Source organism: Psychrobacter sp. GW64-MNA-CIBAN-0177 (assembly GCF_040309585.1).
Taxonomy (GTDB): Bacteria; Pseudomonadota; Gammaproteobacteria; order Pseudomonadales; family Moraxellaceae; genus Psychrobacter; species Psychrobacter okhotskensis.
In genome coordinates this window covers 115343-159594 of record NZ_JBEOOY010000006.1, presented here as the reverse complement: position 1 = coordinate 159594, position 44252 = coordinate 115343, and the positions used below count along the sequence as shown (strand labels likewise).

Genomic DNA, 44252 nt, shown 5'->3' with positions numbered 1-44252 from the left:
AATGTCAGTTTGCTTGGTCATTGCTTATTCTCCTGTTATGGGATTATAAGCAGTTACACAGTTTTTAGGAAACTCCCACTATCTCTCACTTTAACGAATTATTTCGATATTCTTTATCTCACCCTTACATTTTTGAAATGAGTAACTTCATCCAAATTGCCTTGCACACTATTAGGTTGCGACTTTAACAGCACTGTCTGGTTAGGTAGCTTTACCGTGATGCCTTGGTTATTGATTTTATAGAGCACAGGTCTGTTGGTGAAGCTCAGTGTCTTCGTTGTTTTATCATAGTCAAACTGTCCTTCATAAAGCAGCTCAATTCTGTCTTCTTTATTTGCAAAAGCATAATATAATTGCTCGCTGCCATCTTTATACTGACTATCAATCACCAGTTTTTTGCCATTATCTATAATAAGGGTATAAATATAAGGTAGTGTGCCCGCTGCATTCTGATCATCATATTGCGGTAGCATTTCATAATTCTCGACCTTCATTTTGCCATTGACCCTTTTGCTTTCAGTAATAGATAGCAGGCTTCTTGAGTTATATTCTTCCTCAATAATACGCACCGCTACTGGCTTATTATTGATGACCTTAAACTCTTTAAACTGATGCCATGCTGCGCCACTCTTAGTCATCGTGTTTAAGGTTTTACTGTCTTTATCTATGCCAAAAAATCCGCAATAGCCTTGCGCTAGTTCAGTAAAACCTTCGCTAAGCACGAACCTGCTCCCTTGCTTGAGATAAACCTGATAAGAAGGCCCGCCGTAACAGCCGTAGCGACCATCTTGCAGTGCCAAGTCTTTTTTATTATCAAAATTAAAGTCATCGTATATGAGTACGCTATGTTCGCCATAATGCCTATTGGCAATATTAGCGCTAACCTTGTTGCCTAGTTGGTACGCTTCACTATTGCTCAGCTCATACTCTATATCAATATCAGTTGGCTGGCTGATAAGGGTTTGCTTGGTTTTGGCATCTATAATATTTATACTAGTGTTTTCTTCACTATCCTCATCGGCGCTAGTCTGAATAACCGCATAGTAATCGTCAGAAAAATCCTGAATCTGATAGTGCTGATTTGAGGTTTGAGCCAAAGCTGGCAATGTTGACATAAAAACAAGCGCACCGGTCATTATCGTCGTTGCTCTGAATCCTCTTTTAAACAAGCCTTTAGATAGAATATTGCTAGTCATCGGATAATCCTTATTCGCTTATTTTTTATTATCATAGGTCTTATAGAACAATATAAACCACTCATCAGCTATTGTTAAGTACAAAAAAAGGCGCTACTTAAGCGCCCTGTTTATATCATTACTTTTAACAGCTTTATAAACCGCTATTGAGTCAATACCCAAGTGCCATTAACATCATTAACTTTAAAGGTACCACTATCGGTACGGCTTTTACCACCAATCGTTTGCGTGACGTCAGCAGTGCACAAATAAGTGTTGTCACCTTCGGTAGTATCACAGCTTACGTTTTCTACTTTTTCAAGCGTTGGCATCATCCCTTCCATCATGCCGCTCATGGCTTTTGCCATCTCATCATTGCCCGCATTTGCCACAGCATCATCCATCATACTGTTGGCCTTATCATACTGAGCTTGGATAAGTGCCTCTACATCGCTTTCAGAAGGACCACTAGAGCAAGCCGCGAATAATGGCGTGAGAAGTAGTATCAGCGCGAGTTTTTTTAGGTTTTTCATATCGTTCTCAATGTATCTATAATGTTACTTAATTATACAGATTCCTTTCTATAAACCCAACTTAATTTTAGAAAATAAAGTCAATTTTATTCGTAAGTGGTTTTTATAGTCAAAATATCCTAGGGCGTGTCTTCAATTCAATCGATAGTCATCTAAATGGGCTAAAAATGCGACGCTATTGCTGATATTGATTTCTTGTAGCCTCTGTCTGTACAGGCACAGCAAGCAAGAAAAATTGATATGAGCAGTGCACGATTTATCGATATTACTGTTCACTCATTATACATTTCGATAAGATGAAAAGATTAAAGTATGCCGCATACAGACAGTCCATTATCGATGCTGTTATGATGATAGTATCAATAATAGTTGCGAGATGGCTGTGTGGCAAATCTACCTTTATATATTACCCATAGGCTTAGGGATTATGACATTAGCAGCAAGCTTATTATGCCTGTTTGCTTACTTAATGTCTGATGACAATGCCACACGCTTGCCCGCTTTTAATTGGTTTAAGCGCTTAATTGTCGTGGCATTTATCTTGCTTAGTATTGGGCTGTTTATGACCTTTGGGCATTTTTGGGGTTAACTCAAGTTTGATGTAGATAAAACTCACTTTTATGCGTTAACAATTTTCTCCAGTTCTAATAACTCTAAGTCCTGACGTTTGGGCTCGCCATTATTACCATCGTCTGGAAACGGCATTTTATTACCGTTTAGCTGATAGCCACGGCGCTGATAATAAGCCAATAGCTCAGGGCGATGGCTCAATATAGACATGGTCAGACGACTTGGCTGCTGATTATTTTGCTGATCACTTGATGACAAATGTCTTCCTGCGAAAGTCTCTGCCGCTTGTAGAATTATATTACCCACGCCCTGCCCTTGCAGCTCTGGATGTACCGCAAACATGCCGATATACGCTTTATTCTTACTGTCAGTGCTATTAAGGTCACTCTTATTTGTATCAGCATTAACTTTTATATCGACCGCAATACAACCCAATAGCTCACCAGTCTCCTCTCCATCGCGTTCGCCCGTTATGGTTTTTGGGTACACGAACAGATAGTGTTTTGGATTGGCGATGATGCTCGCCAGCTCAGCTTGAGTAATACGGATACCACCGACCAAATCTGCTTCATTGGTCCAGCCTTCCGTCTGCCGATAGCAGCGATTTAGCAGTTGTTCCAGTGCCTCAATATCATCGGTTTCTGCTTGGCGTAAAAATACTGATGTGCTATTCAAGTGGTTTTTATTCATAAAACTGGTTGTCCTTTTCCGTCAACATAATATAAAAGGCTGACCCAAATCAATAGGCCAGCCTTTATAGTAAACCTTAAAACCTTCTAAATGCTAGCGCGATAACGCCTGCGCTTGTTCGATAAGGTTAAACCCTGCATTGATTTGTGCGCGTGTTGGTGCATGACCACGGCGCAGTAATTCAGAAAAGGCGACTAATTCCTTATCACGTCCTAACGTACTGGCTGCACTCGCGCGCGTGTCTTCTCCATCATCGTCAAAATAATACTCAATATAATCAAGCGTATCTGGCGAACCAAACAAGATGTTGTTATCAGGCGTCGCCGCGTGTCCACTATAACGCAAGCTTTTGCCATATTGTGCCGTCCAAAAGAAAGGAATACGCTCTTCTAGCGAGTTGACATCGTTTTGATTTAAGATAGCGGCAGCGGTCACGATGCCATGTTGCAGAGCCACCCGCCAATGCTCAATACGCATACGCCCCATTTGGTTGGTCGCTTTAGCAATATCACCGAGCGCATAGACGCCATCACGCAGTTGTAGATGCTCATCCACTTGCACGCCATCTGGCGCGTTTACCTCATTTAATAGCTCGGTACGTGGGGCGACACCTGTACCTAAAATGACCACCTCTGCTGCCAGCGTACTGCCATCTGACAGTTTTACGCCGCTGACTTTACTACCTTCTCCAGTGATTTTATCAACACCCGCGCCAAATGCGAAAGTCACCCCTTTTTCTTCATGAAGTTTGATGAGCGCATGACTCACTGTTTCTGAGACGATATTACTCATGACGCGGCGGCTGCGACCAACGATAGTAATAGAGGCAGTCGTGCCCGCATCTGCCAATGCGGAAGCCACTTCCATCCCAATAAAACCTGTACCAACGATGACCACATGCTTATTATCACTGGCGGCCTTGATGTCTTTGGCATCATCCATACTGCGTAGCGTATAGACACCATCCAGCTCAGCACCTTTAAAAGGTGGTATCTTAGGCTCAGCACCTGTCGCGACGACTAAGAAGTCTGCTGTGTGCTGCTCACTATTGCCTTTTTCGTCGGTTATGACGATGGTGCGCTCATTAGGCAATACTTCGCTCACGGTCTGGTTTAAGCGTAGCTCAATATTATTGTTGCTTGCCCAATCGCTACCGCCAAGCAATAACTTATCTGCACTTAGTTGCCCTGCCAAAAATGCTTTGGATAATAAAGGACGGTTGTAAGGGGCTGTATCATCTTTACTGATTAAGGTAATCTTGCCGCCATAACCTGTATGACGCAACTGATTGGCGGTCATAAAGCCTGCGCCACCGCCCCCAACAATAATGGTATGCGTATCTGTCATTTTATCATTAGCAACACTATTATCTATCTTCGCTGAGGGATTGACAATTAGGCTATCGCCCTCATCTGTCAGCTCATATTGAGTCAGGCCGCGCATAGCAACAGGCTCTAAGAGCGAGCCATCGCGACTGTCAAAACTGCCATGGTGCCAAGGACAGACCACGCGATTGCCACAGCGCATACCGTCACCGAGATCTGCACCAACATGAGGGCATTTGCCATCAAAAGCAAAAAACTCATCCTCATCACGGGTGATTAAAATGATACTATCGTCTTTTTGCTTATATGACTTCATGCCGCCACTTGGGATGTCAGACTTATTAATAGTCACTAGATTTTTGGCAGCGATTTTATTATTGGCTTGGTTATCACTAACTTGGCTCATAGGTCATCCTTAACAGTTATAATTGTTTACTGAATAAAACGCGTTTGAGATATTCGATACACTTTAAAAAATACAGGTTTACTAGGGCGTGTCCTCAATTCAATTGATCATATCTAAACGGGCTAAAAATGGCTAAATTTTGCCAAACATCGTTAAATAGCTGGTTAATATCCCGATATTAACCAGCTATTTTCCTTGTTTGACTGCAATTTATCTCATTTTTATCACCATTTTTAAAATGAGGACACGCCCTAAGAATTACTATATTTAAAAAAGCAGATTCATTGATAGTAGCAAGCCCAGTTAGCGTACGCTGTTTATTTGTATGTTTACTGCGTTGCAAAACGTAACTTTTTAACCTTCACTAACCTTCCGAATCCTTTTGCTAGTCTTTAATACGTCGCTTTACTCTCCCAATCTAAAACCTATCATTAAAATAAAAGATAACTTTATGACTTCTCAAAATCAAGACAACCAGAACGAAATGACCGTTAATTCTACTTCTCAACCTGACTCAGACAGTAAGCCATCTAATAATGAACAGCTTGATATCACTAGTGTCGATATCGAAGCCGCGACGGATACTGCGCAATTACCACAGCCAAACTTGCCACCTATCAAACAAGCGACTTACAAGACACATAATACAGATTTCGTCGTCAATGAAATATTGCCGTTAGAGTTTACAGGCGAGGGTGAGCATCTATGGCTACATATAGAGAAGTCAGGGATAAATACGGCCTATCTGGCTAAATTACTGTCAGAGTGGGCAGAGATTCCCTTACGTGATGTCGGTTACTCAGGACTCAAAGACCGTCATGCGCTGACGACGCAGTGGTTTAGCCTACGAATACCAAAAAAGCAATTGCCAGAGTCTGAGTTTGCACCAGTAGATATCAGCGACAATGAATCAGTCACTATTCTCATTCAGCACTGGCACAATAAAAAGCTTAATCGCGGTACACATAGGGCCAATCAATTTATTATCACCTTGCGAGATATTGAATTGGAAAACGACGATAAGTCGTCTGTAGAACAGCATTTAGCCCATATAAGCATAACGGGCGTGCCCAATTATTTTGGTCCACAGCGTTTTGGATGGAATGGTAATAATATTAGAGAAGCATTGTCGCTGTTTGCGCGTCCAGCGCCAGATAATAGACCACAGCCAAAAAAGAGCAAACGTAAAAAATCACCGCGCGAGCAAAACAGCATGGAATTGTCTGCTGCGCGTAGCTTGATATTTAATGAAATCTTAGCAGCGCGGGTACGGGATAGCAGTTGGAATACAGGGCTGGCAGGTGAAGTATTTAACTTAGATGGTTCAGGCTCGATATTTACCAGTGAAACAATAGATGACACTTTACGTGCTCGAGTTACTAGCGGTGATATTCATCCGACTGGCGTATTATGGGGTATGGATAACGATAAAGTCAGTGGCGTAGCAGCTCAAATTGAAAACGATACGGTACAAAATAGTGCGTTATTAATGCAGCTGGCAATCGGTCTAGAGAAGCGCGATGTGAAAGCACAGCGGCGAGCGCTAAGACTACCGATTGAAGCAATGAGTTGGGAGTGGCAAGCCAGTCAAAATAGTAACGAGCAAACGCTGGTATTAAGCTTTACTTTGACGACTGGCAGCTTTGCCACCAGTGTATTAGGGAGTTTGGTTCAGAAACTAAGTACATAGTAGTTAACGACTTAGCGAAAATAACGACTTGGCGCAAAAAACAGTATAGTCAATTTCATATAAGCGGCTAGCCAATCGAATAGCCGTTTAGGCGGCATTTACTTGGTCAGTGGCATTTACTTGGTCAGTGGCATTTGCTTAATAGGTGGTATTCGTTCAAGAACCCTTCATTTAATTGGCACTCATCTACGTACCATAAAGCGGCTCAACATTCTTCTTTTCTGCGGCGAGCATTTTGTTGGCGCTCACTACTTGATCACGACCTCGATCCTTAGCTTCATATAAGGCTTTGTCTGCCACCCGGATCAAACGCTGGCAAATATCGTTCGGCAATTGCGCCTTTGAGATTTGTTTTGCCATTCGGTTACTGCTGTGTGACTTAGCTGTCTGTGGTTTTGAGTGCAGCGTCGCCCTATCCTTGAGCGCTATACTCTCATATTTTTGTTTGAGGCACATTTTCTCAGCATAAGTCAACGTATACAGTCCTAAACTGGCCGTTACCCTAAAACTGACGCTGTCATCGACCTTTATAATATGCTGCGCTATATCCTGCCGTAGCTGCTTAGCAATGAGCATAGCGCTATCGTGCTTGGTATCTGGCAGCACAATCAAAAACTCCTCACCACCATAGCGACTGACGATCGCCTCCTCTGTCAAAGACTGTAATAACGTCTGCGCCACCTCAAACAAAACCTGATCACCGATATCGTGTCCATAATTGTCATTGACCTCTTTAAACCAATCTAAATCCAATAAAATGACACTAAAATCTTGATCCTCGTCCACTGTCATGAGCGCCTGCTGCATTTGTGTCAGGCCATAACGGCGGTTTTTGAGCTTGGTTAACTCGTCTTGATTGGCATGTAACAAGATCTCGTTTTTACTATCATCCAATATCAATAACAGGGTACGAAACATATATACGATAAAAACGGCTTTGGGCAGGGCTAAATACACATGAGTTGAGCGCCAAAAGAGCGTTGACGATTGTTGTAAGGCACTAACACTGTCCCAGCCTAGCGCTGTATTTTTAAAGATGGCAGCGGCAACCATGTTCTCGACCGCCATGACTTCGTTATAAGTTAGATAACTTGGGCTATCAAGAATGGGGTAGATCACTGTTAACTGGCGCAAATTGGGCAAATCGATACCGAAATAAGGCGCTACAATAGCCAACAAAATCAGTAAAACCTGCAGCAAAAACACCCGCCACGCATAACGCCGCTTGATCAGCACCATGCCTAACATGGCACCGCCAACCAACGATACTCCCGCAAACAAACTGCTGTAGCCTATCATCACGACGACCACGGCAATGTAAAGGGTATAAGGCACAATTAACATAATTTGCCATTTATCCAAGTCTTTACAGTTGTTTCTAGTACGAGATAAGTAGCCGACCAGCCACCAAGAAAACAACCCCATTACTGTCACTCCCAACCATAATGGGTATAACAGATGGATATTGACATAATCATCGAGCGCATCTCGAAAGCACCAAACCATCAAGCACCACAGCCAATGGGTGGAGACTTCTATCACCACAAATAAGGCCAGCAGCGACGCCCTATCGGCTGCCTGCCATTCAAAAATAACTCGGGAGAGTCTTTTATAGCCTAGATGAGATATCTTTACAGCCATAATTGGGCTACCGCAGGTAGTATAAAGTTAGTAAGCTCAAATTAAAAAACAGTTCTCTTTGCCTTAAGCTTACTCTGAATAGCGCGTTTAGTCTGATAATTTTTACTTTATTTATAGCGTTGCTGTACTGGCTAATATACTAGGGTATATCCTCATAAAATGAGGGTTCAGTTTAAAAAATAATCATTTGTTGATCAAGTAGTTGAATCATACTTATCGATTATTTATAACGATTTTTAAATTAAGACAAAGTCGCAAAAGACTGCCAAATACCTTGCTGTTCAGGGTGCAATACTGGTACATCACCTATACGTCGCCACGGCATATTACTACCATGGAAGTCACTCCCTATCGAGGTAACGAGCTGGTGCTCGGCTATGCTGCGATCCACCATTCTACGAGTACTAATCGGCTCACTATTGGCAGGCAGCTCACAAGCATCGCCGCCCAACTGAGCGAACTCTTCGATAAGCTTACGTACTCGTGTCGCCGAGAGCTGATAGCGCGTTGGGTGCGCTAGGACTGCTTTGCCGCCGCAGGCATGGATCAGCTCAATCCCATGCTGCATCGTCAATGCCTCGATTGCCACATAAGCAGGTTTATTGTCCGCCAAATACTTATCAAAGGCTTTTTGTACCGTCTTTACGTCACCGCGCTCAAACAGCACTTGACCAATATGCGCGCGTCCAACCGCTTGTGGATTGCCGCCAGCTTTATCCAGTATCGCTTGCCATAGCGTATCAAAATCAATCTCTAGCAGCGTACTGAGCTTTTCGGCGATACGCTGACCACGAGTCGCACGACTGTCTTGTAATTGCTGCAATGTTGCGTGCATTTTATCAAAATCGGTAAAATCCAATCCCAGCACATGAATGATCTTGTTGGTAGATTTGTTTTTGCCATAACCACCGCTCAGCGTATGCTCACAGCTGATTTCAACGCCGTTAATAAGCGTCATGCCGTAGCCCGTGGCGGTTGCCCTCGCCTCATCGATGCCCGCTAGGGTATCGTGGTCTGTCAATGCCAATACATCGACACCAGCCGCATGAGCACGCTGCACCACTTCCGTTGGCGCATAGGTGCCATCAGAGCAAGTACTGTGACAATGTAAATCGATTTTCATAAAAATAGCCTTAAGGTTTTGAATATGGTAATGCTCATGAGTATGGTATCAATAAAATGCAAGAAAATGGCAAAGGCAGGTCATATAAAACGATTATCGTGTTGATTGCTTTTTTTTGGTGCAGTAGACGTGTAAACTACCCTATACGTTTTGTTGGACATGCCACACGCTATGAAAGCTCTATTAGACTTTATTCCCTTAATTGCTTTTTTTATTGTCGCCCGTACCCAAGGTATTTTGGCGGCAGCAGGCGCTTTACTGATTGCCACGATTGTTGTCTATGCTATTCACTTTATTCGCCAAAAAGGTAAATTTGATAAGCAGCAATGGGTGGTTTTATTATTGACCATCGTATTCTGTGGCGGCACGCTGTTGCTACGCGATGACATTTACTTGCGCTGGAAGTCACCGATTATTAACGGCATCTTTGCCTTGACGTTATTTGTCAGTGCCGCTATTAACAAGCCGTTGATGCAGTTGGCCATGAAAGAGGTCTTTACCCTTACGCTCAGTGGTTGGAAGAAGCTAACCGTCGCTTGGGCGCTGTTTTTTGCCATGATGGGTGTACTACATTATATCACGGCATTTACCATGTCAGATGAGGCTTGGATTAACTTCAAAACTTACGGCTGGATTCCCATTATGTTGGTGTTCGTGGTCGCGCAGTTTGCAGTATTAAAAAAATATATCAATCCAGCGCTGACCGATAAAGCGGCTAAATAAGCACTGGTTAGGTAAATAGTCGCTAGATAAGTAAGCATAAGAATAGTCCAACACTCGCCATTTGGTATGCAAGTTTATTATCTTATAATAACTGATTACTGCTAAATTCTAATATTGATAATGATTAATCAGTAACGATGGTACGGTTTATTATTACTGTTTATTAAGGAATTATTATGTCTTTATTCGCCATTATTGGTCATGACGTTGCTAATAGCAGCGCACAACGGCAGATCACCCGTGCTGAGCACGTCGAGCGTCTGCAAGCATTAGACCGCGAACAACGGTTAATTATCGCAGGTCCGACCCCTATTGAGCATGGTAAAAGCGAGATGTCAGGCAGCTTAATCATCGCTGACTTTGACTCACTTGAGGCAGCACAAACATGGGCAAACGCTGAGCCCTATCTTCGCGATGGTGTGTACAGTCACGTCGACATTAGACCCTTTATCCATACATTGCCCAAGCCAGATGATAGCGCCTCAGACAAAGTAGTCAAATCGTGAATCAGTGCGTATCCTGGTCAAAAAACCGCTACTATCAACGCAGTCTTGCTAGCGTCATGCTAATCACGGCTATGTCAGCAATGACAGCGTACGCTGCGCCAACGGTCACAAATGTGAATACCGCTACGACAGATCCGTTAGCTACAGCGCCGTTAGATGGACAAGCGGCTACCACGCCAGCAATGAATCCTAATTCAAGCCTTGATATTAATAATACCTTGGCAGCACAGTTGCAACCTTCCAACAAGGCGCTAAACGCTGCCAATCAAGAGCTGCTCAGTCGCAATGCCCAACTACAACGACAGGTCAATGACTTGCAGACCCAAGCCAATGTGTTGGTTTATGAGAGTAAAGGTCAGCTGTTTTTATATGGCGCGTTCACGGTATTGATCAGCTTATTGGTAGGTATTTTTGTGTCTTGGTTAGTATTTGTGCGCCGTGAACGCTGGTAATAGCTGCATATCTATACTTAACGGCACTTAACGGCATTTGATGGACTTAAATTTCTCTGATGCTTCCCATATATCGTCAATCCAAAATAATATCAATACAATGAAACCGAGTGCAAGCTATACATGAGTATGGTCAGTGAGGTGGATGCTGTCGTGATATTATGGTTGACATATAGTCAAACTATTCTAAAACGCGATGGTATTGCTGATATCAATTTTTTGTCGCCTCTGTCTACGCGGGCACAGCAAGCAAGAAAAATGGATATCAGCAGTGCCTGATGTGTCGATATTATTCCTCACTCACTATAGCTAAAAACGCTCCTAAGAACTTTGCCATGTCTAACGCTCAAATTAAAAATGCTGAACAGCCCAATATTATTACGCCTGCCAACATCGATTGGCAAACGGATGATACGGGCAATAGAGTGCCGGTATCAGGCGAGTTTGGTGATGTCTACTTCTCACACGCCGATGGTCTAGCAGAGTCGCGCCACGTGTTTTTAGCGCACAACCAACTGCCCGCGCGCCTCGCAAACCTTGCCCCAAAGCAATGCTTTACAATCGCTGAGTTAGGCTTTGGGACAGGACTGAATCTTTTAGCGACTTGGCAACTATGGCGACAGCTGCGTGATAAGCAGCCACACTTAGCCACTGCTCGCCTGCATTTTATAACGACAGAAAAATATCCTATTCCCCTTGCAGATTTAACGCAGATACTCACCTTGTGGGGGCAGCGCGCGCCTGAGCTTACCGAATTCATTGAGCCTCTACTAACGGCATACCCACCCCTTATCGCGGGCTGTCATCGTTTGAAGTTTTTTGAGGATAATCTGACCGTTGATATATGGCTTGGCGATGCGGCCGATAGCTTGGGCAAATTAGCAGTAGATACATCCCTTAAGCCTACGCCCTACATCGATGCTTGGTTTTTAGACGGCTTTGCCCCTTCTTGCAATAGCAGCTTATGGGCTGACGCTATCTTTGCACAAATGCAGCGTTTATCACGACCAATGACTACCGCCGCTACCTATAGCTGTGCCGGTATCGTCAAACGTGCATTGCAAGAGTGCGGCTTTCAGATTAAAAAAGTAAAGGGCTTTGGCCGTAAACGCGAAATGCTAACGGCAGTCATGAGTGATCCTAAGCTCGCAGATGATAACCATAGTATAAATGGTAATGCTGCGCTGCCTAGCGAGCGTGAGCAGAGCCATACCGTCGTTATTGGTGCAGGCGTCTCTGGGCTGCTAACGGCTTGGTCACTGGCCAATCGCGGCATTCAAGTCAGCTTGCTAGATAAATCAGCGCCTTTAGCGGGTGCTTCAGGTAACCCACGCGCCCTACTCGCGCCCAAAATGACACCGCTTCATCATGTCGACGAGCATCTGCATAGCATAGGCTATCTCTACAGCAGTCGGCTCTATCGCCTATTTAATACCAGGGCTGAGAAAGAAGGCATAGCACCGATAATTGAGCCAACTGGCGCGCTTGATTTGTTAATCAAAGCCAATATCGGTACAGAGCAAATCGCTGATTATCCTGACGATATGGCAACCACACTTTCCTGTGAACAGGCACAAAACGCGAGCGGCTTAAAAGTGCAGAATTTATCAGAGAACTTGTATTTGCCCCAGTCTGGCTTAGTCAATCCGCAGGCTTTAAAAAATATCATACTCATGCATCCGCTCATCCGTTTTCAACAATTAGACGTTAATAGTATTAGCGAAGCGCAGGAGCATGTTTGTATTGAGGGCATTAACCAAGATAAAGGTTTGCTCTCTATTACCGCTGATAATGTCGTCATTTGCGCAGCTTATGAAAGCCATACGCTGGACAAGCGTATTTTTGATTGCCGTAAAATTCGCGGTCAGCTCTCGTGGTTTGTCCCAACCGCTGAGCAGTACGCGAAGCTACCCAAAATACCTTTGAAATATAGCGGTTACTGCGCCTCATTTACCGGGCAAACGGGTGATGAACAATTAAATAAGGTAATAACAGGTGCACCGCATTTATTACTGGGGGCTAGCTTTATACGCGATGACACAGCCACGGATATTCGTCATGAAGAACACAGTATTAGCCGTGAAAAACTAATCACTGCCATACCTGAACTCGCGTCCATTATTCCATCAGATACTTTGCTTTGGCAAGGACGAGCGGGCATTCGCACCCAAACGCCTGATTATCATCCAATCGTTGGACAGTTAGCCCAAAGCAAACGGATGTGGCTTATGAGTGCGATGGGTGCTAAGGGTTATGCACTGGCACCCATATGCGCTGAGGCCTTGGCAGATATGATGTTAGGGTCGTTTCCACCCTTATCGACAGCGATGCTTGCGCGCCTGTCGCCAAATCGTACACGCTTGCAGACGCCGCTCATTTAAGCAATTTGAGCATAGCGAACAAATTTAGCTATACTTTTTACCTATTTTGTTTAGCTGTCTTTATCACTACTGTCCATTCTTGACTTAACCGCACCAAACAATGATTTGCCGGACTCTGATGTATTAGAGTGTTGATTAGATATTCGCGCCGTACCATTACCATCTACGTTTAACGTTGGGGCGATAAGCGTGCGAATTTGCGCTTCATCCCGAGTGTTTTTTTGAATCGTCACCGCTGCAAATAGACTCATGGTAAATGCCATCATATAAAAGCCTTTTTCGCTTAAGCTCAAACCCCCTGCATTCATGAGCCCAACGGCAATAAGAAAAATGGATACCGCCAGCGCTGCCCAACTGATTAAATAATATAAATTGGTGGTTGGAATACCCTCAGCGCGATCACGTAACGTTTTTTGCAAGCTAATCGCAGAGTATAGACCCAGTGCCAAAACGGCAAAGTAGTAGCCTTTCTCATTAAGTAGCATACTTTGTGCATTCCATAATCCCAGCAGATAGGCCAATACGCCTACCAGCATCACGGCCCAAGAGGTACCGACATAAGCAATGGTTGGCTTATAAGCCGCTAGCTGACTTTTCGTAATTGTGTCATTATCCATTATCATCCTTAACTACTTATCAATTATTATTTATTAATCGCATCGCTAATAAATAGAGTAATACTCGCCAACTAGTGTTGTCCCTTCAGGTAAAATAGCACAGATGTGTTATGTTGTAATATAGAAATATTTTAAATATAGCGATACTCTTATCATCATCGTTTTTATCACGACAGAGTCTAAACATGTCTTTTTTTAGTTTACTGATTTTGCTAAGCCTGATCCTTATTGTGCCGATATTCTTTGTGATGAAAGAAAAGTCTCGACAGTTGCAAATTGGTTCAACACAGCGCCATCGCGAGTATCTGGCGTCCGCGACCAAGGCCTCATTAGAGAATAATACTAAGGTGGCTACAAGTGAGGTCGTGAATGGACTTGCCGTTATTAACTTCTCATCGCAGCACCCTTTTATAAAACGGCTGTATGATGAGCGCGTACCGTCCGCTTTTCGAGCAATCATGGACGATATTGGTCAACAGTATGAAGGCACCCATCATCAGCAAATAACCGAATCACAATTATTTACTCTCAATAAATTAATAGAAACTCGGATTCCTGAATTGATTGATGACTATCTCAGCCTTGATGCAAACTATGCAAAAACCGTCATTATTGATAGTGATAAAGCAGCGACCAGCTACACCATGGTATTGGAACAATTGCGCTCTATTTTGGACTTTGCACAAAAGCTCAATACCCAAAGTCAAAGTGGCGTCGTCGATAAGCTTCTTGCCAGCCGTCGCTATTTGGATGACGTATATCAAGAGAGCGGAACGACAGCTGATATATTAAAAATAAAGTGAGACCTGCCAATGGCTTATCAACAAACCACCCTAACCCTTCCTGCCTACGCGCGCGGCATTCACATCATAACGCCGCTGATTGAAGAGGCCATTAGTCAGCTCTTACCGAATTCGGCTAAAGCAGGGTTGATGCATCTATTTTTACAACATACCTCCGCAAGCCTAGCCATCAACGAAAATGCTGACCCGGATGTCAGACTAGATACCGAAGACTGGCTGAACAAAATCGCGCCAGCCGATCAACCGGAATATCGCCACACCTTAGAAGGTTCGGATGACCTACCAGCGCATTTTAAAAGCATGCTGTTTGGCGTAAGTTTGACTGTGCCGCTGGTAAATGGAGCGCTAGGACTAGGAACGTGGCAAGGCATTTATTTATGTGAACATCGAGACCATCTTGAAACGTATGGTGGCAATCGCAAAATTATCATTACCGTCAATACTTAATCAATGGTCACCAATGGTAGATTGTTCCTTACCCTTTACTGTGCTTAAATAACCCTCTCTTTACCAATAGTCATCTGCTTATGAAAACCCATCTATTTACGCCAACCAAGCCTACGCGCTATCTTCGTGTACTGCCTGTTATTTTTTTGAGTATGTTTTTAGTCACTGCTTGTGAAAAGTCATCAGAATCTGAGACAGTTAACGGGACCACCACTGATGCAGCAGTCCAAACGACACCTGTGACCTCTAACATCAATGTACCTGAAGTGACGGATAGAGAGGCAAATGCCGCTGAAACTACTGTAGACTCAGCGCAAGATGTGAGCTTAAACGAGCTTGAGAAAGACCTTGAACCAATGGATAGCGCAGCAAACAACGCGGCTGTTGCGCCCAATCCAGAGCAAGCCATCAAGGGCGCACAAATCACTGACGTTCGCTATAAAAGCGCAGCAGGTGAATCGTTATCTGTCGTTTTTGAAACCTCAGCAGCAGGCATACTCAACGCTATCGTCACCTTACCCAACAAACCAAAAATGACCCTAAGCGCGCCAGAGGGTCAAGGCAACAATCCGACTTACCGCTCAAGCGATGGCAGTATTCAGTTGGTCAGTCATGCAGGTGGTGGTAGTATTGATTTTATTCGCAATAATAAAGTTACCAGCTTTGATGCGGTCAGTGCTGAAGCGGAAGTCATTACAGAATAACGATGGCAAAAAAACTAACATTAATAAATAGACACTAAAAAAGCATGCAATAAAAAAGGCGGCAAATATTATAGATATTTGCCGCCTTTTTTAGGCTTGTGGAGCTTTAACCAAAACCAGTTGTGTTGCCAAACAGACTTACCAGCCAGCCAATCATTGCCCACAGTCCCCAGCCAATCACTACAATGACGAGTAAGCCGAGCATATCAGGAATATGTAGATACAACCATGCAACGACTGGATTACGCCAAAAGAAAGCAAAGCGGCTTTGCTGCTGCCTGTATTCTAAGGATTGATGCAAAAATGGCCGATCCATATGCATGGTCTCAGTGATGCCATATTCTTCGTGGAGATGCTCGTGCACGATGGTCAACGTCTTGCGACTGGGACGAATAAAGATATCAAGCAACGTGCCAATGCCCGGTACGATACCCACGACCATATCAATCAGTGCCAATCTAACCGCTGGCGTCATCTTATGCGCAGGGACGCCCAACTGCCGACCTAATATAAAAGCATAGCTGGTCAAAGCCAATCCAGCCAAATCTCCTGCCAGCGGAATGGTCGAGAGCGCTGCATCAGCGCCCATGCCTTGCTTGGTAAAAGGCACACGTACCAGCGAATCCATCGTATTGGCAAATTTTGCCAGCTTACGCTCGGTCGCGATGACTTGTGCGCGTGTTAGGCCATGCGCGGCTAGCTTTGCCTGATAATCGATAACTGGCGCATTAATATCAGCGCCCTTTTTCGCTTTTGACTTTGAGAGCTTTTTGAAGTTATCCATTAAAAGTCGTCCATAAACAAGCGATGGCGATAAGAGCAAAGACGTAACGCCCTACCCATATGTTGGCTAAAAACGCCTGAAAACAAGCCATAGCTTGACGACTGGCACAAGCGCTGTTTTGCTTGGCGAACATCATTGCGACTAGTGCCAAACCAAATACGGGTATGACACCTAACGTCGTCGGTGCGAAGTAATGCCACATAACCATGCCCATGATCAGCAAAAACAATGTTTGTAGCAGCGAGATAATAATCACATCGTAGCGACCGAATAATATCGCCGTTGATTTTACCCCAATTTTTAAATCATCCTCACGGTCAGCCATGGCGTACTGGGTATCATAGGCCACTGTCCAGCACATATAAGCGATAAATAACAGCCAACCCCAGATATCAGGTGCGCCCTGTATCGCCACATATGACATCGGTATCGCCCAACCAAAAGCGGCAGCTAAAAACACTTGCGGCAAATGGGTAAAACGCTTCATAAATGGATAAATGAAGGCCAGTATGAGAGCGCCAAGCGACCAATAGAACACTTCAACGGGCAGGAAAAACAGCAAACCAGCACTGAGTGATACCAGTACTAAAAAGGCCGCAATGGCTTCCTTGCCAGACAAGCGCCCATCGGCAAGCGGTCGCCCTTTGGTGCGGCTCACATGACCATCGACCTTGCGATCGGCAAAGTCATTAATCGCGCAACCTGCCGCCCGCATAAAAATCGCGCCTAGCGCAAAAAGTACAAATATCTTGAGGCTTGGCAAGCCTGCTGTTGCCCCTTGCTGCTGCGCTTGACCCATAGCAGCCAGCATCACGCCCCATAGCGTTGGCCAGAGTAACAGCTCAATACCAACGGGCTTATCAAAGCGCGTCAGCTGCAGGTAAGCGTGTAGCTTTTCTTTAAAACTTAAAGCTGAGTGATGGTTGGTCATGGAACCCTTACCTCTAAATATACCTTTTTTAAATAATCAGCATTTCAATGCATTGTCTCTAAGTTTGCCATTTCTTCGCAAACAGTCTCTAAACGTTCTGCCACAGTCGATTTGCTTCGATGAGTGATATCTCAGGATATTGTTTGCGTAAGGCTTTAATGGCGGCAACTTTCTGTTTTTGTACGGCTTGTTGACGCAAAAACGCCAATTGCTCTTGCGGATTGCCTAACTCTTTAAGACGTGCTTCCAGCCGTAGAATTCGGGTGCGCAGGATGATATTTACCAATAGCAAGCCGGCACCCATGATCCATATTATTAACGTTGTCATCCCTGCTCCTAAACTTAATAGCCTTAAATTTAATACATTTAAAGTTAGCAATCATAAAGTTAACAATCGGAAACCTGCTCACTAAGCACATTTATGATAATCAAAAACAGCTATTAAAAAGCAGTGATTAAAAAACCATGTTTGAAAATAACAGCCATCAAACAAAATAACCATCAAAGCGTACGGCTTCGTTATGCCAGCTTTCACTGGGTTGTTGATTAGCGAGTAACGGTGCCAACTGTGGACGCTTGACGACTACGCGACCCCGTAGTTGTGTGTGTTGCCCATTCTGACGAACGACTGCTTGCGCAGATTGTAGCAATTGTAGTTCTTCCTCTGAGGTCGGCGGGCTAGCCAACTGATGCAATGCTTGCATATGCTTGCCCACTTTAGCACCTTTACCTGTTTTACTATCTTGGTAACTGTCCTCTGGAAACATCGGATCCAGATATACCACATCGATTGCTTTCGCATCGACTTCTTTAGCGTTATCCGCATCAGCTTGTAGGCTTGCAAAATAACTATTTTTAAAATAACTGAGCGCATCAGTATTGATAATCTGTAGCCGACTCATAAGCTTTTGCCAATTTGCTAGCGCACTCATACGCTGCTGTTCTGCTAGCAAAAGCAGCGCCATCAAAGGCTGCTGCTCGAGCATAATGACCTGTGCACCCGTACTGGCCAATATCAGACTATCATGACCAAATCCCGCTGTGGCATCAATAACCTGACTGTCCGATGTAATTTTTGCCGCTTGTAATAATAATTCAGACTTACGCCCCGCACTCACCACACGGCGTTGCAGCTTATCCCATTCGGGTGCAACACTCAGTCCATCGCTCAGCCATGATAGCTTGTTTTTGTCATCTAATAGTAAGATAGGTTGGGTGGCTGTCTGGCTTAATTGCTGGCGACGTTTTTGATTAAGCTTATCGGTAAACAGCTCAAGGTGTAAAATAATGGGCAGCTGATGAGCAATTATCAACGCTTGTATATCTGCAACCTGACTATGCTGAGACTCGCTAACGTAGACAAGTTGGCAATGTGTAAAGCTATTAGATACTGGTTGCAAACTGCTCATAATAGCCCTTCCTTCTTACCACTCAAAACCGCATGTATTATCATAAAAGCCTATTTCATCATAAAACTTAGCCTGCCATTTGATAACCAAAACCCCAAGCAGCGACCAAGACGATGACGCCAGTGACAATACGTAGCCACGCAAAGATTTTGAAATCACGACGACTTACCCACGCAACCAACAGGCGAATACATAATAAGGCAACGATAAATGACACCACTGTGCCGATGCCGAGTACTAACCAATCTTCACTGTTGGTTAAGACGTCATGATGCTTAAGCAAATCTAATAATGCTGCACCGACGATGACCGGAATACCTAAAAAGAACGAGAACTCAGCGGAAGCTTTACGCGAGACACCGAGCCATAATGCACCGATAATAGTGGCACCCGAGCGCGATGTTCCGGGTATCAATGCCAGACATTGCAGCAGACCTATCATCAATGCTGTTTTTAAACTGACGTCTTCTGCTTCTTGCGCAATAATCGTCTTAGGGCGATTTTCGACATAGAATATCAGCAGACCACCGATAATAAGCATAATTGCTACGACGATAGGATTAAACAAATAAGCCTTGATTTCGTCAGCGAAGGTAAAACCAACGATCATCACTGGAATAGTCGCCACAATTAAGCTAAGTCCTAGCTGTCTTGGATTACTCATACCTTCTGCTTTACCTGTCAGTAAGCCCATCAGTGCTTGCCACAGTCTGCCCCAATAGTCATAAATGACCGCCAAAATAGCGCCAAGCTGCACGACTACCACAAACAAATCGACTTTTTCTTTGGTCCAAAAGCCCATCAAATCGGCTGATAAAATCAAGTAGCCAGTGCTAGAGATGGGTAAAAATTCAGTGATACCTTCAACGATACCCATGATGACAGCTTGAATTAATAAAATGATATCCACGATGGCTTTCCTAGATACGGACCGGTTGGTTAATAGCGTTTTTAGAGTATTGTTATATGTTATATAGCGCTGATAATGGCTGGCATTAATATGATGGTTACGCCTTACCTTGCTCTTTTAGCGTTTTCCACGCTTGATTGCGAAGATACTTTGGTAAAGCTTGTGAGGCTTCTGTACCACCTGTCGCCATGAACTGAGCAATACCAAGCTGCCCTATCACAGTAGCGTCAGGGTGAATATCTGCCTGAATTATCTGACCGTCACGTAATGCTAATAGCGACGCCCCATTACCAGCGATAGGAATATTAAGCATCGTCTGGCTGTCATAATCGAGCAACTGCTCGGTATCTTCGCCATTTTCTTGATTAACCGCCTGCATCAGGTCATCTGTTGCAGCATATTGCCCAAAATAAACTTGCTGCATACGGGCGTCAAGGGCGCTATAAACGTCGGTCTGACCGTATTTCTGATACGCACATTGAGCAATCGCTTGTAGGCTTGAGACACCCACACAAGGAATGTCATGAGCAACAGACAATGCTTGCACGACTGCCGTATTAATGCGTATACCGCTAAATGCACCAGGGCCACGGTTGAATATCAAGGCTTGCAAATCAGCAAGATTGAGCTTAGCTTCGGACAGTGCCGCATCAATCATCGGCAGGATTTGCTGCGTTTGCTGGCGTTTACCCGTCTCAGTATGACTCGATAGCACTTGACCACTGACATCTAAAATCGCGATCGAACACTGATCGAACACGGTATCCATTGCTAAAAACATCATAACCTCGGCTTATTCGCTTGGTATTATAAAACAGCGCCTATCATAGCATTTAGGATGGGCAAATTTTATTAATTTCAAAATTTTCATACTTAATCCATCGATATTCATTTAAGTATGACAGACATGAAAACCCCCAAAGCGACTGGCACCTTGGGGGTTTTATTAACAACTACTTATTTAATCAACAACCATTTAAAAACGTTTTTTGAAGCCCTTCGGCGCTTGATTTTGCATCTCCGCCATTTGCTTTTGCATCTCTTCGGTACTTGGCATATTGTTTGGATCCAGACCCATCTGTTTGGCCATCTGCTGTGGGTTCACGTCTTTAGCGCCGCCTTGTTGACCGCCGCCGAATAAAGGACCGCCACCACCTGCTCCACCGCCGCCACCCATCAATCCTTGCATCGATTTCATCATCTTACTGATGCCTTCAGGCTTGGAGATCATTTTCATCATTTTTGCCATTTGCTTGTGCTGCTTGAGCAAACGATTGACGTCTTGAATCTCGCGACCTGAACCTGCGGCAATACGGCGTTTACGGCTTGGATTAATCTTATCAGGGTTTTTACGCTCAAACGGCGTCATTGAATTAATCAATGCTTCCATTTCACGCACTTTTTCTTCTGGCTTAGCATCTTCAACCGCTTTTTGCATGTCAGAGCCGCCCATACCTGGCATCTTATCCAAAAAGCCTGCCATACCGCCCATACTTTTCATCTGTTGGAACTGAGTCAAGAGATCTTCAAGGTCGAACTCGCCGCCCTTTTGCATCTTTTTCGCCATTTTTTCGGCTTTATCACGATCGATTTTTTGTTCAACTTCTTCGACTAGGCTTAAGACGTCACCCATGCCAAGAATACGCTGGGCGATACGCTCCGGATGGAACAGCTCTAGCGCGTCTAGTTTTTCACCGCGACCTAAGAACTTAATCGGCTTACCAGTGATCGCGCGTACAGACAGTGCTGCACCGCCGCGAGCATCACCATCCGTTTTAGTCAGGATAACACCCGTTAATGGCAGCGCATCGTTAAAGGCTTTGGCAGTATTGGCCGCATCTTGACCGGTCATCGCATCGACGACGAATAAGGTTTCAGAAGGATTGACCGCAGCAGTTAATGCTTTGATCTCCTCCATCATCGCTTCGTCGATAGCCAGACGACCGGCAGTATCAATAATCAAAATATCTTGATACTGGATTTTCGCTTCTTCAATAGCGCGTCGAGCGATATCAATCGGGTTTTCGTCGCTACTTGAATTGACGAATTTGGCATTCACCTGACCTGCCACTTGCTCAAGCTGGGCAATCGCTGCCGGACGGTAAACGTCAGCAGAGACTAGCATCACCTTTTTCTTATGACGCTCTTGTAAAAACTTCGCCAATTTACCGGCTGTGGTGGTTTTACCCGCCCCTTGCAAGCCAGCTAGTAGATAAACAACTGGCGGTTTACCCGTCATCTCAAGCTGCTGATTGGCACTGCCCATCATTTCGGTCAGCTCGTCATGGACAATTTTGACAAATGCTTGACCCGGTGCCAACTCTTTGAGCACTTCTGCACCAAGCGCTTGCTCTTTGACGCGCTTCACAAAATCACGGGTGACCGGTAACGCCACATCCGCCTCTAACAATGCCATGCGCACTTCACGCAAGGTGTCTTTGATATTGTCTTCGGTCAGTTGCCCAGTCCCGACAATATTGCGCAGACTCGACGATAAGCGTTCTGTTAAAGTATCAAACATAAATAACTCTCAGTTAAAGTGATTCGCAGTTAAAGTAATTCGCAGTTAAGATAGTTGTTGGTTAAAATAATTGTTAGGTAAACCAGTTCTTAGGTAAACCATGAAAATGGCTTATAAATAATATTAGGATGCATGCTTAAGTTTGGGTGCAATGCTGGCAAATAAAACTGCCTATTATCAATACTATAGCATTAAGACGGTTAAAAATTTATAGACGTTTTGCAAAATGCTTGCTTGGTTAGCTTATCAGTGACCGATACAAAGTCTTATTTATCCTGCCATCGTTACGCATTTATGAGGAATAAATAAGATGATACTCAATTGACTGCCATTTTATGATAAATTGGACGATTATTCTAATCCTTCTGTCACAACCACTTTAGCATTATATTGAGCGGCTATTTTACGCTCATGATGAGATGAGGCTTTTTACCTGTGCACTTTGCATTCTTACTTGCTAGTATGGCTTATATCATCGTCAGCTTCCACATCGGTTGGGCGCTGATTCAGGACAAACCTATCCATAAAGGCGTGAGCTTAGGCTTATTATTGGTCGGTATGCTCGCGCATGCGACGCTACTCTACCCTTACGTCGTGACCTTATACGGGCTAAATTTTAATCTGTTTAATGTGCTGAGCCTCACCAGTTTGTTTTTCTTATTCTTTTATGTACTGTTCTGTCTCTATCGCCCTATTCTGAGCCTCGGTATTTTGGCCGCACCGACTGCCCTGATAGGATTGACAGTCGGCTATGTCGGCCGCGCGCCTTATCAACCACTTACGGATATCAGCGTTGGCCTTGAAGCACATATATTGCTATCGCTGGCCGCCTATTGTGTGCTGCTGATGGCAGCGGTGCAAGCGCTATTTTTGCGGCTGCAAATTCGTGAGCTTAAGCATCAAAGCATCCACCGCTTTTGGGTCAATAAACTGCCCTCACTACAAAGTATGGAGAGTCTGTTATTCGACATGCTGTTGGTCGGCTTTGTCCTGCTTAGCATCGCGCTGGGTATCGGCTTTATTTACGTAGAAGATCTGATGGCGCAGCATATCGTGCATAAGACGGTGTTTAGCTTGCTATCATGGTTATTGTTCGGTGCGCTACTGTTCGGTAATTGGCGCGCTGGATGGCGTGGCAAACGTGCTGCCAACATTACTATTTATGCCTTTATCTTATTGGCCATTGGCTTCGTCGGTAGCAAGTTTGTGTTAGAGATGCTGTTATAAATTTAGATTTACCGTAGTAATGTGATTAAAAACGGAGCCGCCAATAGTATTATCTAATACTATTGGCGGCTTTTTATTAGCTCTGTATTCAATGCATACCTTTCACTTTAAAAATGCTCTAATCAAAAGCTAATTAAAAACCACTGTTTTATTGCCAGTCACAATCACGCGGTTTTGCACATGCCAGTTAACGGCACGTGCCAACACATTGCGTTCGATATCACGACCAATAGCCCGCAACTCTGTCACACCTTGACGATGGGTCACACGGTGTACGTCTTGCTCAATGATAGGCCCTTGATCTAATTCAGCAGTGACATAATGCGCGGTCGCGCCGATAAGCTTGACGCCTTTGTCATAAGCTTGACGATACGGATCAGCCCCGACGAAGGCTGGCAAGAACGAATGATGAATATTGATAACTTGCATCGGCCAACGCTTGACAAAATCAGAGGACAGTATCTGCATATAGCGCGCTAATACTAGCAAGTCATTGCCTGCCATCAATTCGTGAATCTGCTCTTCCGCCTCTGCCTTATTGTCCTTGGTCACTGGCACATAATGAAAATCAATGCCAAAGTTTTCTACCGCTTGGCGTAAGTCTTCATGATTACTGATGACCGAAGTAATCTCACAATCAAGCAATCCACGCTGATGCCGCCACAATAAATCCAACAACGCATGATCAAACTTTGATACTAAAATACCAACCTTGGTTTTAATCGCATTGTTATGCAAGCGCCACGCCATATTGTGACGCTTGGCCACCGTATGACCGAAGCTGGCTTCAAAGTTATCCATAATCTCGCTCAAGCCTGCTAACGCAAACTCCAAACGCATAAAGTACTGCCCACCTTCATGAGCCGTTGAATACTGATCGAGCGTAATAATATTGCCGCCATAACGATGGATAAACTCGGATACGGCTTGCACAATGCCCGCTTGATCACGGCATTTAATCAATAGTGTCGCGGTATCAATAGCAAGATTAGCGGCAGGGGTTTTAGAAGATGAAGCCGTTTTTGTAGTGTCTGATGTGGTATTACTTAACATAGTGCGCCCAATCTAAAAAATTAAATCAAAATTTGCTACTGATTGTAGAGTCTATTATCAATATAAGAAGACAGCTATTTTAATCGCTTTTACGATATTTTGCTGACTGAGTTGGTTGTTTTTGGTTATTGAGATTATGAATGCAAAAAGCCCTCAAATTGATTGAGGGCTTTTTTATTATTTAAGATTATGCTTGAAATTAGTCAACTGAAATGGTTTTGTGAAATTTAATACCATCGTTACTGACATTAACAATAGAACCTAAACCAAAGGCTTGATTAAAGTCAACTGAATAGAATGGGTGGTTTCTACCATTATCTGGCAAGCTTTCTCTACCAATAGAAATCGTATAGTTTTGACTCTTTTTCGAACTAGATAACAAATTAACTGCTGTATAACTTCTAATTTCATCTACTTCAATATTCATACTACTTACACACTCTACACCACCATCACCAAATGGACTAGTAGCGCCAATCCATGGCGACTCGACATTTGAGCCATTAATAGATTTATCACTCTCTGCAAATGGAAGTCTGTAATGAATACTTTGCTTATTTTCACTACCATTTAAGAACGTCGTGGCATCAAAACGTACTTTGACCCAGTTCGAGTAGCGCATTGGATAGCGAATACTAAAGTCAGCGCGACCTTCTTCGTTAGTAATAAAGGTATAACCATCATCTGATACCGTACCACCAATAATAGCTACAGGATTGATAGTATCAAGTATACCGTTGCCATTAATATCTTGGTTGTTATCTAAGGTGTAATTGTAGTTTGGATCTTTATCAAACGTAAAGTTATAATTTGGATCATCTTCGCTATTAATCCAGTCTGACTCAAATTGAATTAATTCTTTATCTTCCTTAACTAAAGGATCCGGTGTAGTTATAACACCGTTGTTATCAGTCGTCTCTCTTCCTTGGAAGGTCACAGTACTATCTAGTAGGCAAACTTTGCCTTGTGCATATTGAGTGGCATAAGATTTAATTGATACTTCTTTATTTGCGACCGCACGTCCTGAGCCATCCATGACTGAGATAGAGCCTTGTACGGTGTAATAAATATTATCAGAAGAAAGCTTATTACTAAACGCTAGAGTAGTATAAACTGCCTCTTTTGATACCGTAATATTAGTAGTCTTAGTACCAATATTCGCATTATCTTGTAATAAGCGCGCATTAATTTCTACACCGCCTATAGGTGAGCTAGCATTGGCTTGATAGACAACTCGCGCCTCACCTTTACTATCAGTAATAGCCGTTGCCGCAGACAAGCGTCCTGCTGACGAGTCTGACGCACGGCTAAATACAACCGTTTGACCTTCGACTGGTACATCGTTTTTATCTTTGACTGTAGCAACAACTTCGGTACTCGTACCTGGAGTGATAACTGATTTAACCGCTTGGAATAGCATCTTAGTAGGGGTGGTAGCACGGAAACGTGCGTCCACTGTCGCACGATAGCGCGGCTCACCGTTTGGTAGTGTTTCACCTAATACAGTCGCCTGTAGTGCGGTAATACCAGCAAGTTCTGATGTTAAGGTAACCGGTATCGTAATGATATTGCCATTTATATTAGCAGCGGTAATGGGTTTTGTGACGATAACATCATTGCTATCAGAAAACGTACCAATAGTCGTTTGTACTTCAACTTGCTTACCGATTAGTTCTGCTGCTTGAGCAGCTGTATCACGACGTATCTGAACATTGATTGTCTGCGCTATATTGACATCATAAACGTCTTGGATGTCTATAAAGCTAATACCTGCCTGTGAGACTTTGATTAGCTCAATACTATTTAGACTACGCTGAGTATTAATGCTATTTTCACCCAAGGCGCGGGCAAATACACGTAAGTTACCATTATTATCAAAGAATAAATCGCTTTCACGGACATTAAAACTGGCATTACCATCTGCATCGGTAGTCGCAGTAGCACTGGTGGCAATAATATCACCGTCTTCGCCTACTAGTTCCATACTAGCATTGGTAATAGCACGTCCTGCACCATCCACCAATGTGGTCGTGATAGTAGTAGAAGCATCATCTTTCAGATTGGCTTCTGTAGCTGCAATAGTAATTTCCGTACCGTTAGCTGACAAGCTTAGTGAGTTTTCTTCACGCACTTGCATACTGACCTTGCCATCTGCATCGTATTGTGGCGTGACGATTTTGGCGTTAATAACAACACTATGATTGAGACGCGAGTTGATAGAGTTGGCTGCTAGGATGACGCCGACATCGATCTGACCATTAGCATCAGTGGTTACCATACTTGGTGTGGTTAACGCCGCACCACTGGCCTCTAAGTCTTCAATACTTAACTGTACAGGTACTCCTGCCAAGATACCGCCTTTGCTGTCGGTCACACGGAAGGTAGCATTGGTCTGATCACCCCCAGTGTTTAAAGTAGACTTATCAGAGGACGCTATGAGCTGATAACTATCAATCGTAGCAGTATCTACTGCTACGATATAGTTCTGTATCAAATCAATGTTTTCAGCCGTGGTGGTGGTGGCCGTTAGCTTGATACCCGCTTCTAGAGTTGCTTGGTTAACGTTAGCGCCGTCTATAAGCGTGAGATCAAAGGTTGCTACACCGTCACCATTAGTTGTAGCAATATTATTACTAATAGTCACGCCTGTTTGTATAGAATCTTCCACATTTAAACGCACTTCACGATTAGCAATAGCGCCATCTTTGTTTCCTAAACTAACGAATACCTTGAAGGTATCACCTTTGGTATTGACGACTTTGTTTGCGCCTATCGTTAAACTTTCTTGTGTACCTCTTAGATCGGGAGTAACTGTCTTAACAGTACTGGTTTTCGTGGCAATATTGTTATTCTCATCAGTTGCTGAGAATACAACTGCAAAGCTACCACCGATGGCCGTTTTTTGCGCATCAGTAAGACCAGCTGGCACAGCAAGCGTAAAGCTTGCTTTACCTGAGTCATTTGTGGTTTGTGTACCACTAGTTACCAAGCTAACCCCTTGAGCCGCAACCGAAGCAGGGAGCGCCAAGTAAACTTGTTTATTTGCAATGACATTGTCTTTGCTGTCTTTGGTTATTACTTCAACTTGAGTCTCACCACCGTTTAGATTTAGTGCTTTTGGTGTGATAGCTATCAAATCAATAGCCGCTTTGGTTGACTGTATATTAAACTGAATCTCTTGTTTTTTACCTGTCAACGTCTCAGTCAAGATAGCTGTTAGCTTTTGATCTAAGAGTGCCGCTTGTTGCTCTGCTGTTAAGCTTGGCACAGTAACTGTAAAGCTTGCCGCCCCGTTAGGGTCCGTAGGAACAATATTGGCAAATGATCCTGACTTACCATTTACAATTAATAATGCTGCTAGTTCTTTGTTAGCAAAATCTAATTTAATAGGCTGATCGCTGATACTAAGGTTAGTGTTTCGAGTACTTAATGCCGCATTAACAGTCACCGTATCACCTTCGCCGTTCAATGTATAAAAAGGACGGTTATTAATAAGGTTCGGCGGATTTAGTACTGTCAAATCAACAGTTGGAGTTAGAATATCTACTTTTGTTATAGCAGAGGTATAAGTTTCGCCTTTTTCGACATACGACAGCTGATAATTAATACCTGTACGCTTAAGCTCAGAACGCTCTTTTGCTGTCAACCCTTCTGGGATAGTCACTATAAATGTCGTCTCACCACTAAAGTCAGTAGTCGCTGACTCTGCATTGACAGTAACGCCGTAATCGAGCGCTGCTTTACCCAATTGGATAGCAACTGCTTGCCCTTTAACTGGTGTTTGGTTTCCTTTGGTCAATAGCTTGATACTGATAGTACCCTTACCGCCAAGTTCACTAACAGAAGGCGTGAGAATAGAGGCAAACTCTAAGCTCGTTGCTGGTTGTGCTACCTTAATAACTGCATTTTCAATTTTTGCTACTGTTCCATCATCATCTGTTAAAGTGGCATTATATTTAATACCTGATTCGATTAGAGCTGTACGTTGTGTTGCTGTTAGGTCTTGACTAAGGTTGACGGTAAATACCGCATTACCAGCTTCGTTTGTTGTTAATTCATTCCCTTGAATGCTGACTCCTGCCACATCACTGATTTCAAGCTTTACTTTTTTCCCGACTGCGACATTACCATTAGGACGTTTAGCAGATATTTGAATAGTAAACTGCTTATCTGTCACAGTCACTACTTTAGGTGAGCTAGTCGAGGTTAGTTTGATATCGCTTTTTGCTACTTCTGAACTGATTTTTATAGCTGAACTGCTGATGCTACTACTCGCACCTGAGGCTTCAACTGCTTTAGCAGTTAGCCTAAAGTCTGGTTTTGCTTCCAGCGCATCTCTCTGTGACTTAGTCAAACCTGCTGGAACGCGAACCGTGTAGCTCACCATCCCTTTACTATCAGTTACTTGCTCAGAGCTACCTTCAATACTCAACAACCCCTGTTGAGTTAAATTACTAGGTAGGCTTGCTGTGACCTTCTGACCTTCAATAGCACCACCATTTTTGTCATTTACACGGAAGCTAATGATGGCGCTACCACCTGAACTTGACAACTGAACTTTATCACTGGCACCAAAATTAATTTGATATTGTGCCGCCGGAATAATGACAGAGGCGTTATAATCACTGGTAACCACACCATCGTTATCAGTTAAACTGGCTGTATAAGTAATACCTGACTTCACCAATGCTTCACGTTGAGCTTGGGTCAAGTCTTGGCTTACATTTACGATGAATGTCGCGTTACCTGAGGCATCAGTCTTCTGTTCGTTATCTTTAACTGTAATGCCTGCTACTTTATTAAGCTCTAGCTTGACAACTTTATCAGCTGCAGCGCTACCATCTTTGCGCTTACCCGATACTCGAATCGTAAATTGATCTTTTAAAACGTTCACTACCTTAGGATTGGTCTCTGAGGTTAAGACCGTCAAACTTTTCTGGATTTTATCGCTTATGCTGATAGGCGCACTATTGGTACTAGTACTGGCTCCAGATGCCTCAATCAGGTTGGCCGTCAAGGAAAATCCGCTGGCTTTTTCTAATGCTGATTTTTGTGCAGTCGATAATCCAGTAGGGATACGAACGGTATAGCTCACGATACCTTTGTCATTCGTTGTCTGAGTAGTAGCGCTATCTAGGGTCAATAGCCCAGCATCAACTAAAGACTTCGGGAGACTCACTGTGACTTTTTGATTGCCTATAACGCCACCGTCTTTATCATTCACTCGGAAGCTAACGACAGTACTGCCACCTGAGCTTGATAATTGCGCATTGCTGCTGCTACCAAAATTGATTTTGTACTCGGCGTTAGGGACAGATGCTTTCACACTGTAGTTTTCAGTGGCAACACCATCGTCATCAGTCAATGTGGCTGTATAAGCAATGCCTGTTTTTTCAAGCGCTTTACGTTGCTCTAAGGTCAATGCTTGGTCTATATTTACGGTGAACACCGCATTACCAGCACTGTTAGTGGTTTGTTCACCACCTTCGATACTAACGCCCTTGACGTTATTAATCGCAAGCTTTACAGATTTACCTGCAGCAGCACTACCATTTGGACGCTTGGCAGATACTTGAATCGTAAACTTGTCTTTTAAAACGTTCACGACGCTAGGAGTGGTTTTTGCCGTGAGGATAGTTTTACTTCTACTAGGGTCAGCAGTCACTGGGATACGGTTACTACTTACATTGATACTTGCACCTGATGATTCAACCAGACGAGTATTTAGCACGAACCCACCAGCTTTTTCTAACTCTGCTCTCTGTGTAACAGACAGCCCTGCAGGAATGCGAACCGTGTAACTTACATTGCCTTGAGCATCAGTTGCTTGGCTTGCGGCATTTTCAAGTGTTATCAAACTCTTTTGAGTCAAGCTGGTCGGTAAGCTTGCTGTTACGGTCTGATTGGCTATTACGCCACCATTTTTATCATTAACGCGGAAGCTTAGGGTCGTGACACCACCTGTACTTAGCAGCTTACTAACACTGCTACTGCCAAAGTTTAGCTTGTATTCAGCCACTGGAATGATAACTGGCGCTTTATACTTATTAGTAGCCACACCATCATCATCAGTCAGAGTTACCGTATAAGGAATGCCAGACTTCACCAAAGCTTGGCGCTGTGTTTCTGTCAGATCTTGGCTTAAATTAACAGTAAATGTGACATTACCTGAGGCGTCTGTCGTTTGCTGGCTACCTTGAATACTTACGCCTGTGACATTGCTAATAGCCAACTTCACTTCTTTACCAGCTGCCGCACTACCATCTGGACGTTTGCCTGCCACTTGAATTTGGAATTGATTTTTTAATATATTAACAGCACTAGGGATGTTTTTTACATTTAGGATTGTTTCACTTGCAGCAGTGACTTGGATACGCTCACTGTTGATAGTGCTACTGGCTCCTGAGGTCTCAGTAACCTTAGCCGCTAAGATAAAGCCACCGATACCTTCTAGTTTTGCTCTTTGTGCAGCAGTCAAACTTGCTGGCACACTCACATTATAACTAACCATGCCTTTACTATCGGTTACTTGAGTAGCGGCACTGTCTAAATTCAATAACCCTGTTTTGATTAGATCTTGAGGTAAGCTGGCGGTTACTTTTTGATTGGCAATTGCGCCACCATCTTTATCATTGACACGGAAGCTGATAATGGCCTCACTACCAAAACTAGAGATTCTATCTTTGTTTTTCGTCGCAAACTTTATTTGATACTGAGACTCAGGAATATATGCTTCACTGCCATATGTATCCGACGTTACTGCGCGGTTAGGCTCTGATAAAACCACAGTATAACTCACGCCTTTCTCTACAATCTCTTTACGCTGATCTGCAGTAAGCGTAGGTGCTACGATGAGATTTACAACTACCTTTCCAGTCGCATCAAAGACAAAGGCCTCTGTACTCAGCTTGACCCCAGTAATTGGGTTATTAAGCTTGATTGTACCTTTTGCTCCATTGATAGAGGTTGGTACTTTAGCGTTTTTGGTAGTTGCTGTGATGGTCAGAGGTTGCTCATCTCCATAGGCATTGAGCACTACATCGCTACCTTTTACATCTAGCACATAATCTGAGACTGGCAACTCTATTGATAGATTGCCTGTTTCTTGCTTGGTAGCACCATCTGGCTCTTGGATGCTAATAGCATACGCAATACCTTCACCTTGAAGAAGTGCATCGCGCTCAGCTTTCGAAAGATTTTCGTCTATTTTAATGCTGAACGTTGCGATACCATCCGCATTTGTAACTTTACTACTGCCACCTACGATAGAGATGCCTTTAATACTATCAATACCCAGTCCAACTTTTACATCTTGAACACGGGCACCATTGCTATTTTTAGCAATGACGGTCAATTGGGCATTATCACCATAAGGGTTTAGGGCATTGTTAGAAACTGAACTAGTGCTCAACACAGATGTGATATCAAGTTTACTTTCGGTAACTTGTGTGCCACCACCACTGCCTTTTTTGCTCACTGAAACTTTCAGCTCTTGCGGTGCAATAGCAGTACCATCTGCTTTTTTGGCAGTGGCTACTAAGGTGAAGCCTTCTGCTACTAGCGCATCTTTATCAGCAACAGCTTGCGGATTGAGCTTGAGCGTATACACAGCATTACCATCGCTATCAGTAGTCTGGGTGCTCTGCCCTTCAATAGTAATACCATTATTTTCAGAATTGACTACTTTTAAGGTCACGGCTTTACCAACCATTGCGCCACCAGAGCTTACTTCAGCAGCTTTGACAGTAACACTGAAGTTCGTTTGCTCATTTGACAGCTCGATAATAGTAGGCGCTGTACTAAGTCTTTGCAAAAAGAACTCAGGCTCAACCTCTGGTACCTGTTCACCACCGCCGTTATTGCCATTGCCGCCACCATTACCAGGCTGCTGAACACCCAAATCGGGTTCAGGTGCGATAGAGTCGACCGTGTCACCATCACCGCCGCCACCGCAACCTGCTAGTGCCAGAGCGCAAGTCAAAGAAGTAAGCTGAAATAATTTAGAAGTAAAAGGTAGTGAACTATATGACATGTTTTGAACTCCGCATCGGCAGTAATTTATTCGAGCAAATAAGTAAATTATCATTACACCGAATCACAATAGATTGGTAATGATACATAGATTTACATTAAGGTCAGTTGTATTAACAGATTGTATTAATTTTATAACAGCAACTTTACTGACTTTTGTTATAACTTACAACTAAAAATTACTCTTTACCGTTAAATAATCAATCACATAGCCCGCTCATTTCAGGTATAATAGCTCACGTTGAAGCAGACATTTATCATAAAAATATTTGAGTATTCATTACTTTTATGGTATAAATGTCGGCTTTAAAATTTTCTGAATTGGTAAGCCTGTTATTTGCCTTTAGATGACAGTCATATCAGCTCAACCTTCATATAGTTTTGTTTGGTGCAAAGCTGCCGCTTGCTGTGTCCATGCCGCAAATACGTGCAACTTGCCCAGACTGGTATGAGAATCCCTCATACCTCATAGATTAGGAGTTCGCCATGTCTAGAGTTTGCCAAGTGACTGGAAAGCGCCCTATGGTGGGTAATAATGTTTCGCACGCAAACAACAAAACCCGTCGTCGCTTTCTACCAAACCTTCATAACCATCGTTTTTGGGTAGAGTCTGAAAATCGTTTTGTACGTCTACGTGTGTCTACCAAAGGTATGCGCACCATTGACAAACTTGGTATCGATAAAGTGTTAGCAGATATGCGCGCACAAGGTCAAAAAGTATAAGTGACGACTGGTAGCTTAAGGACATCGATTATCTTTGTTACTTAAGCTGCCATTCTGCTACATTTATTGTAGCCACTTAATTTTTTAGATCCGTACCTATCGTTTGAAGACCCCTCATTTACAGGAAAGCTATCATGAGAGATAAAATTAAGTTAGTATCAACCGCTGGTACTGGGTATTACTACACCACTACCAAAAACAAGCGCACTATGCCTGGCAAAATGGAAATCAAAAAGTTTGATCCAAAAGTACGTCAGCATGTGATCTTTAAAGAAGCTAAAATCAAATAATTGCTATTATTTGAACAAAAAAAAGGGTATATCAATTGATATACCCTTTTTTATTGCTGATGTTTTGGCTATCTATGCTTAACTTTCATTACTAAGTTACTCGCTATTATTAATAGCTATACAGAAACAGCTGTGCAGATTGAATTAACTGTAGTGCGTTGGCTCTTTATCATAGACATGCGCATGCCATTGGCTCATCTGCTTTTGCATGATAACTTGAATCGCCGCATGAATCATGTGCTGACCGATTGCTTGCGTATCACTACCAAGCAGCTCTTTGAGTTTTTCAGAGAAATCAATGGTCATCAGCGGCGCTTCATCTTGTTCAGCGTCACGCAATAGCAATCGACCATCATCCGCCTCTACTAGCTCGAGTGTGGTCTCTTTGGCAAATCCTGCAAATTGATCGGTGCTTTCGTTGTCTACTTCTATTTCATTATCAATGTCGTATGGCATTCACGTTATCCTTATTAACCCGTTTATCGCTGCAAAGAAACCCTAATAATTCATTTAATAAAGCTAGCATTTTACAGTAACGCGGGTAAAACTATCTTACTCATACAATGGACGCTTTGACCTTAGAATTCAAGGGCTGTCACGCAAGTCTTACATATAAATGCGACTTTCGTCTGCTGACACTGCAAACCAGTTAACGCCAATAGCGTAGTTTTGCAATGGTAAATAAGAAGGCCACAAACATGCCAAGGTAATACATGAGCTTTAACTCGAGCGTCGGATCTCGATATTTAAACGGCAATGCAACGGTAGCGGTAGCCGTCGGAAATATCAACAGCATAAGCAGCCAGTTTTCGATGACATTCAGCCAGCCTTGAAAATCTGTACCATGACGCAGTGATGCCAGCCCTAACAGTAAACAGGCGATAATTAAGCTGGTAAATAAGCCATTTGGTAAGTCTTTTGGATAGATAATGTTGGCAATCTTGGTCGGTATGATTCGCATGTAAAATTCCAGTCATGCTTAAAAAGCCTGACTTAATGATGAAAAAGTGTGTAAAAACCGCTTATAAAAAATATTGCCCCATTATATTCATAAGGTTATATTTATTCAGCAACCTCATCTTGGCGACTAAAAAATTAACTATAAGTACCCATCAACCATAGTATCGATATACAAGAGGTTAAATAGCCCAAGCTAATCGCATTCCAGCCTTCTATATGTGTGCCTTTAACCTTGTTAAATATGCGTGACCCTATCCAGAACAAAAGCGGAATACCCAGCATAAATGCAGGCACGATGACCGCAGCATGACGTAATACTTCGCCAGTATCATCACCTACCATGAGACGAAAGCCATAGCCTGCCAAGCTTAAGACAAGCGCAAATATAGCCAAGCCAATGGTAATACCTTTGGGTACTAAGCTGCGTGGTTGCAAATCTTGGTTTTTATGTTCTGCATTTTGTATATTCATATGGCACCTTTAGCTGACGCGTCGCTTGATATAGTCAGTCATACAGCGGCTATCAGTAGTATGTAACTCTAATATTCAATAGTATATACCTTACTATATGGGGCGTTACTCCCCATTTGCCAAGGCAAGCTCTGCACGCATCGCATCGATAGCCGCTTTATAGTCTTCTTGGTTAAATATCGCAGAACCAGCGACGAACATATCAGCGCCCGCTTCAGCGATGGCTCGGATATTACTGGCTTTGATACCACCATCAACTTCTAGTCTAATTGGGCGACCACTGGTGATGATACGTTGACGGACTTGGCGTACCTTGTCCAGAGTACCTTCAATAAACGACTGACCACCATAACCAGGGTTGACACTCATCAGTAAGATTTGATCCACTTTATCCATGACATAGTCTAGATAATGCAGCGGTGTAGCTGGATTCAATACCAAGCCACATTCAGCGCCGCCATCTTTGATGAGCTGCAAAGAGCGATCAATGTGCGCGCTGGCTTCTGGATGAAAAGTGATAACACTGGCACCTGCCTCTAAGAATTGCTCAATCATGCTATCCACCGGCGATACCATCAGATGAACATCGATAGGTGCATCGATACCATAATCACGCAGCGCTTTACAGATCATACTGCCAAAGGTCAGATTGGGGACATAATGATTGTCCATCACATCAAAATGAATGACGTCAGCACCTGACTCCAATACTCTTTCAACTTCTTCGCCCAGTCTGGCAAAGTCGGCAGATAAAATGGAAGGAGCGATAAGATATGGCTTAGAAGGACTGATCATAATTGAGCTACCTAATTTTGTTGAAATAAAGAAATACTAGGGCGTGTCTTCAACTCACTCGATAGTCATCTAAATGAGTTAAAAATGGCTAAATCTTGCCAAACATCGTCAAATAGCTGGTTAATATCCCGATATTATCTGCGCTATTTTTCTTGTTTGACGGCAATTTATCTCATTTTTACCATCATTTTTGAAATGAAGACACGCCCTAGGAACTAACTTAAAAAACTTAAGCCTTTAAAGCAATAATCTTAAGGATTCAAACCCCTAGCGCTGTTTATATTGGGTTTTACAATAGGCGCGACCAACTGCAAACTCACGTTTCGCTTGATGCTTGGTAGCGCGATTACTCACACGCTGACGCCATAACCGAAAAGACGACGGCTTTAGCGTTTGGCGCATGAGCTTAATAACCCCCGCTTCATTAAGGCCGTAGCTGTGCTCGATCGCCCCAAATGGGGTTCTATCCTCCCACGCCATCTCTATAACTCGTGAGACTTGGGTCTCATCAAGCACTCTGTCACCAGCGTCATTGATATTTTTCGCGATGAACTCATTTAAGTTAGCTTTAGAGACTGGGTCACTGTTGCTATGCTGCTTCTTTTTTAGCGCCGCATCCATTTCGGCTTGCATAGTCGCCAGCGCTGATTCAGCTGAGGAAGAATCTAAGCTTTGTGCTGTTAAATCTTGATAACTTGCCATAATTTTACCTTTTAAACATTAGCGCGTGTTGAGCGGCTTATTGAAAAGAGTTCAATATAAACGCTTAGCTAAGTTGTGCCATGCGCCAATGATGTTCGATATGGTCGTTGATAACACTCTGAATAAAATAATAACTATGGTCATGACCTGCCTGATAACGCAATGTTAAAGGCTGCTTGGCTTTTATACAAGCGTCTTGAAGTTTGGCTGTTTGCAACTGACCTTCTGCCAAGAAATTATCCGCAGCGCCTTGGTCAACCAAGATGCTGGCATACTGCTGGCCGACCTTTTCGATCATCTGCGATGCATCTGCTTGCGACCATAGTGAGTGGTCCTCACCGAAATACTCAGTATAGGCGGCTTGCCCCCATGCTGACTCACTGGCAGCACAGACAGGCGATAAGGCGGAGACGCTGACAAACTTGCTCGGGAATTTAAAACCTAAAAGTAATGCCCCATGACCACCCATCGAGTGTCCAGTAATGCCAACGCTATGAATAGGAAATTCTGAGCGTAGCAAATCGTATAGCTCATCGACGATGTAGCTTTGCATATTAAAGTTGTCTGACCAAGGCTGCTGGGTGGCATCCACATAGTAGCTCGCGCCCTGACCAACAAAATAGCGCTCATCGTTCGGCACTTCACTGCCCTCACTAGTTCTAGGAGAGGTATCTGGCGCGATAAATATCATGCCAAGCTCGCTACATTTTTGTTGAAAATGCGCTTTATGGGTGACGTTATCGGCATTACAGGTCAAACCCGATAGATATAAAACCGCAGGACATAACCGCCCTGCCAGCGCCTCATCTGGTAGATAAATACTGAACGTCATCGGTGTCTTAGTCGCTGTCGACTCATGACTATAGTAATGTTGCTCGCCATCAAAGCAGCGGTTCACACTCTGTTGCGTGAGCTGGCTATTAGCAGACAAGCTTTTATTATAAGTATTATTCATCATTAACGTCCTTTTTATCCAAGGTAAAATAAACAATGGCTTGTGAAAAATGCTTTATAAGGCAAAAAGCGCATTGATAATCAGTCATATAACACTTAAATAGTTAATTAATATCATTGGTAGCCTCTCCTCTTGTATTTGAAGCAGCAGCATCAGGTACGATATTTACGGCAGTAGAGCCAGCACTATTGGTAATGCCGGCAATTGGTAGACGGGTTTTATCAAACAATACTTGCTCAAATGCTGGCAAGGCGGTTTCCATTAAGCTACCAATCACCATCTGCGGCTCTGATGGCTCAAAACCCATTGCGCTCTCACGCTCATTGACACGTATACGAGCCTCCTTAAAAGCCGACTCAAAACTGGTGTTTCCTCTCAAGCTTTCAGCAAAGAAGGCTTGACCAAAATACGTCATCTCAGCCGTATTGGTACAACCAAACGATGCCTTATCAGCGGCTGATGCCGTTATCACCACTGTGGTCGGAGACGCTAGTTCATCGATGAATGATCCCGAATAACAAGAAGATACCACAATCACACGCCAGCGAATACCTGAGGCGTCCAGTGCTTCACGAAGCCATGCAGCATCTAGATTATCCATCGCGATTGGCGGATTCGCTAACTGAACGATATCCTCGTTACCATGTGAGGATAGCGTGAGAAATAACACGTCTTCATCGGCATTCATCTGCTGACCAATTCTTTTTAAGCCGCGTAGGATACTGGTCTTGGTCGCAATCGGTTCATCGAGCCAACTATACATATTGTTAATAAGGGCAAGCGAATGACCGCTGGTACCAAAGCGCACATCGAACAGCTCACGTACTTTATTAATCTCCGAGCGAAAAACGTTCTGATCAGAAAAGCCCGCCACACCCATAAAATACCAGTCGGTTTTGCCATCGACACTTGGATCAATACCGTCCAGCGCTTGTTGTAACAGCCTTGGTTGCTCGTACAATGCGGCTTCTGCTAACACAGGCTCTACGGGAATTTGCTTAAATATGGGCTGATCAGCGACATTGCGCTGCCAAATCGTCAACAGTGCCACTGCGCCTACCAGCACAATAATACGCTCCCACCATGGTGTGCGCAGGCGACGAGAAAAAATCCACAATAAGGCAAGCGTCTGCCATAAGAACAGCACTAAAAACAGAATGGGTAAAAATGAATAACTCCAGTCCGGCAGCCAACCATAACTGCCAAAAAACTGCACCAGACTTTGTAACAATGCCGACAAGGTGTCAGCAACCAACCATAGCACCACCGGCACAAAAACCAGCGCTTGATTGCCCGCGCGCCTAGCCAAAATGATACCACTCAATAAGATAATCATCGGCCAGATTAAATAACTGACCAACCCTTGCTCATTAAAAATACTGCCACTTTCGGCAGCCAGCCACGAAAAAAGCACGTTACTACCAAGTGCCAATAGCGCGAATACCGCAAACTGAATAAAGGTGGGCTTAACCCAAGAAAACGCCCGTGTTGACCCCACCAGCATCCATAAGGTTGCAATAATATTGGCAGCGAAATTAAGTGAAAAGCGCTGAAGCGATACGGTTTTTAGCGACGCAAGTGACAAAGACTTAGACCTCTAGCCAGTCGAAAGAAATAAAGCGAGCCAATAATAAATTTTTGATGCAGCAGCCGTTTCATAGTATTCAATTGCATTTTTACGCGGCTGACACAAATCTATTTTATATTTGACTCACTATAGAATAATTATAAGAAGCGAATAGCGTAAACCAATGGTCTAGAATCAATGTTCTATACTCAATAGTCTAGCTTGCTAATCTATCGCGATTGTAACGGATTGTCGGTTAAGAGGATAAGGCTGATTTGTAAAAAATCGCTTAAATCAAGGCAGAAATAGCATAAAAAAAGGAGACCTTGAATACAAGATCTCCTTTTATATCAAAGCATTCTACCAAACCATAAACATTATCTCATCAATAGCTCATTGACGCGTTTTAGATAAGCAGCGGGGTCGTCTAATTGACCGCCATCTGCTAACAATGCTTGGTCAAAAATCACTTGCGCCAGCTTGTCAAAATCGATGTCAGACTGCTCGCTACTCTCTAACTTTTTAATCAATGGATGATCAGGGTTGACCTCGAGCGTCGGCTTACTCGCTGGGACATCTTGACCCATTTGCTGGAGCATTTGAATCATTTGCGGTGACAACTCACCTTCACCAACGACTAGGCAGGCTGGGCTATCGACCAAGCGTGTAGACACTTTCACGTCTTTAGCACGCTCGCCTAATGCTGCTTTTAGCTTATCAACCACAGGCTTCATGGTCTCTTGCGCTTTCTCAGCTTCAGCCTTTTCAGCTTCGTCCTGCAAGTCGCCCAAATCAACCGCACCTTTGGCGATGTTTTGTAGCGGGGTCTCATCAAATGAGGTCAAGAAGTTCATCGCCCATTCATCGACACGGCTGGTCATCAAGATAACTTCGATGCCTTTTTTCTTAAATAGCTCAAGTTGTGGGCTGTTCTTTGCCGCCGCCAAGTTGTCAGCCGTTATATAATAGATGGCCTTTTGCCCATCTTTCATACGCGCTTTATAGTCTTCAAAGCTGGTGGTCACACTATCTTGGGTGCTGGTCGCATAACGTAGCAATTTGGCAATGCGTTCCTGATTGCCCATATCTTCGCCCAGTCCTTCTTTGATGACATCACCAAACTCAGCGTAGAACTGCGCGAACTTCTCTTGCTTATCACTGTCTTCGCTATTAGCGAGGCTAGCTAGCAAGGTCAAAATACGACGCGCATTACCATCACGGATAGACTTCACATCACGCGATTCTTGCAATAGCTCGCGGCTGACGTTCAATGGCAAGTCAGCTGAATCAATCACCCCTTTGACAAAGCGCAGATACATCGGTAACAGCTGCTCTGCCTCGTCCATGATAAAGACGCGTTTGACGTACAGCTTAAGCCCATGTTGCTGCTCGCGCGTGTATAAATCTACCGGCGCTTTTTTTGGGATATATAATAGCTGCGTATACTGCACGCGGCCTTCGACACGATTATGCGTCCATGCTAGTGGCGCATCCATATCATAAGAGATGTTTTTATAAAAATCGACGTACTCATCATCTTCAATCTCAGAGCTTGAGCGTGTCCACAGCGCGCTGGCCTTATTAATGGTTTCCCATTCGTCAGTCAACACCATCTCGCCGCCAGCAGAGGCTTGTTCATCAGCGTCGCCTTCTTCTTTTACATCTTCTTGCCAAACTTCTTTACGCATTTGAATCGGCAAGCTGATGTGGTCTGAGTATTTATTCACCAAACGCTTGATTTTACCGCGATCTAGATAATTGTCTTCGCCCTCACTATATTGCTCTTTTAAATGCAAAGTAATGGCAGTGCCGCGCGTCGCTTTATTGATCGGCTCAACGGTAAAGCTGCCCGTACCATCTGATACCCAGCGTACGCCTTGATCAGTAGGCTCGCCTGCTTTACGTGATTCTACGCTAATCGTATCTGCCACGATAAAGCCTGAATAGAAACCAACGCCAAATTGACCAATCAATTGACCTTCTTGCTTTTGCGATTCAGACAGCTTGTCTAAGAATGCTTTGGTACCTGATTTGGCAATCGTTCCTAAGTTTTCGATGGCATCCGCTTCATTCATACCGATACCATTATCAGTAAAGGTAATGGTTTTGGCGTCTTCATCAACAGCAATGCGAATACGTAGCTCGCCATCGTCTTCGTACAAACTGTCATCATTGGTGGCTTCAAAGCGCAGCTTATCGCAAGCATCGGAAGCGTTTGAGACCAACTCACGGACAAAAATATCGGCATTAGAATACAGAGAATGCGTCACTAAATGTAGCAACTGCGCCACTTCTGCTTCAAAAGTATGTTTTTTTAGTTCAGGGCTGCTTTTATTAACGTTGATGTCATCAGCATTTTTATTAGCCGCTTGGGTCTGTTCACTCATAAAAAACTCCTTTAATTTATGTCAAAAACTTATTGTAAAACAGCAGCAGTCAAACCATTTTTGCTCAAATGGATATGAGAAAAGCACGATTTGGATACCGCTAAGCTGTTTATACTAATAGGGGCGCAGCGGAAAATTTCAAGCTAAAAAGTTCAATTCAACAAAAACACCGCCCTAGTTTCCTAAAGCGGTGTTTTTGTATCAGCAATCTATTGGCATAATACTTAGAATATCAAGGTTGATAACTGCCTAAATCATTAATAACCGTCTGAATAATTATAAGCAACTAGGTAAATCACGGGCGGGATCAGTCGCGCGCGCTGCCATTGCGTCTTCAACCGTTAGGCCTAATGCCTTGGCCACGCCTTCACCATAAGCGGGGTCACACCAATTACAGTTGCGAATATGGCGATACTGAATAAAGTCAGGCACACCTGATAGGTTGCCAGCAGTATTTTCAAACAGTACTTGTTGCTGCTCAGCGCTCATCAAATTAAACAGCGCTCTAGGTTGGCTGAAATAATCGCTGTCGTCTTCGCGGAAATCATAATGCGCGGCATCGCCATCAATCTTTAATGGTGGCTCAGCATAGTCAGGCTGCTCTTGCCACTGGCTAAAGCTGTTTGGCTCATAGTGCGGACGACTGCCGTAGTTATCATCGACGCGTCCTTGACCATCACGATGATTACTCATCACAGGGCAACGTGGCTTATTCACCGGAATCTGCTGATGATTGACCCCAACACGATAACGCTGTGCATCAGCGTAGTTAATCAAACGATTTTGTAGCATTTTATCTGGTGAGACGCTAATACCTGGTACTAGGTTACTTGGCGCAAATGCGGCTTGCTCCACATCGACAAAGTAGTTGTCAGAGTTTTTGTTTAATTCAAACTCGCCCACTTCGATCAGCGGATAGTCGCCTTTTGGCCAGACCTTGGTCAAATCAAACGGGTGATAAGGGACAGTGTCAGCCTCAGCTTCTGGCATGATTTGCACATACATTTTCCACTTCGGGAAGTCGCCATTTTCGATGGCATCGTACAGATCTTTTTGATGACTTTCACGATTCATACCAACGACATCCGCCGCTTCTGCATCGGTCAAGTTTTTAATGCCTTGTTGCGTGCGGAAATGGAATTTTACCCAAAAACGCTCATTGGCTGTATTCCAAAAGCTGTAGGTATGCGAGCCAAAACCATGCATGTGTCGATACGATGCGGGCAGACCGCGATCACTCATCACGATAGTAACCTGATGAAATGCCTCTGGCAGTAAAGTCCAAAAATCCCAGTTATTGGTCGCCGAACGCATATTGGTACGTGGGTCGCGTTTAACGGCTTTATTTAAGTCTGGGAATTTACGTGGATCACGTAAAAAGAACACTGGCGTATTGTTGCCGACCATGTCCCAGTTGCCCTCTTCGGTATAGAACTTCAACGCAAATCCGCGAATATCACGCTCGGCATCAGCCGCACCGCGCTCGCCTGCCACCGTACTAAAGCGCGCAAACATCTCCGTTTGCTTACCGACTTCGCTAAAAATATCAGCGCGGGTATATTTGGTAATGTCATTAGTGACGGTAAAGGTCCCAAATGCGCCGGAGCCTTTGGCATGCATACGGCGCTCTGGAATCACTTCACGGACAAAGTTACCCAATTTTTCATTTAGCCAAATATCTTGTGCCAATAGTGGTCCACGCTTGCCGGCGGTAAGACTGTTTTGGTTGTCAGCAACTGGTGCGCCATTGCCCATGGTCAATTGGGTCGGTGCGTAAGGACATTTTTTAGCGCTCATTTCATTGCTCATAGTGATACTCCTTTGAAAGTTAAATGCATTAAAGTACAAAATCTATTCTGAATAAGCCTCAAGCAACAGTTCCAGAATAGTTGTCAGCATGTTCGAAAAACGGATTGTTTTTTTCATAGGTAATGTCTAATTGGTGGTCAGATTCTGTTATTGAATGCTATTACAACCGATTACCATTTATTTGTATAATTAATTAATTACATGCTTTGGTTTTGTTTTTCAGAACAATCTGGCTTGTTTTGACCGATTTAAATTGCTTTACTTCTTTGGGTAACTTTGATTAAAAGCTAGGGCGTGTCCTCATTTTACAAATGGTCATAAAAATGAGATAAATTGCAGTCAAATGAGGAAAATAGCGCAAATAATATCGAGATATTAATCAGCTATTTGACGATGTTCGGCAAGATTTAGCCCATTTAGATACAATCGCTTGAATTGAGGACGCGCCCTAGTTATTTACATACTGCTTAGCAATTAACGAGGCATGGGACGAATTGTCAAAATCTGCTCGCTACGACCAAAAGGCCCATGTATATCGTGTAATACGGCACTGGTAAGCCCTATTCCGTCAGCGCCATACTGTTGTACAGCTTCAATGCCAAGCCAACGACCCTGCGGTGAGCGATGCATATGAATCTGCAAATCTGTATTGGGAAACATCCATTCCAACGTTGTGAGGCCAAGGCCAAGCCGTGGTACTACACCATTCGCAGTGTCGACCATACCCAATAAATGCACCAAATCATCTGTTGGCTCACCTGCTACCATTTCAACATCATTGGTGATCCAGACCATACCACGACCAGCACGGCGATCGGCATCAGTGACTAAGCGCACTGTTTCAATAAAACCACCTGGCCAACCTTTCATCCCATCCCAGTCCGCTAACTCTTCAGGTTGATACTGCGCTTTTTTGTCCTCTAGCCCTGCAATCTCGCTGG

Annotated in this window: 38 protein-coding genes (1 of these 38 cut by a window edge); 12 read left to right on the top strand and 26 right to left on the bottom strand. The window is 43.7% G+C overall.

The features are described 5' to 3' along the window. Positions 1-113 precede the first annotated feature (113 nt). Together AAEY79_RS06250 and AAEY79_RS06245 are read right to left on the bottom strand one after the other, a co-directional pair. A complete protein-coding gene (locus AAEY79_RS06250; protein WP_025652481.1) occupies positions 114-1196 on the bottom strand; it encodes an XAC2610-related protein in 1083 nt (360 codons plus the stop codon). Positions 1197-1339: 143 nt separating this feature from the next. Further along, positions 1340-1708: a hypothetical protein gene (locus tag AAEY79_RS06245; RefSeq protein WP_173238859.1), complete on the bottom strand. Its 369-nt coding sequence runs from the start codon at positions 1706-1708 to the stop codon at positions 1340-1342. 427 nt (positions 1709-2135) lie between these two features. On the opposite strand from AAEY79_RS06245, the gene AAEY79_RS06240 reads away from it, so the two are divergent. Further along, positions 2136-2297 (top strand): hypothetical protein, encoded by a 162-nt coding sequence (locus AAEY79_RS06240; RefSeq protein ID WP_227674769.1) that lies wholly within the window; start codon positions 2136-2138, stop codon positions 2295-2297. A 29-nt stretch (positions 2298-2326) separates the two neighbouring features. Here the strand turns inward: AAEY79_RS06240 and AAEY79_RS06235 are convergent, their stop codons facing one another. Continuing rightward, a complete protein-coding gene (locus AAEY79_RS06235; protein WP_352287659.1) occupies positions 2327-2968 on the bottom strand; it encodes a GNAT family N-acetyltransferase in 642 nt (213 codons plus the stop codon). A gap of 93 nt (positions 2969-3061) precedes the next feature. Further along, a complete protein-coding gene (locus AAEY79_RS06230) occupies positions 3062-4699 on the bottom strand; it encodes an FAD-dependent oxidoreductase (RefSeq protein WP_352287656.1) in 1638 nt (545 codons plus the stop codon). A gap of 451 nt (positions 4700-5150) precedes the next feature. On the opposite strand from AAEY79_RS06230, the gene truD reads away from it, so the two are divergent. After that, positions 5151-6389, top strand: a complete 1239-nt coding sequence (gene truD / locus AAEY79_RS06225) for a tRNA pseudouridine(13) synthase TruD (protein WP_352287653.1) — start codon at positions 5151-5153, stop codon at positions 6387-6389. 186 nt (positions 6390-6575) lie between these two features. On the opposite strand, the gene AAEY79_RS06220 is transcribed toward truD, so the two are convergent. Both AAEY79_RS06220 and AAEY79_RS06215 read right to left on the bottom strand, forming a co-directional pair. Beyond that, on the bottom strand, positions 6576-8030 hold the full coding sequence (locus AAEY79_RS06220; RefSeq protein WP_227674770.1) for a diguanylate cyclase: 1455 nt from the start codon (positions 8028-8030) through the stop codon (positions 6576-6578). 241 nt (positions 8031-8271) lie between these two features. Then, entirely contained in the window at positions 8272-9153 is an 882-nt protein-coding gene (locus tag AAEY79_RS06215) for a PHP domain-containing protein (RefSeq protein WP_025652474.1), read from the bottom strand. A gap of 171 nt (positions 9154-9324) precedes the next feature. Here AAEY79_RS06215 and ispZ point away from each other — a divergent pair, with 171 nt between their 5' ends. The 4 genes from ispZ to mnmD all read left to right on the top strand — a co-directional run bounded on the left by ispZ (position 9325) and on the right by mnmD (position 13215). After that, positions 9325-9876 (top strand): septation protein IspZ, encoded by a 552-nt coding sequence (gene ispZ, locus AAEY79_RS06210; protein ID WP_025652473.1) that lies wholly within the window; start codon positions 9325-9327, stop codon positions 9874-9876. Between the two features lie 176 nt (positions 9877-10052). After that, positions 10053-10382, top strand: a complete 330-nt coding sequence (locus AAEY79_RS06205) for a YciI family protein (RefSeq protein ID WP_025652472.1) — start codon at positions 10053-10055, stop codon at positions 10380-10382. Beyond that, on the top strand, positions 10379-10834 hold the full coding sequence (locus AAEY79_RS06200) for a hypothetical protein (RefSeq protein WP_025652471.1): 456 nt from the start codon (positions 10379-10381) through the stop codon (positions 10832-10834). The genes AAEY79_RS06205 and AAEY79_RS06200 overlap by 4 nt, the downstream gene beginning before the upstream one ends. Positions 10835-11169: 335 nt before the next feature. Beyond that, positions 11170-13215, top strand: coding sequence for a tRNA (5-methylaminomethyl-2-thiouridine)(34)-methyltransferase MnmD (mnmD, locus tag AAEY79_RS06195; protein ID WP_025652470.1), 2046 nt, complete (start codon positions 11170-11172; stop codon positions 13213-13215). Between the two features lie 50 nt (positions 13216-13265). Here the strand turns inward: mnmD and yiaA are convergent, their stop codons facing one another. Next, positions 13266-13832 (bottom strand): inner membrane protein YiaA, encoded by a 567-nt coding sequence (gene yiaA / locus AAEY79_RS06190; RefSeq protein ID WP_201575919.1) that lies wholly within the window; start codon positions 13830-13832, stop codon positions 13266-13268. A gap of 185 nt (positions 13833-14017) precedes the next feature. Between yiaA and AAEY79_RS06185 the strand changes: the two genes are divergently transcribed. The 3 genes from AAEY79_RS06185 (at position 14018) to AAEY79_RS06175 (ending at position 15786) form a co-directional block, all read left to right on the top strand. Next, positions 14018-14635: a hypothetical protein gene (locus AAEY79_RS06185; RefSeq protein WP_201575922.1), complete on the top strand. Its 618-nt coding sequence runs from the start codon at positions 14018-14020 to the stop codon at positions 14633-14635. Positions 14636-14644: 9 nt separating this feature from the next. Continuing rightward, positions 14645-15082: a secondary thiamine-phosphate synthase enzyme YjbQ gene (locus AAEY79_RS06180; protein WP_173238850.1), complete on the top strand. Its 438-nt coding sequence runs from the start codon at positions 14645-14647 to the stop codon at positions 15080-15082. A gap of 80 nt (positions 15083-15162) precedes the next feature. Next, on the top strand, positions 15163-15786 hold the full coding sequence (locus tag AAEY79_RS06175; protein WP_201575925.1) for a hypothetical protein: 624 nt from the start codon (positions 15163-15165) through the stop codon (positions 15784-15786). 106 nt (positions 15787-15892) lie between these two features. On the opposite strand, the gene AAEY79_RS06170 is transcribed toward AAEY79_RS06175, so the two are convergent. The 7 genes from AAEY79_RS06170 to ffh all read right to left on the bottom strand — a co-directional run bounded on the left by AAEY79_RS06170 (position 15893) and on the right by ffh (position 22341). Beyond that, a complete protein-coding gene (locus tag AAEY79_RS06170; RefSeq protein WP_201575934.1) occupies positions 15893-16570 on the bottom strand; it encodes a DUF4112 domain-containing protein in 678 nt (225 codons plus the stop codon). Next, positions 16563-17501: a 4-hydroxybenzoate octaprenyltransferase gene (gene ubiA, locus AAEY79_RS06165; RefSeq protein WP_201575936.1), complete on the bottom strand. Its 939-nt coding sequence runs from the start codon at positions 17499-17501 to the stop codon at positions 16563-16565. Before ubiA ends, AAEY79_RS06170 begins: the two co-directional genes overlap by 8 nt. 88 nt (positions 17502-17589) lie before the next feature. Further along, positions 17590-17829, bottom strand: a complete 240-nt coding sequence (locus AAEY79_RS06160) for a hypothetical protein (protein ID WP_350587873.1) — start codon at positions 17827-17829, stop codon at positions 17590-17592. 157 nt (positions 17830-17986) lie between these two features. Next, positions 17987-18910: a class I SAM-dependent methyltransferase gene (locus AAEY79_RS06155; RefSeq protein ID WP_352287645.1), complete on the bottom strand. Its 924-nt coding sequence runs from the start codon at positions 18908-18910 to the stop codon at positions 17987-17989. Between the two features lie 67 nt (positions 18911-18977). After that, positions 18978-19820, bottom strand: a complete 843-nt coding sequence (locus tag AAEY79_RS06150; protein ID WP_201577526.1) for an undecaprenyl-diphosphate phosphatase — start codon at positions 19818-19820, stop codon at positions 18978-18980. A 97-nt stretch (positions 19821-19917) separates the two neighbouring features. Further along, positions 19918-20601: a tRNA (adenosine(37)-N6)-threonylcarbamoyltransferase complex dimerization subunit type 1 TsaB gene (gene tsaB, locus AAEY79_RS06145; protein ID WP_025652460.1), complete on the bottom strand. Its 684-nt coding sequence runs from the start codon at positions 20599-20601 to the stop codon at positions 19918-19920. Between the two features lie 195 nt (positions 20602-20796). Beyond that, entirely contained in the window at positions 20797-22341 is a 1545-nt protein-coding gene (gene ffh, locus AAEY79_RS06140) for a signal recognition particle protein (RefSeq protein WP_350587878.1), read from the bottom strand. Positions 22342-22803: 462 nt separating this feature from the next. On the opposite strand from ffh, the gene AAEY79_RS06135 reads away from it, so the two are divergent. Continuing rightward, on the top strand, positions 22804-23568 hold the full coding sequence (locus AAEY79_RS06135; protein WP_037025430.1) for an inner membrane protein YpjD: 765 nt from the start codon (positions 22804-22806) through the stop codon (positions 23566-23568). Between the two features lie 129 nt (positions 23569-23697). Here AAEY79_RS06135 and purU read toward each other — a convergent pair whose 3' ends face one another. Further along, entirely contained in the window at positions 23698-24621 is a 924-nt protein-coding gene (purU, locus tag AAEY79_RS06130; protein WP_350587880.1) for a formyltetrahydrofolate deformylase, read from the bottom strand. A 199-nt stretch (positions 24622-24820) separates the two neighbouring features. Continuing rightward, complete coding sequence (locus tag AAEY79_RS06125) at positions 24821-32653, bottom strand: hypothetical protein (protein WP_352287641.1); 7833 nt, start codon at positions 32651-32653, stop codon at positions 24821-24823. Between the two features lie 485 nt (positions 32654-33138). On the opposite strand from AAEY79_RS06125, the gene rpmB reads away from it, so the two are divergent. Together rpmB and rpmG are read left to right on the top strand one after the other, a co-directional pair. Continuing rightward, positions 33139-33375: a 50S ribosomal protein L28 gene (gene rpmB, locus AAEY79_RS06120; RefSeq protein ID WP_010201401.1), complete on the top strand. Its 237-nt coding sequence runs from the start codon at positions 33139-33141 to the stop codon at positions 33373-33375. Between the two features lie 134 nt (positions 33376-33509). Further along, entirely contained in the window at positions 33510-33665 is a 156-nt protein-coding gene (rpmG, locus tag AAEY79_RS06115; protein WP_010201403.1) for a 50S ribosomal protein L33, read from the top strand. Between the two features lie 144 nt (positions 33666-33809). Here the strand turns inward: rpmG and AAEY79_RS06110 are convergent, their stop codons facing one another. The 10 genes from AAEY79_RS06110 to AAEY79_RS06065 all read right to left on the bottom strand — a co-directional run. Beyond that, on the bottom strand, positions 33810-34121 hold the full coding sequence (locus AAEY79_RS06110; protein WP_010201404.1) for a hypothetical protein: 312 nt from the start codon (positions 34119-34121) through the stop codon (positions 33810-33812). 193 nt (positions 34122-34314) lie between these two features. Next, the gene (locus AAEY79_RS06105) at positions 34315-34626 is read right to left on the bottom strand and encodes a hypothetical protein (RefSeq protein ID WP_010201409.1); all 312 of its coding nucleotides are present in this window, start codon (positions 34624-34626) and stop codon (positions 34315-34317) included. A gap of 134 nt (positions 34627-34760) precedes the next feature. Further along, positions 34761-35096, bottom strand: a complete 336-nt coding sequence (locus AAEY79_RS06100; protein WP_201575603.1) for a hypothetical protein — start codon at positions 35094-35096, stop codon at positions 34761-34763. 105 nt (positions 35097-35201) lie between these two features. Further along, the gene (rpe, locus tag AAEY79_RS06095; protein ID WP_025652452.1) at positions 35202-35891 is read right to left on the bottom strand and encodes a ribulose-phosphate 3-epimerase; all 690 of its coding nucleotides are present in this window, start codon (positions 35889-35891) and stop codon (positions 35202-35204) included. 267 nt (positions 35892-36158) lie between these two features. Further along, positions 36159-36512: a TIGR03643 family protein gene (locus AAEY79_RS06090; RefSeq protein ID WP_198015446.1), complete on the bottom strand. Its 354-nt coding sequence runs from the start codon at positions 36510-36512 to the stop codon at positions 36159-36161. Positions 36513-36657: 145 nt separating this feature from the next. Next, positions 36658-37548 carry an S-formylglutathione hydrolase gene (gene fghA, locus AAEY79_RS06085; protein WP_025652450.1) on the bottom strand — a complete coding sequence of 297 codons (891 nt, stop codon included), beginning with the start codon at positions 37546-37548 and terminating at the stop codon, positions 36658-36660. Positions 37549-37651: 103 nt separating this feature from the next. Further along, the gene (locus tag AAEY79_RS06080; RefSeq protein WP_350587883.1) at positions 37652-39133 is read right to left on the bottom strand and encodes a C13 family peptidase; all 1482 of its coding nucleotides are present in this window, start codon (positions 39131-39133) and stop codon (positions 37652-37654) included. Positions 39134-39492: 359 nt separating this feature from the next. Next, positions 39493-41502: a molecular chaperone HtpG gene (gene htpG / locus AAEY79_RS06075; RefSeq protein WP_025652448.1), complete on the bottom strand. Its 2010-nt coding sequence runs from the start codon at positions 41500-41502 to the stop codon at positions 39493-39495. A gap of 276 nt (positions 41503-41778) precedes the next feature. Then, on the bottom strand, positions 41779-43299 hold the full coding sequence (locus tag AAEY79_RS06070; RefSeq protein WP_227687543.1) for a catalase: 1521 nt from the start codon (positions 43297-43299) through the stop codon (positions 41779-41781). A 486-nt stretch (positions 43300-43785) separates the two neighbouring features. Then, a protein-coding gene (locus AAEY79_RS06065) for a thioesterase family protein (protein WP_025652445.1) crosses the window boundary here: on the bottom strand, positions 43786-44252 show its 3' portion. Its footprint extends 349 nt past the window's final position; only the last 467 of its 816 coding nucleotides appear in the window; its start codon lies off the right edge, out of view; it ends in the stop codon at positions 43786-43788.

What these genes read in the sequence shown, in the direction of transcription:
- AAEY79_RS06100 (WP_201575603.1), bottom strand. Translation starts at nt 35,096, where the DNA reads ATGAATATACAAAATGCAGAACATAAAAACCAAGATTTGCAACCACGC.
- AAEY79_RS06070 (WP_227687543.1), bottom strand. Translation starts at nt 43,299, where the DNA reads ATGAGCGCTAAAAAATGTCCTTACGCACCGACCCAATTGACCATGGGC.
- ffh (WP_350587878.1), bottom strand. Translation starts at nt 22,341, where the DNA reads ATGTTTGATACTTTAACAGAACGCTTATCGTCGAGTCTGCGCAATATT.
- yiaA (WP_201575919.1), bottom strand. Translation starts at nt 13,832, where the DNA reads ATGGATAATGACACAATTACGAAAAGTCAGCTAGCGGCTTATAAGCCA.
- tsaB (WP_025652460.1), bottom strand. Translation starts at nt 20,601, where the DNA reads ATGTTTTTAGCAATGGATACCGTGTTCGATCAGTGTTCGATCGCGATT.
- rpe (WP_025652452.1), bottom strand. Translation starts at nt 35,891, where the DNA reads ATGATCAGTCCTTCTAAGCCATATCTTATCGCTCCTTCCATTTTATCT.
- rpmG (WP_010201403.1), top strand. Translation starts at nt 33,510, where the DNA reads ATGAGAGATAAAATTAAGTTAGTATCAACCGCTGGTACTGGGTATTAC.
- rpmB (WP_010201401.1), top strand. Translation starts at nt 33,139, where the DNA reads ATGTCTAGAGTTTGCCAAGTGACTGGAAAGCGCCCTATGGTGGGTAAT.
- AAEY79_RS06155 (WP_352287645.1), bottom strand. Translation starts at nt 18,910, where the DNA reads ATGAGCAGTTTGCAACCAGTATCTAATAGCTTTACACATTGCCAACTT.
- AAEY79_RS06215 (WP_025652474.1), bottom strand. Translation starts at nt 9,153, where the DNA reads ATGAAAATCGATTTACATTGTCACAGTACTTGCTCTGATGGCACCTAT.
- ubiA (WP_201575936.1), bottom strand. Translation starts at nt 17,501, where the DNA reads ATGACCAACCATCACTCAGCTTTAAGTTTTAAAGAAAAGCTACACGCT.
- AAEY79_RS06240 (WP_227674769.1), top strand. Translation starts at nt 2,136, where the DNA reads ATGACATTAGCAGCAAGCTTATTATGCCTGTTTGCTTACTTAATGTCT.
- AAEY79_RS06220 (WP_227674770.1), bottom strand. Translation starts at nt 8,030, where the DNA reads ATGGCTGTAAAGATATCTCATCTAGGCTATAAAAGACTCTCCCGAGTT.
- AAEY79_RS06235 (WP_352287659.1), bottom strand. Translation starts at nt 2,968, where the DNA reads ATGAATAAAAACCACTTGAATAGCACATCAGTATTTTTACGCCAAGCA.
- ispZ (WP_025652473.1), top strand. Translation starts at nt 9,325, where the DNA reads ATGAAAGCTCTATTAGACTTTATTCCCTTAATTGCTTTTTTTATTGTC.
- AAEY79_RS06175 (WP_201575925.1), top strand. Translation starts at nt 15,163, where the DNA reads ATGAAAACCCATCTATTTACGCCAACCAAGCCTACGCGCTATCTTCGT.
- AAEY79_RS06230 (WP_352287656.1), bottom strand. Translation starts at nt 4,699, where the DNA reads ATGAGCCAAGTTAGTGATAACCAAGCCAATAATAAAATCGCTGCCAAA.
- AAEY79_RS06185 (WP_201575922.1), top strand. Translation starts at nt 14,018, where the DNA reads ATGTCTTTTTTTAGTTTACTGATTTTGCTAAGCCTGATCCTTATTGTG.
- AAEY79_RS06160 (WP_350587873.1), bottom strand. Translation starts at nt 17,829, where the DNA reads ATGACAACGTTAATAATATGGATCATGGGTGCCGGCTTGCTATTGGTA.
- fghA (WP_025652450.1), bottom strand. Translation starts at nt 37,548, where the DNA reads ATGAATAATACTTATAATAAAAGCTTGTCTGCTAATAGCCAGCTCACG.
- AAEY79_RS06170 (WP_201575934.1), bottom strand. Translation starts at nt 16,570, where the DNA reads ATGGATAACTTCAAAAAGCTCTCAAAGTCAAAAGCGAAAAAGGGCGCT.
- AAEY79_RS06250 (WP_025652481.1), bottom strand. Translation starts at nt 1,196, where the DNA reads ATGACTAGCAATATTCTATCTAAAGGCTTGTTTAAAAGAGGATTCAGA.
- AAEY79_RS06110 (WP_010201404.1), bottom strand. Translation starts at nt 34,121, where the DNA reads ATGCCATACGACATTGATAATGAAATAGAAGTAGACAACGAAAGCACC.
- AAEY79_RS06125 (WP_352287641.1), bottom strand. Translation starts at nt 32,653, where the DNA reads ATGTCATATAGTTCACTACCTTTTACTTCTAAATTATTTCAGCTTACT.
- AAEY79_RS06205 (WP_025652472.1), top strand. Translation starts at nt 10,053, where the DNA reads ATGTCTTTATTCGCCATTATTGGTCATGACGTTGCTAATAGCAGCGCA.
- AAEY79_RS06105 (WP_010201409.1), bottom strand. Translation starts at nt 34,626, where the DNA reads ATGCGAATCATACCGACCAAGATTGCCAACATTATCTATCCAAAAGAC.
- mnmD (WP_025652470.1), top strand. Translation starts at nt 11,170, where the DNA reads ATGTCTAACGCTCAAATTAAAAATGCTGAACAGCCCAATATTATTACG.
- AAEY79_RS06180 (WP_173238850.1), top strand. Translation starts at nt 14,645, where the DNA reads ATGGCTTATCAACAAACCACCCTAACCCTTCCTGCCTACGCGCGCGGC.
- htpG (WP_025652448.1), bottom strand. Translation starts at nt 41,502, where the DNA reads ATGAGTGAACAGACCCAAGCGGCTAATAAAAATGCTGATGACATCAAC.
- AAEY79_RS06245 (WP_173238859.1), bottom strand. Translation starts at nt 1,708, where the DNA reads ATGAAAAACCTAAAAAAACTCGCGCTGATACTACTTCTCACGCCATTA.
- AAEY79_RS06135 (WP_037025430.1), top strand. Translation starts at nt 22,804, where the DNA reads ATGGCTTATATCATCGTCAGCTTCCACATCGGTTGGGCGCTGATTCAG.
- AAEY79_RS06090 (WP_198015446.1), bottom strand. Translation starts at nt 36,512, where the DNA reads ATGGATGCGGCGCTAAAAAAGAAGCAGCATAGCAACAGTGACCCAGTC.
- truD (WP_352287653.1), top strand. Translation starts at nt 5,151, where the DNA reads ATGACTTCTCAAAATCAAGACAACCAGAACGAAATGACCGTTAATTCT.
- purU (WP_350587880.1), bottom strand. Translation starts at nt 24,621, where the DNA reads ATGTTAAGTAATACCACATCAGACACTACAAAAACGGCTTCATCTTCT.